General features: G+C 57.9%; 46 protein-coding genes and 3 pseudogenes (1 of these 49 running past the window's edge). 15 read left to right on the top strand and 34 right to left on the bottom strand.

What is annotated here, in order from left to right; translation table 11 throughout:
* From AB4Y44_RS25035 to AB4Y44_RS25015, 5 genes are all read right to left on the bottom strand, one after another.
* On the bottom strand, positions 1–48 hold the beginning of the coding sequence (locus AB4Y44_RS25035) for a DUF3820 family protein (protein WP_368619012.1). Its footprint begins 135 nt before the window's first position; 48 of the gene's 183 nt are visible here — the first part of the coding sequence; it begins with the start codon at positions 46–48; its stop codon lies off the left edge, out of view.
* A gap of 302 nt (positions 49–350) precedes the next feature.
* Positions 351–587: a hypothetical protein gene (locus tag AB4Y44_RS25030; protein WP_368618942.1), complete on the bottom strand. Its 237-nt coding sequence runs from the start codon at positions 585–587 to the stop codon at positions 351–353.
* A 510-nt stretch (positions 588–1,097) separates the two neighbouring features.
* Positions 1,098–2,228: a uracil-DNA glycosylase family protein gene (locus AB4Y44_RS25025; protein ID WP_368701167.1), complete on the bottom strand. Its 1,131-nt coding sequence runs from the start codon at positions 2,226–2,228 to the stop codon at positions 1,098–1,100.
* The gene (locus AB4Y44_RS25020) at positions 2,225–2,932 is read right to left on the bottom strand and encodes a hypothetical protein (protein ID WP_368701166.1); all 708 of its coding nucleotides are present in this window, start codon (positions 2,930–2,932) and stop codon (positions 2,225–2,227) included. The genes AB4Y44_RS25025 and AB4Y44_RS25020 overlap by 4 nt, the downstream gene beginning before the upstream one ends.
* Positions 2,929–3,885 (bottom strand): nucleoside triphosphate pyrophosphohydrolase family protein, encoded by a 957-nt coding sequence (locus tag AB4Y44_RS25015; RefSeq protein ID WP_368618945.1) that lies wholly within the window; start codon positions 3,883–3,885, stop codon positions 2,929–2,931. Before AB4Y44_RS25015 ends, AB4Y44_RS25020 begins: the two co-directional genes overlap by 4 nt.
* 1,184 nt (positions 3,886–5,069) lie before the next feature.
* On the opposite strand from AB4Y44_RS25015, the gene AB4Y44_RS25010 reads away from it, so the two are divergent.
* From AB4Y44_RS25010 to AB4Y44_RS24995, 4 genes are all read left to right on the top strand, one after another.
* Positions 5,070–5,372, top strand: coding sequence for a DUF3761 domain-containing protein (locus AB4Y44_RS25010; RefSeq protein ID WP_368618946.1), 303 nt, complete (start codon positions 5,070–5,072; stop codon positions 5,370–5,372).
* A gap of 20 nt (positions 5,373–5,392) precedes the next feature.
* Positions 5,393–5,689: a hypothetical protein gene (locus AB4Y44_RS25005; RefSeq protein ID WP_368701165.1), complete on the top strand. Its 297-nt coding sequence runs from the start codon at positions 5,393–5,395 to the stop codon at positions 5,687–5,689.
* An 821-nt stretch (positions 5,690–6,510) separates the two neighbouring features.
* Entirely contained in the window at positions 6,511–13,608 is a 7,098-nt protein-coding gene (locus AB4Y44_RS25000; RefSeq protein ID WP_368701164.1) for an amino acid adenylation domain-containing protein, read from the top strand.
* A gap of 47 nt (positions 13,609–13,655) precedes the next feature.
* The gene (locus AB4Y44_RS24995) at positions 13,656–14,912 is read left to right on the top strand and encodes an MFS transporter (RefSeq protein ID WP_368618949.1); all 1,257 of its coding nucleotides are present in this window, start codon (positions 13,656–13,658) and stop codon (positions 14,910–14,912) included.
* A 130-nt stretch (positions 14,913–15,042) separates the two neighbouring features.
* Here the strand turns inward: AB4Y44_RS24995 and AB4Y44_RS24990 are convergent, their stop codons facing one another.
* Complete coding sequence (locus AB4Y44_RS24990; RefSeq protein ID WP_368618950.1) at positions 15,043–15,720, bottom strand: hypothetical protein; 678 nt, start codon at positions 15,718–15,720, stop codon at positions 15,043–15,045.
* 1,538 nt (positions 15,721–17,258) lie between these two features.
* Here AB4Y44_RS24990 and galE point away from each other — a divergent pair.
* Both galE and AB4Y44_RS24980 read left to right on the top strand, forming a co-directional pair.
* Complete coding sequence (galE, locus tag AB4Y44_RS24985; RefSeq protein ID WP_368618951.1) at positions 17,259–18,308, top strand: UDP-glucose 4-epimerase GalE; 1,050 nt, start codon at positions 17,259–17,261, stop codon at positions 18,306–18,308.
* A gap of 773 nt (positions 18,309–19,081) precedes the next feature.
* Complete coding sequence (locus AB4Y44_RS24980; RefSeq protein WP_368618952.1) at positions 19,082–19,669, top strand: hypothetical protein; 588 nt, start codon at positions 19,082–19,084, stop codon at positions 19,667–19,669.
* A 166-nt stretch (positions 19,670–19,835) separates the two neighbouring features.
* Here the strand turns inward: AB4Y44_RS24980 and AB4Y44_RS24975 are convergent.
* The 3 genes and pseudogenes from AB4Y44_RS24975 to galU all read right to left on the bottom strand — a co-directional run.
* Positions 19,836–20,090, bottom strand: a pseudogene (locus AB4Y44_RS24975) (H-NS family nucleoid-associated regulatory protein); the annotation flags it as partial.
* Positions 20,091–20,252: 162 nt separating this feature from the next.
* Positions 20,253–20,540, bottom strand: coding sequence for an H-NS family nucleoid-associated regulatory protein (locus tag AB4Y44_RS24970; protein WP_368701163.1), 288 nt, complete (start codon positions 20,538–20,540; stop codon positions 20,253–20,255).
* A gap of 157 nt (positions 20,541–20,697) precedes the next feature.
* Complete coding sequence (gene galU / locus AB4Y44_RS24965) at positions 20,698–21,624, bottom strand: UTP--glucose-1-phosphate uridylyltransferase GalU (protein ID WP_368618954.1); 927 nt, start codon at positions 21,622–21,624, stop codon at positions 20,698–20,700.
* A 419-nt stretch (positions 21,625–22,043) separates the two neighbouring features.
* On the opposite strand from galU, the gene AB4Y44_RS24960 reads away from it, so the two are divergent.
* The 3 genes from AB4Y44_RS24960 (at position 22,044) to AB4Y44_RS24950 (ending at position 25,427) form a co-directional block, all read left to right on the top strand.
* On the top strand, positions 22,044–22,622 hold the full coding sequence (locus AB4Y44_RS24960) for a phosphatase PAP2 family protein (protein WP_368618955.1): 579 nt from the start codon (positions 22,044–22,046) through the stop codon (positions 22,620–22,622).
* A gap of 357 nt (positions 22,623–22,979) precedes the next feature.
* The gene (locus AB4Y44_RS24955) at positions 22,980–24,179 is read left to right on the top strand and encodes a hypothetical protein (protein WP_368618956.1); all 1,200 of its coding nucleotides are present in this window, start codon (positions 22,980–22,982) and stop codon (positions 24,177–24,179) included.
* A gap of 117 nt (positions 24,180–24,296) precedes the next feature.
* Positions 24,297–25,427, top strand: a complete 1,131-nt coding sequence (locus AB4Y44_RS24950) for a sialidase family protein (protein ID WP_368701162.1) — start codon at positions 24,297–24,299, stop codon at positions 25,425–25,427.
* A gap of 857 nt (positions 25,428–26,284) precedes the next feature.
* Here AB4Y44_RS24950 and AB4Y44_RS24945 read toward each other — a convergent pair.
* From AB4Y44_RS24945 to AB4Y44_RS24865, 17 genes and pseudogenes are all read right to left on the bottom strand, one after another.
* Entirely contained in the window at positions 26,285–27,421 is a 1,137-nt protein-coding gene (locus AB4Y44_RS24945; protein WP_368701161.1) for an acyltransferase family protein, read from the bottom strand.
* A 79-nt stretch (positions 27,422–27,500) separates the two neighbouring features.
* The gene (locus tag AB4Y44_RS24940) at positions 27,501–28,436 is read right to left on the bottom strand and encodes an SIS domain-containing protein (protein ID WP_368618959.1); all 936 of its coding nucleotides are present in this window, start codon (positions 28,434–28,436) and stop codon (positions 27,501–27,503) included.
* Positions 28,414–29,208, bottom strand: coding sequence for a 3-deoxy-manno-octulosonate cytidylyltransferase (gene kdsB / locus AB4Y44_RS24935; RefSeq protein ID WP_368618960.1), 795 nt, complete (start codon positions 29,206–29,208; stop codon positions 28,414–28,416). The genes AB4Y44_RS24940 and kdsB overlap by 23 nt, the downstream gene beginning before the upstream one ends.
* Positions 29,192–29,743 (bottom strand): KdsC family phosphatase, encoded by a 552-nt coding sequence (locus tag AB4Y44_RS24930; RefSeq protein ID WP_368618961.1) that lies wholly within the window; start codon positions 29,741–29,743, stop codon positions 29,192–29,194. The genes kdsB and AB4Y44_RS24930 overlap by 17 nt, the downstream gene beginning before the upstream one ends.
* Complete coding sequence (gene kdsA / locus AB4Y44_RS24925; RefSeq protein ID WP_069268926.1) at positions 29,740–30,585, bottom strand: 3-deoxy-8-phosphooctulonate synthase; 846 nt, start codon at positions 30,583–30,585, stop codon at positions 29,740–29,742. Before kdsA ends, AB4Y44_RS24930 begins: the two co-directional genes overlap by 4 nt.
* A 19-nt stretch (positions 30,586–30,604) precedes the next feature.
* Positions 30,605–31,741 carry a glycosyltransferase gene (locus AB4Y44_RS24920; protein ID WP_342922203.1) on the bottom strand — a complete coding sequence of 379 codons (1,137 nt, stop codon included), beginning with the start codon at positions 31,739–31,741 and terminating at the stop codon, positions 30,605–30,607.
* Positions 31,738–32,724 (bottom strand): glycosyltransferase, encoded by a 987-nt coding sequence (locus tag AB4Y44_RS24915; protein ID WP_368618962.1) that lies wholly within the window; start codon positions 32,722–32,724, stop codon positions 31,738–31,740. Before AB4Y44_RS24915 ends, AB4Y44_RS24920 begins: the two co-directional genes overlap by 4 nt.
* Positions 32,721–33,251 carry a serine acetyltransferase gene (locus AB4Y44_RS24910; RefSeq protein ID WP_368618963.1) on the bottom strand — a complete coding sequence of 177 codons (531 nt, stop codon included), beginning with the start codon at positions 33,249–33,251 and terminating at the stop codon, positions 32,721–32,723. The genes AB4Y44_RS24915 and AB4Y44_RS24910 overlap by 4 nt, the downstream gene beginning before the upstream one ends.
* A 1-nt stretch (position 33,252) precedes the next feature.
* Positions 33,253–34,452: a capsular biosynthesis protein gene (locus AB4Y44_RS24905; protein ID WP_368618964.1), complete on the bottom strand. Its 1,200-nt coding sequence runs from the start codon at positions 34,450–34,452 to the stop codon at positions 33,253–33,255.
* 27 nt (positions 34,453–34,479) lie between these two features.
* The gene (locus AB4Y44_RS24900) at positions 34,480–35,712 is read right to left on the bottom strand and encodes an oligosaccharide flippase family protein (protein ID WP_368618965.1); all 1,233 of its coding nucleotides are present in this window, start codon (positions 35,710–35,712) and stop codon (positions 34,480–34,482) included.
* A gap of 76 nt (positions 35,713–35,788) precedes the next feature.
* On the bottom strand, positions 35,789–38,023 hold the full coding sequence (locus AB4Y44_RS24895; RefSeq protein WP_368618966.1) for a polysaccharide biosynthesis tyrosine autokinase: 2,235 nt from the start codon (positions 38,021–38,023) through the stop codon (positions 35,789–35,791).
* Between the two features lie 42 nt (positions 38,024–38,065).
* Positions 38,066–38,500 carry a low molecular weight protein-tyrosine-phosphatase gene (locus tag AB4Y44_RS24890; protein WP_342922299.1) on the bottom strand — a complete coding sequence of 145 codons (435 nt, stop codon included), beginning with the start codon at positions 38,498–38,500 and terminating at the stop codon, positions 38,066–38,068.
* Positions 38,497–39,555 carry a polysaccharide biosynthesis/export family protein gene (locus tag AB4Y44_RS24885; RefSeq protein ID WP_368701160.1) on the bottom strand — a complete coding sequence of 353 codons (1,059 nt, stop codon included), beginning with the start codon at positions 39,553–39,555 and terminating at the stop codon, positions 38,497–38,499. The genes AB4Y44_RS24890 and AB4Y44_RS24885 overlap by 4 nt, the downstream gene beginning before the upstream one ends.
* A gap of 300 nt (positions 39,556–39,855) precedes the next feature.
* Positions 39,856–40,923 (bottom strand): sugar transferase, encoded by a 1,068-nt coding sequence (locus AB4Y44_RS24880; protein WP_368607010.1) that lies wholly within the window; start codon positions 40,921–40,923, stop codon positions 39,856–39,858.
* A 125-nt stretch (positions 40,924–41,048) separates the two neighbouring features.
* The gene (locus AB4Y44_RS24875) at positions 41,049–41,606 is read right to left on the bottom strand and encodes a helix-turn-helix domain-containing protein (protein ID WP_368618967.1); all 558 of its coding nucleotides are present in this window, start codon (positions 41,604–41,606) and stop codon (positions 41,049–41,051) included.
* A gap of 16 nt (positions 41,607–41,622) precedes the next feature.
* Positions 41,623–41,919 (bottom strand): hypothetical protein, encoded by a 297-nt coding sequence (locus AB4Y44_RS24870; RefSeq protein ID WP_368618968.1) that lies wholly within the window; start codon positions 41,917–41,919, stop codon positions 41,623–41,625.
* Between the two features lie 278 nt (positions 41,920–42,197).
* Positions 42,198–43,363: pseudogene (locus tag AB4Y44_RS24865) on the bottom strand (porin).
* A 471-nt stretch (positions 43,364–43,834) separates the two neighbouring features.
* Between AB4Y44_RS24865 and AB4Y44_RS24860 the strand changes: the two are divergent.
* Complete coding sequence (locus AB4Y44_RS24860; protein WP_368607081.1) at positions 43,835–44,839, top strand: GlxA family transcriptional regulator; 1,005 nt, start codon at positions 43,835–43,837, stop codon at positions 44,837–44,839.
* Positions 44,840–44,992: 153 nt separating this feature from the next.
* Here the strand turns inward: AB4Y44_RS24860 and AB4Y44_RS24855 are convergent, their stop codons facing one another.
* A complete protein-coding gene (locus AB4Y44_RS24855; protein WP_368618970.1) occupies positions 44,993–45,991 on the bottom strand; it encodes a GlxA family transcriptional regulator in 999 nt (332 codons plus the stop codon).
* Between the two features lie 474 nt (positions 45,992–46,465).
* Positions 46,466–46,636 (bottom strand): hypothetical protein, encoded by a 171-nt coding sequence (locus AB4Y44_RS24850; protein ID WP_176733004.1) that lies wholly within the window; start codon positions 46,634–46,636, stop codon positions 46,466–46,468.
* 929 nt (positions 46,637–47,565) lie between these two features.
* Between AB4Y44_RS24850 and AB4Y44_RS24845 the strand changes: the two genes are divergently transcribed.
* Both AB4Y44_RS24845 and AB4Y44_RS24840 read left to right on the top strand, forming a co-directional pair.
* Positions 47,566–47,964: a response regulator gene (locus AB4Y44_RS24845; RefSeq protein WP_069268914.1), complete on the top strand. Its 399-nt coding sequence runs from the start codon at positions 47,566–47,568 to the stop codon at positions 47,962–47,964.
* Between the two features lie 754 nt (positions 47,965–48,718).
* Positions 48,719–49,597: a helix-turn-helix domain-containing protein gene (locus tag AB4Y44_RS24840; protein ID WP_368618971.1), complete on the top strand. Its 879-nt coding sequence runs from the start codon at positions 48,719–48,721 to the stop codon at positions 49,595–49,597.
* Between the two features lie 1,345 nt (positions 49,598–50,942).
* Here AB4Y44_RS24840 and AB4Y44_RS24835 read toward each other — a convergent pair.
* Complete coding sequence (locus AB4Y44_RS24835; RefSeq protein ID WP_368701159.1) at positions 50,943–51,284, bottom strand: hypothetical protein; 342 nt, start codon at positions 51,282–51,284, stop codon at positions 50,943–50,945.
* Positions 51,285–51,416: 132 nt separating this feature from the next.
* Positions 51,417–51,965 carry a dTDP-4-dehydrorhamnose 3,5-epimerase family protein gene (locus tag AB4Y44_RS24830; RefSeq protein WP_368618972.1) on the bottom strand — a complete coding sequence of 183 codons (549 nt, stop codon included), beginning with the start codon at positions 51,963–51,965 and terminating at the stop codon, positions 51,417–51,419.
* Positions 51,966–52,324: 359 nt separating this feature from the next.
* Between AB4Y44_RS24830 and AB4Y44_RS24825 the strand changes: the two genes are divergently transcribed.
* On the top strand, positions 52,325–53,320 hold the full coding sequence (locus AB4Y44_RS24825) for a helix-turn-helix domain-containing protein (RefSeq protein WP_368701158.1): 996 nt from the start codon (positions 52,325–52,327) through the stop codon (positions 53,318–53,320).
* Between the two features lie 258 nt (positions 53,321–53,578).
* Here AB4Y44_RS24825 and AB4Y44_RS24820 read toward each other — a convergent pair whose 3' ends face one another.
* Positions 53,579–53,872, bottom strand: a complete 294-nt coding sequence (locus tag AB4Y44_RS24820; RefSeq protein ID WP_368618973.1) for a hypothetical protein — start codon at positions 53,870–53,872, stop codon at positions 53,579–53,581.
* A gap of 361 nt (positions 53,873–54,233) precedes the next feature.
* On the opposite strand from AB4Y44_RS24820, the gene AB4Y44_RS24815 reads away from it, so the two are divergent.
* On the top strand, positions 54,234–54,854 hold the full coding sequence (locus tag AB4Y44_RS24815; RefSeq protein ID WP_368618974.1) for a hypothetical protein: 621 nt from the start codon (positions 54,234–54,236) through the stop codon (positions 54,852–54,854).
* A gap of 242 nt (positions 54,855–55,096) precedes the next feature.
* Here AB4Y44_RS24815 and AB4Y44_RS24810 read toward each other — a convergent pair whose 3' ends face one another.
* On the bottom strand, positions 55,097–55,570 hold the full coding sequence (locus tag AB4Y44_RS24810) for a hypothetical protein (protein WP_368618975.1): 474 nt from the start codon (positions 55,568–55,570) through the stop codon (positions 55,097–55,099).
* 785 nt (positions 55,571–56,355) lie between these two features.
* Here AB4Y44_RS24810 and AB4Y44_RS24805 point away from each other — a divergent pair.
* A complete protein-coding gene (locus AB4Y44_RS24805) occupies positions 56,356–56,490 on the top strand; it encodes a metallophosphoesterase (protein WP_176732992.1) in 135 nt (44 codons plus the stop codon).
* Between the two features lie 59 nt (positions 56,491–56,549).
* On the opposite strand, the gene AB4Y44_RS24800 is transcribed toward AB4Y44_RS24805, so the two are convergent.
* Both AB4Y44_RS24800 and AB4Y44_RS24795 read right to left on the bottom strand, forming a co-directional pair.
* Positions 56,550–56,699 carry a hypothetical protein gene (locus AB4Y44_RS24800; protein WP_176732990.1) on the bottom strand — a complete coding sequence of 50 codons (150 nt, stop codon included), beginning with the start codon at positions 56,697–56,699 and terminating at the stop codon, positions 56,550–56,552.
* A gap of 440 nt (positions 56,700–57,139) precedes the next feature.
* Positions 57,140–57,671: pseudogene (locus tag AB4Y44_RS24795) on the bottom strand (hypothetical protein); the annotation flags it as partial.

Genomic DNA, 57,671 nt, shown 5'->3' with positions numbered 1-57,671 from the left:
CAGGTCCGCAATGAGCGTGAGGATGGCGGAGGCGGTTAGTTGCGAAATCTACGATCCCTCGTCCTCGCGTCCACCTGGACACAGACGCCCGGTCGCGCACGGCTGCGCCTTTGCGCAACCAGAATCGTTGGCCGTTTCGCGGTGCCGGGTGCGGGTCAGAAAGAGCGGGGTGCGGAAATTGCTGGGTCTGAGGGGTAGCCGTAAGCCAACCAACTTCCCATGGAAATCGCCCTCATCACGCCTCGCCCTCTCGACACGCTCGCGATACCCGACGACCTGGACGGCCGCCAACGGCGCGAACCGCGCCACCGGACGCCGCCAGATCGGCGCCGATGACGATCTCGACGCCATCAGCGCCTGGCTTGCACGTGTAATACGAGGCGGGTTTTGTGGGGATGACGGTGGACGAGGTCGGTCTCGCCCAGCTCGAGGCAGTCCAGGCGCAAATTCATCATGTTCTGCCACGCGCACTGAGCCAGGCTCACCGCGAATTTCTGCTCTCCCTTGTGTGCCTTGATCCGGACTGGGCGCTGATGCCCAAGACCATTTGCAGGACACGCCCGCGATTCGCGGAAGATGGAAAACATGCGCAAACTCCACACACGCGACAAACAGCGCCTTACCGACCAGGAAGCGCTGTTGTGTGAAGCATTTTCTGCACTCGATCGGGAGAATAAACGCGGATAAGATCGCGTGCGTCGCCGTTTCGTCCGGTAAGGCGCGAACCGGCCCAATTGCTGGCGATCACCTGTGTCGTCCGGCGGTCGCTCGAACGGCCGGATCACTCGGAAAGCCGCTCACCATTAAATGCGCGCATATCGGCCTTTGCGGATGGTCTGGGAACCGGTTCGTGCGACTGCTGCACATACCTTTGCGGACGCTCGCAAACCGGCGTCGACGAATGGCAACTCTCATCACCGTCGAATGGGTCTTAACGACCACCCTTTTCGGCCACTTGCCCGCTTCTCGGGCGCGCATAGTCGATAATACTGCTCAAAGGTGGTCATTCGAGGGCGCGAACTATAGACCCTCGAAATTGGCACCTTTGACAAAATTCAAAGAGTTACACAATTCCGAACCGAGGCAGCTGTTGTGGACTAACGTGAGTCTTTCGTCACGAATGGCAGCACGGCGGCGTTATAAAGATTTGCGCCATTCGATTTCTCCTTTCGGAGTAGCGCGCGCATGTATTTGCTCAGGTAGACGACCCTCTTAAGTTCTTCGTCACGCATCTCACCATACTTCACTACGACGGCCTTTACCGCTGCTTCATCATGGGCAGACAGAGCCTGAATGGGCTCGTTCGTAAGAAAATCAACCTGCCTGGCAAGCCCAAGCATGACCTTGCTGCCGACGGGCCGAATCATGACTCCGGGGACCAACTGCGGCAGCTTTGCCAAGTGCAAGTCTACAAAATATGGACCGTCCTTTTGCCGGACGACATACGCATTCGTAAGACGTTCCCCGGTTGCTTCAAGTGATGCGAGCTCAGCTAGGAAACACAACTTATGAAGCGCGAAGTAACTAAGCCCTTCCGGCTTACCCTGCAATATCCTGCGAGCAACGTGACCGAGCTTTGCTGCATCAGCCCTAGGCTTGCCACTGACCGATCTCTTACGCTGCCGCTTTCGCCTCTTCAGAGTCTCAGCGACGAACTGGTAGTCACTTAGCTGATTTGCGAAACTGCGGTGAACCATGGCTCTTTGCCCCGGGTGATACACAGGTATCAGCGTCCGGCGCAACCACGCGTTGTTCGTTCTAACGTGCTCGCGGAGCGAAAGTGCGTGCGCTTGAAGCAGGCCGCACGCCTTGAGCGCCACAGCGCCAAGTGTAACTACAAGTGAAGGATCGACTATTTCGATCGTTTCCCTCAGGAAAGGCGCGCAGTTTGCGATCTCGACAGGCGTAGGCGTCGCATTGTTGCCACGTTCATCTTTAGGGTTGCACAACACTGCATTAGTCACAAACGTTTCATATCGACTGATTCCTACCAGTTCGATGAGGCTCTCAAAGTTGTGACCGGATTTATCCCCGTGAAAGGGCAAGTGCGACCCATCGGCCCCGAGCCGCCCGGGCGCCTCTCCAACAAACATAAGCGGCGCGTCAAGAGAACCGCAACCGGGTCCGAGAACGCGCGCGCTCCCCGTCATCCGCGGGCATTTCTCGCACGCGGTTACACGTTTAACCAAGTCGAGGAACTTGGTCTCCTTTTCATCGGCGGACGTCATTGAATCAGTGAACGAAGCTGCTGCTGAGAGCAGTCAAAGTAAGCATGAACCGCATGGCAGACAAGCTTTCCGGGCCGCTTGTTCGAGGCCACGCATATGAACCGAAGCAGCCGGCCTAATCCGATGAAATTTCCCAGCACTTTGTTGAAGAAGTCATGGTTCCGGTATACCACGACAAGGTCCAGGGAATCGTCGGCGTTCCAAAGAATTTCTCCAAACTGCCAGCAAGGCCCCCCTCTTGTACGGGGTGCATCTACCGCTGGAGATGAGAGATGAAATACTAGACCGGTGGTGTTCCGCTGTGGCCATGTGCTCAGCTTGTCGATTGCACGCTCTAGCTGATTGACGCCATCCGGCGGAAACCGAACGAGCCGCTCAAAGTACGTGCCCCATGCGTGGCGCCCACGTTGCCATCTACGAGCGCGGTCATGAACTTGCAGGTAGCGGGTATAGAACTCCGATCGCGTTGCTGCTCGGTCGCAGGTCCGCTGCGGAAACAACGTATTGGCGACGTCGCAGGCGTCATCTGCCCCGGCCTTTATGCGAGCCGGCGAATGTTGCTTCAACCAATCGCCCTCTGCTTCGCACGGTTGATCCACCATAGTAATCAGATTGCTGACTTCGCCCCGTGCGTCAAGTAGGAGAGAACAGCCCGCGCGCCAAGCTTCCAGTGCCGTAGGACCTTCAACGACGGGAATCGTCATACTCGTCGTCCCTTTGCGATCGAAGATACCCATTTTGTAGGGGGTGACACACGATATGTAATGCGTTGCTTGTCCAAATCAACAGTCACATCGCCACCGCCATTTCTCTTTAGTTCACGGAACACGGCGTAGCCTTGGCAAATCGCTAGCTGCCACTGCTTTGCTGTACAAGTGCGCACTTCCAAGCCAGTTACCATCCTGCGAATGGTCTTGAGCAGTCCGATGTCGATAGAACTGCGGTCTACATACCATCCTCGCTCTTCTGCCTGATTGAAAACAAGAATTGAGACAGCTTCCTCAATTACAGCGGCGCGCGCACCATCTTCCACTTCGTCAATCTTGGCGTTCGACTTGCGTTTGCACTTGAGCAACGATCGGCAGACGGGAGACCACCCGAGTACGGCCGCATACGCGAGATGAAATACATCGTGATAGCGATAGCCATCGTCCTCGTGTGAATTGTCGGTTAGTGCATCACCGATGACGACATCATTGACGGAGACCTTGACGTATAGGCTTCGCTCCAGTGGTTTCTCGTAGAAGTTGACAACGAAGCGCCGAGGCAGCCTCTCATCTGGCGCAAAGCCGCTATCGAAAACGTTGACACTTCCTTCCGAATACAGCGATTCAGCCTTCTCGGCATTTGCTTTGGCGATCTCCGCCAACGGGATTTCATACAGAGAAGCCAGACTGGTCAGATACCAGAGCAAATCGCCGAACTCTTCTCGCAGCTCTGTTCGAAACAGGGGATTGTCCTTTTGCAGGAGGAGCTTCTTCATCATGCTGTGAAGATCACCAACTTCACCGACGAGACCCATTAGTGAGACTGCGCGGGAGGGACGTTCATTGGTGCGCTCGACCATCGCTTGGTATTCGCTAAACGTTGTCATCGTCGCGCTAGCGCCACTTGTCGAACTTTCCTCGGTTTTCTCAACTGGCGCGCTTCGCGGCATACGCCCTCCCCGAACATGAATTTAAAGCATGCTCCAAATAATTCGTGAACCGTGCGTTTCGGCGCAGCATAGTCGATGTGCCACTACTGCCCGCCCACACTTTCTAATCCGACATAAAGGACGGCTTTCCGGATATTCTCGACGTGGCCGACTATGTTGGCGGTAAGAATGACAGCGATCTGCCAGCGCGCAAAGTAAAATTCAGCTTTTTCCCGCGGTTTATGCGAAATGCATCGAATCGGCTCGATTGATTTTTCGAATTCGCAACAGTCGACAAATGGTCACCGTCCTGTGATGTTGCCGCCGGAGCAATTCAGGGCACCGTCTGCGACCGGCCGCTCAAGTTGACAAGCAGCCAACGACTGTAGCGCCGGATGTCTCCCGGAACTCAATCGCCGTCTTAGCCGCTGCAGTGGCCCAGATGACGGGCTGTAGATCGCGAGTACTCATTCCCAGCACCTGGCATGCGAGGCTACGACGGCGCGAACGGCGGCAAAGCGCCTCTCAACTGCCTAACAGCTCGTGTCGCTCCAACGTCCGCAAAGGCCGAACTGCGATCCACGAGAAATCGAAGTGGGTGAGCGGATGGCCCCGTTAGCTGCCGTGGATGTCTGCCGCCGTCCGGCCGCAACGATTCCGCCCTCTGCCCACGGAAGCAGTTCGAATATGTTCTTGATCTTGTGGGCGATCTCAGTATTGTTTCGCCCATCGATTGAGCCTACGGAGGCGCGATTGAGCGCTTCAAACTGCAACCGCCCGACGTTCCTGGTGCAACTTACCCGGCAGGCACGGGTAAACGCTATTCGCACATTCGGTTAAATTATTCCTACATTAGCTCAGCAGTACAATCACAACCAGTTGAGAGGTGTTTATGGCTACGGGAAAGAAAGACGCCAAGCTCGCTAGCAAGCAGCTTTCGAACAAGAAGAGCACACCCAACCAGAAGTCGGTCGCGGGTTCGGATTTGAGCCAGGCAAGGAAGCAACCGGCACCCCCGCCCAAGAAGAAGTAGCGGCAACCAACGCTTTGCCCACTTACACCCGTCTGCATGACGGGTTTTTAATACCACCCCGCAACTCCAATGATGGACATTGAAATGGCCACTGCCCCCCGTGCCTCGTATGCCGACGAGGGTCCGCTTGCGACGGGCACCCAAAATTAGAACGAGGACGACAGGGATCCGCATGAGTCGCAATCGTGCCGCCGTGCGCGTGCTGATCACAGCTCGATGCGGCAGTCTCGTTGCACTGCTGGCGCTCGCAGGCATCGCCCATGCCTACCAGCCATCGTCGCCTGACGAGTCCCAACTACAGGAGCACGGCCACTACGTGAACCACGAAGGGCATATCGTGCATTCGCCTGCGCACTCCCGAAACGGCGCCGTGCCGGTCGGTGCCACGGCAAGATGTGGCGACGGGACATACAGTTTCAGCCAGCACCACTCGGGCACGTGTTCGCGTCATCACGGTGTCGCCGAGTGGGAATAACGAAAAGCCGGGAGCGGACAATGAAACGTGGACTGACGGGTGTCGTCGCGATGCTAACGCTTGGTGCATGCGCCACGGTTCACGAAAGTTTTGCCCCAAATCGGCGACCTGCCTACACGCTGAACTGCAGCGGCTTCGTCCGCGGCTGGGACAAGTGCTTCGAGGCAGCTGGGGAGATCTGCAAGACGGCTGGTTTCGACGTGATCGACCGAAGCGACGAAGACGCGGATGCGGTGGAAGCGAGCCGAAGTGGCCTATTCGGCACGAAGACGAACGAGCGATCGATGGTCATCGCCTGCAAAAAGCCAGCGGCCTGATCCTCGGCGAAGGAATGGCGTTCTGGCTGGCAATGCTCCGCCCTCGCGCGAACTCTCAGGAAGTCCGGCAAGTGCTACCCCTCCAGCACACGATTCGAATGCGCGATTGCCGCGGCGCCGGTCAGATCTATCGCATGTCCGTCGCGAACCTGGTCAACTGACAGGTTAATTGATCGCGCCGATGCGGACGTTGCAGTACCTGACGCGTGTCCGGTGGTCGACCAGTGATGCTTGAAAATGGAGCGCCTAGCATTCGAGCGCGATGCTTCGATTTGCTTGGCGAATTTAAGCGTTCGCTGATTACCTCACCCTTTAGCTTCCCAAATACCTTCATAAATGCCTTAACCGAGATCGCTTGATCGAATCCGCGGACCGCTGGCAGCAACCGCCCGCAATAGACATTCAGGTTTGGCGATAGCTGTCGTTAGCCAGCGGCAGGCGCAATCGAACCGAGCCATTTTCCCTTCTGCACACCGAGCATCATTTCGTCCGATTGAGCGAATCACGTAGAAAGCCGGGCGAAAGCCATCGTTAGAGTTCGCCATCAGAAGTTTTTCATTCGGGCCGAACGACGACCCGTTGGGATGGGCACGACATTCATCGCGTCGACCCTTTTGCGTGAACCGATGGTTCGATCGTGCAACGTCGGCCGTCATCAAATATGCGTTTCCGTTCGGTATAAATCGTCCGCCGGTTTTGTCCTGTCGATCGCTGACGCGGATTCCGCAGCCACGTCCGGCAACATTTCTTCGGCCAGCCGCTCCGATCCTCGTCGTGGACGTGAAACGACTCAATAAGACCAGACAAGTAATAACTACCGCATGCAACCGCAGAACCGCTACACAATCCAAGCCGTCACTTCCTCCGACCACGCTGCCCCGTCTTCGCCCTCCCCCGCAATGGCGAAACTCTCGCGCGGACAACGCGCCATGTGGTTTCTGTGGTGCCTGAATCCGAATGGTGCGGAGTACGGCCTGCCCATGGCGTGGTCCATTCACGCTGCGCTCAACGTGGAGGCATTTCGCGGTGCATTGCAGGATCTGGTTGAGCGGCATCCGGTCTTGCGTACGACGTACGCGGCACCCGAAGGCGAACCTGTCCAGTTGATCCATGCGCCCGGTCAACCGGATTTCCAGCACGACGATGCGTCGCAATGGGACGCTGCCGCCTTGCATGCGCGCCTGACCCAAGAGGCTGACACAGGATTCGACCTGAAAAACGGCCCGGTTTTCCGCGCACGCCTTTTTTCACGCGCTGCCGACACGCACGTGCTGTTTCTGAACTGCCACCACATTGCCGCCGACACGTGGTCGCTCATCGTGATGATGGAAGAACTGGGGCTGCTGTACCGGGCGCGCGTTGACGGAAAGACGGCGGAATTGCCGTCCACCGGGCTGTCTTACGTCGACTACGTCGAGTGGCAGCAAAACCTGCTCGCGTCCCCCGCGGGTGAATCGCATGCCGCCTACTGGAAAAAGCAGCTGAGCCAGCTTCCCGTGCTCGACCTGCCCACCGACCGGCCGCGTCCGCGCGTTCAGACTCACGTTGGCGCGGGTCATTCATTCGAGCTGGGTAAAACGCTCACGCAGCAGATCCGCGCCCTCGCGCGCGCGCAGGACGTCACGTTTTACACGGTGCTGCTCGCCACCTTTTACGTGCTGCTCTACCGCTATACGGGGCAAGACGATATCGTGGTCGGCTCGCCGCGCTTCGGGCGGCCGCCGCAAGGCTACGCGCGCACGGTCGGCTACTTCGCGAGCCCCTGCGCGCTGCGCGCGCGTGTGGACGGCGAAAACACGTTCAATGCGTTTCTGCAGCACGTGCGGGAGGTGCTGGTCGGCGCGAAGGAACACCAAGACTATCCGTTCCCGTTGCTCGTGGAGCAACTGGGCGTGGTGCGCGATGCGAGCCGCAGCCCCATTTTTCAGGTGTCCTTTACGTACCAGAAAGCCCATCTCGACCATATGCGCGGAGTGGCGGCTGCACGAATGGGGTTGGGTGGCTCGGAACTCGATCTGGCCGGCCTGCCGCTCGCGTCTTATCCGCTCGAGCAGCATGGCGTCAAGTTCGATCTCGACTTCGTGGTCGAAGAGGTGGACGGCTGCCTGCGCGCGGTGTGCTGGTACAACACGGCCCTATGGGACGCGCCGAGCATTCGCTATCTGGTCGATCAATTCCAGACGTTGATCGCGAGCGCCGTCGAAGCGCCGCACACGGAGCTTAGGCATTTGTCGATGCTGAGCGCGCGCGAGCGCGCCGCTTACGCCGTCTGGAATGCAACCGAAAGCCGTTTCCCGCAGACGCCCGCGCACCGGCTCGTCGAAGACTGGGCGCAACGCCGGCCGCAGGCCGCGGCGCTGCTTCACGAAACGCAGACGGTGTCGTATGCCGAACTCAACGCACGCGCCAATCAGCTTGCACATCATCTGCGCCGCGGCGGCTTGAAACCGGGCGAGCTGGTCGGCGTAAGCATGGAGCGCGGCCCCGCGCTGGTGGTCGCGATTCTCGCGGTGCTGAAGGCAGGCGGCGCGTATTTGCCGCTGGACCCGAGCTACCCGCAGGAGCGTCTTGCCTACATGCAGGACGATTCGGGGCTGAGCTTGCTGCTCACGGGCCAGGGCGCCGGCGCGGAGGTGTCGTCCGCAAAGGTACGGCGCGTGTGCGTCGATACGCAAGCCGCTGCCATTGCCGGCGAATCCGTGCACAACCTCGAGATCGCCTCGAAGCCGAACGATCTCGCGTACGTCATCTACACCTCCGGTTCCACCGGACGCCCGAAGGGTGTGATGCTGGAGCACTACGGCCTGTCCAACATGGTCCATACCATGGCCGCGTTGTTCGAAATCGGCCCAGACAGCCGCCTCCTGCAGTTCGCGTCGGCGAGTTTCGACTCGTCGGTCGCGGAAATTTTCAGCACCTTGTGCGCCGGCGCCGCGCTGTGCCTCGCGTCGAAAGCGGACATGATGCCGGGCTCGGCGCTGATTGACACCATCGCGCGCCACGCCGTGACGGTGATCACGCTGCCGCCTTCCGTTCTTGCTTTGCTGCAGCCCGAAGATCTGCCGACACTGCGCACTGTTGCCGCTGCCGGCGAGGCATGCAGCCTCGACATCGTCAAGCGCTGGGCGCCTGGACGCCGCTTTCTCAACGCGTATGGGCCGACCGAAGCGACGGTGTGCGCGACCATTGCGCCCCTGCAGCCGGACGCCGAACGCGTGTCGCTCGGGCGGCCGATCGCGAACACGCGCGTGTACGTGCTCGACGCGCAATTGCAGCAGGTGCCGGTGGGAATTGCGGGCGAGATCCATATTACTGGCTCCGGTCTTGCACGCGGTTACCTGAACCGCCCCGACCTCACGGCCGAGCGATTCATCGCCAATCCGTTCGGAGGCCCGCACGCGCGCATGTATAAAACGGGCGACCTCGCCCGCTTTCTGCCCGACGGGAGCCTCGAATACCTCGGGCGCCTCGACCATCAGGTGAAGATTCGCGGCTTTCGCATCGAGCTGGGCGAAGTGGAGTCGGTGATCGCCGGATGCGCCGGCGTGCGCGAAGCGCTGGTGATCGCGCGGGCGACGAACGGCGGCGCGCCATCGCTGCTGGCTTACGCCATTGCTCACGAAGCGGGCGCCATCACCGCTGCTGACATTCGCGCCCATGCGCAAGGCAAGCTGCCCGACTTCATGCTGCCCTCGGCGATCATGCTGCTCGACGCATGGCCGCTCACCCCAAACGGCAAAATCGATCGCGCGGCATTGCCCGACGCCGAGCGCGTGACCCCGCACAGCGTGCTCGCCCCGCGCGACGCGCTCGAGCAGCAGATTGCCGACGTGTGGAAAGCGGTGTTGAAGCTGGACGCCGTGGGGATTGACGACAATTTCTTCGAAGTCGGCGGTCATTCGCTCGATCTCGTTCGCGTGGAGATCGAACTCGAACAGACACTCAGGCAACACGTGCCGACGATGGACCTGTTCCGCTTTCCGAACATCCGGTCGCTGGCAGATCACCTGCGCGGCGCGTCCGGACCGGCAGCCGTTGCCGCGCCGTCCAACCCTGCGCAATACATCGCGCGAAAAGCGGCGCGCGTGCCGCATGGCGTCGATCATGCAGACACCGACATCGCCATCATCGGCATGGCGGGTCGCTTCCCCGGTGCGCAGAGCGTTGCGGAGTTGTGGCGCAATCTCGTGGCCGGTGTCGAATCGGTCAGGCCACTGAGCGATAGCGAGCTGCTCGCGGCCGGCGTCGATCCCGCCCTGCTTGCCGACCCTCGCTACGTGAAGCGCAAGGGCGTGCTGGACGACGTGGATCGATTCGACGCCGCGTTTTTCGGCTACCCGCCGCGCGAAGCGCTCTTGATGGACCCGCAGCAGCGCCTCTTCCTCGAAACGGGCTGGCAGGCACTGGAACACGCGGGCTATGCGAACGCGGGCTACACCGGCAGGATCGGCGTGGTCGGCGGCACGGGCCGCTCGGGGTATCTGCTCCATTATCTCGACGCGCATCCGGAAAGCGCTGCCGAACTGTTCCAGACCACCATCCTCAACGAGAAGGACTTTCTCTCCACGCGGCTCGCGTACAAGCTCAATTTGCGCGGCCCGGCGCTGACCGTGCAAACGGCGTGCTCGACCTCGCTCGTCGCCGTTCATGTGGCCTGCCAGCAATTGCTGCTCGGCGAATGCGATATCGCGCTGGCAGGCGGCGTGTCGCTCGAAATGCCGCACGGCACCGGTTACCTGCATCAGGAAGGGCACATTCTTTCGGCCGATGGGCGCTGCCGTCCGTTCGACAGCCGCGCGCAAGGCACGGTGCGCGGCAGCGGCGGCGCGATCGTCGTGCTCAAGCGTTTGTCCGCAGCGCTCGCAGACGGCGACCATGTGTGGGCGGTCATCAAGGGCTCCGCGATCAACAACGACGGCAACGCGAAGGTGGGCTTCACCGCCCCGGCCACCGACGGCCAGGCCGACGTGATCGAGCATGCGCTCGCGCGTGCGGACGTCGATCCGGCAAGCATCGGCTTCGTCGAGGCACATGGCACCGCAACGCCGCTGGGCGACCCGATCGAAGTTCATGCGCTCACGCGCGCGTGGCGCCGCCATACGGATGCGCGGCAGTTCTGCGCGCTCGGCTCGCTGAAGTCGAATGTCGGCCACCTCGACGCAGCGGCGGGCGTCACCGGCCTCATCAAGGCTGCGCTATCCGTGCATCACGGCAAGATTCCGGCGACGCTGCATTTCGAGTCGGCCAATCCGAAGCTCGAACTCGAAAAGAGCCCGTTCTGGGTGAACAACACGCTGACCGACTGGCCGCGCACCGCCACGCCGCGGCGCGCCGCCGTGAGTTCGTTCGGCATTGGCGGCACGAATGCGCACGTGATTCTGCAGGAAGCGCCGTCGCAGGCCGCGCGCGAGCGCGAAGGCGATGCGGCGTTTCACGTGCTGGCGTTGTCGGCGAAATCGGAGCGTGCGCTGCAGGCGATGACCGACAACCTGGCCAGCCACCTGCGGGACGATCCTGCCGCCGATCTGGGCGATATCGCCTACACGCTTCAACTGGGACGCACGCACTTCCCGCACCGGCGCGTCGTCGTGTGCGACAGTGCGTCCGCCGCGCTCGAAGCGCTCACTGCACTGCCCGCAACGCGCAGCGGCACGGGCGTGACCGCGCCGTCCGCGCGCGTCACCTACCTGTTCCCCGGACAAGGTCTGCAGCAGGTCAACATGGGCCGCGATCTCTACGCGTCCGAAGTCGTGTTCCGCGATTGTGTCGACCACTGTGCGCAGTTGCTTCAGCCGCTCATGGACCTCGACATCCGCACGGTCCTGTATCCGCCAGTCGATGTACCCGGCGCAACCGATGCCGCACGCGAGCGGCTCATGCAGACGTCCATCACGCAGCCCGCGCTCTTCGTGGTCGAATATGCGCTCGTGCGACAACTGGAACATTGGGGCGTGCGCCCGCACGCGATGATGGGGCACAGCCTCGGCGAATACGTGGCCGCGTGCGTGGCCGGCGTCATGTCGTTGGCCGGTGCGCTGAAGCTCGTCGTCCTGCGCGGCCAGCTAATCCAGGCCTTGCCCGCCGGTTCGATGCTCGCAGTCGAAGCGTCGGCGCAGGAACTGGCGCCCTACGTCGCGAACGGCGTGGATCTCGCTGTGGTCAACGCGGCGCGCTCTAGCGTGCTCGCGGGTCCGGCCGAACAGATCGACGCCGTGCAGGTGCGCCTCGACGACGCCGGCTTGCGCTGCAAGCGCGTGGCAACGTCGCACGCGTTTCATTCCGCGCTGCTCGATCCGGCGCTCGAGTCATTCATGGCGCTCGTCAGCCAGGTCGAGTTGCGTGCTCCGCAGATTCCGTACATCACCAACGTGACCGGAACGTGGGTCACGAACGAGCAGGCCACCGATCCTGCACATTGGGTGCGCCATATGCGCCAGACGGTGCGGTTCGCCGAGGGGCTCGACACGTTGCTTCAGTCACCGGACGGGCTCTTTGTCGAAGTGGGCCCGGGGCACGCGTTCACCTCGATCGTCCGGCGGCATGCGGACAGTGCGAATGCGCGAGTCGCAACGGCCACGCTCTCCGGCGCGCCGGGATGGTCCGATTGCGGCGCGCTGGCGCTGAGCGTGGGGCGCTTGTGGGTGGCTGGCGTCGCGCCGTGCTGGGATAAGCTGCACGAAGGCGCCAAGCGGCGGCGTGCCGCGTTGCCGGGCTATCCGTTCGAGCGTCAACGTTTCTGGCCGCAGGCACGAAGCACGAGCCCGGCGCGTGCTGTGGCTTTGCAGCCTCGCCAATCCGCGACCGAACCGGACGCAGCCGCATCCCACGATGCGTCGACCGCGGCTTCTTCGCACGACACCGTGGAGTCGCAGCTGACCCGCATCTTCGCGGAGGTGCTCGGCATGCCGTCGGTTGCCGTGACCGACAACTTCTTCGAACTCGGCGGCACCTCGCTTTCGGCGCTAAGCGTCATTCTGCAGATTGAGCAGTTGATCGGCCATCAACTGCCGGCGGCGGCGTTGCTCGAAAGCCCCACGGTGCAAGCGCTCGCCGCTTCGTTGCAAACGATGCGCGACCCGCGCCGCCAGCAACTGGTAGGCATGCGCACCACGGGCGCGTTGCCGCCACTCATCTGCATTCACCCGTATGGCGGCCATACGACCAACTACGTCGAACTCACGCGCAGCCTGGGCGGCGACCAGCCCGTGTACGGCATCCAGGCGGGCGGCCTGCTAGGCGAATCGACCCCGCTGCGCAGCATCGAAGCGATGGCTTCGGATTACATCGACCTGATGAAATCGGTGCAGCCCGAGGGCCCATACCGGCTGATCGGGCATTCGATGGGCGGATGCATTGCGTACGAGATGGCGCAGCAGCTTGAGCGACGCGGCGAAAGCGTGGCGCTGCTGGCCCTGCTGGACTCGCGCGCGCAAAACACCAGCGTGCAACCGCTGTACCGCAACGGTACCTACGGCAAGATGGCGGCCCGGCAATGGCTCAGCGACGACGCCGTGATGCTCGGTATTCTCATGCCGAAGCTGTCATTCGATTGGGAGAACTTGCGCGATGTGCCCGCTGACGTGCACTGGCGCCATGTGCTCGAAGCCGCAACGCAACAAGGCTTGCTGCCGGCCGGCACAGGCGAGCGGCAGATCAGGCAGGTGCTGTCGGTGATCGCCGCGAATGACGAAGCGCTTCGCACGTATCGTCCGGCGCCCTTTAGCGGACGCGTGCTGCTGTGCTGTGGCGAGGAAGGTTTCGCGCGGCAGTTCGGCGAACCCGACCTCGGCTGGGGCGCGCTCGCCGAAGCGCTGGACGTCGTGCACGTGCCGGGCGATCACCACAGCATCATGAGTCGCGAAAGCGCGCAGATCATCGCGCGTCATCTGCAAAGGCACGAGCAGGAGTGCCTCGCCTGATGCCCCAGCCCACCTCGCTCGAGCCCGAAACATTGCAAGGACGGTCTGTGTCCCCATCGAAAAAAGTGCGCTTTAGCCGCGATGAAATGAAGGTCGTCGTGGTGGTCACGGCGTTGCTGCTCATTGGTCTGCTCGGCACGGACATTCATCTTTCGTCGCTGCCGGAAATCATGAACGTCATGCACGCCTCGCAGCAATATGTGCAGGCGTCGATCTCCGTCTTTCTCTTCGGGACGGGCGTGGGAGCGCTCGTGTATGGACCGATGAGCGACAAGCATGGCCGCAAGCCCGTCATTCTGATCGGCCTCGCGGTTGCGATCATGGGTAATCTCTGGACCGTGTTCGCTGCGAAGATCACGGGCTTTTTGCTCGCGCGCTTCGTTCAGGGGCTGGGCAGCGGCGTGTGCCTCGCCCTGTCGCGCATCGTGCTGGCCGATATCGTGCAAGGCGATCGTTACGCGATTGCCAGTTCGTACATCACCTTGTTCACGGGGCTTTCGTTCGTGCTCGGCCCGCTGGTGGGCAGCTTCGTGCAAACGTGGTTCGGGTGGCGCGCCAACTTTGTCGTCATGGCGTTGCTGCTCTGCGCGATGTTCGCGGTTTATCTGCGCTGCCGTGAAACGAACGCGCACAAGAATCGCTCGATCACGGCACGCGATGTCTTCGCGGCCTACCGCGTGGTGTTGTCGGATGCGACGTTCGTTTCGTCGACCATTGTGGCCGGTGTCGGCATGACCTGCTTTGTCATGTACACGAGCTCGAGCCCATTCGTGCTGCAGCAGCAGTTCAGCTATTCCGCCACGCAGTACGGATGGGTCAGCGCGCTGGTCGGTAGCGGCCTGGTCGTCAGCCGTTTGCTGTTGCCCAGGTTGATCGGCCGATTCGGGATGCTCCCGACAATGATCGCCGGGCTTTTCATCGCCATCTTCTGCGGCGTTGCGTTGCTGACGCTTTCGACGCTGGGTGGCTTGTCCGCGCGCGGCTTTCTGCTGAGCGTCGCGGGCGTGTCGTTCAGCTACTCGTTTATCGTGCTTTGCGCGTCGGCCATTTGCATGAGCCGCTTTACGGCCCATCGCGGCGGCGCAGGCGCCATTTATTGCTGCTCGCAGATGGGACTGGCGTTCGGTGTGAATAGCCTCGTGTCGTCCGTGTCGAGCGACGTGATTACGCTGCTGGGCGTGAGCTATATCGCGCTTCCCATGTTGGGTCTGCTGCTTTGCGCCAGGCAATCAGCAGCGATAGGCTACCAGGAAAAGCGCGCAGGTTACGACGACCGGCAACCGGGCGCTCCTGCTACAGATTAGGAGGGAACACGCCACCTTACAAGATCTCAGCTCTACGTAGGCTACAGAGCCGAACGACTGCTTTACGCTGAATAACCAGTCAGGGCGCAAAGCGGCTCGCGGACTGATGCCGCTTTGCGTCGTCGAGCCCTCACACGCTTAACTGGCGTTTGAGTGGTTGTACGTCAGCTTCCCAGCCAACTCCGACTGTTGGCCCCGTCCGACATTCGAGCAATTGCTTGCGCTTTTCTTCGGCGATTGCGATGAAGTCGGACAGTTCACGCTCCATGGCCGAATCTCTGGCGCCCGGCTTCCACGTCGCGGCTCCGTGCCGCCGGCGCGTGGTACGAGCCAACGCTAACGCTCCTCTCGCAGCTTTTGCACATTCGATTTCAACCTGACCGCAAAAGTCGAGCGGCTCACCGAATTCGCGGAATGCCTCGACATACTCCCGAGCGGCGTGCGCCGTTGCCGGGTACTCGCGCAACTCCGAGACGAGTCCACGGCTCAGAACGTCCCATCGCAACTTGTCCGGATAGGCAAAGGCGGGAACGGACACGCCCTTGCTGGGCTCACGGATCGCGGGACCGACTGGCTCCGACGCCGCCCAGGCTGCCTTATGCATCACCGTACGACAGGTCCGAGCGTAGCTTTCCAGCGCTAACGCCAGCTCCAAAGAAGTGTCACGTCGGTGGCGCCTGCGTTCTCGGCCATCTCGCGCCGCGATCCAAACTAGCGTTACGACACTGCCGACCGTCGCCGACGTTAGCGCCAAAGTAATAGGAGTATTCCAGCCAAGTCGCGGGAAAAAAAGCCATTCCTGCAGCATACGAAGCGCCTCGGAAAAAGAGGTGCACAGAGTATAAGCAATCGCAAGCCAGCGTATTCAGGAGAGAAATTGTGCTGTGCATTTTCGCCACAAGCGCTCCGATCGTGCGCCGCCAATCTTGACAGATCGGCGCAATAGCCTCACTACCTTTTGACACTACCGGGACTACAAATCCCGACTCGCCATAGCGATCAACATAGATTTGCCTTGGGCGAGCGCGACGCGGATATTGCTGATTCTGAGTGGTTAACGAGGCAGGCTTGGTTCCATGCAGAACTGGGCGGCTTCCGGATCCAGTGAAGAACACCAAGGACACCGTGCTGCTATTAGTTGTCGGGACAGCGGAAGACTATGCTCAGTCGCTATTCGATCTCTTGCGAAAAGGTCGACGGTATTGTCCGATCAGTACTAGTAGAAGCGCGTCACCGATTGTTGCCGAAACCACTTCGTGAGCGAGTCGAAACCCGCTTGCTGCGATGCTACCTGTGCGTGATATTCGCTAACTATTGTTCCTATTTCGCCGGCGGTTTCGGGGGGCGGGATTGGCACTGCGAACACACTTCAGATTCTGTGTCACACGCCCTCGGAACAACGATCAGCGTGAAGGCGACTTCCTCGGCGAGACATAATCAATGGAGCGAAGTTTGCTGTCTCGTGCGACACAACTGACCGCGGGCTCATCGTGCAGAGCTGGATATCTTCCGTTTTCCGGCTCATTAGCCTCACCTACAAATCTTCCGACGAAGGACACCAAATAAAACACGATTCTCCAGCCATTCACAGATCACGGATATTCATCGATCGCAAAGTAAAGATGCCGTCAAATTCTCAGGACCCGGACCAGTCGGCCAAAATCTGGTATGTGAACGCCATTGAAATCGATACGACAAACCTGTCTGTTAAATTCCCGTCACGTTTGGCTCGTGCTGCCCAGAGCCTAATGTGGTCCACCGGGTCCGGTTCCCCCCGAACTAGATCGAACCCGGATTCGCACCGCCAGGCTGGAAATGCCTGGCGGTTTTTTTCGCTCACCAATCGTTCTGACGGCGTTGCTTCAATGCCGAGATGTAGCTCTCTTTGCGCCGAAACTCGACACCGCGTGCTCGGTCCGAAGAACTTTCCGCTTGAACGTTTGATGGACGGTAACCAGCTAGCCGAGACCAATCGAGGATCGACGTTTGTACGTCGGTAGCAGAGGGAATCTCTTGCCGTTTATCGTGTATTTGAGAACTCACTCGTGCCCCCGCTTCTCAGGCCGACGAAAACGCCAATCCGGCGGCTTACCTTCACGCTTAACCGAACAAACCTCTTCCAATATGGTCACGTAGACCAAACTCGCCAAAACATTCCACTTTGCGGCAATCACCCCGACTTACCTTGCAGCACGTGGTAGGTTAGAAGCCTGTCAATCTGCAAGTGAGCGGCCAGTTGGTTGCTTTTCAGCGGCTCCTTGCCACCGTACAGGCGCTGCGACACAGATCCGTGAATCTGCCAGAACAGATCCGCGATCCCCCGGTATGAAGCTCTGAAAATATCTGATGACTCCAGCAAACTCCTTCTCGACGACGAACACCAAAAGCACAATCCTCATCACAGGCGGCGCCGGCTACATCGGCTCACACACCTGCGTGACGCTACTGGAGGCAGGCATCGACGTTGTCGTCGTAGATAATCTCGTCAATAGCCACCGGGCATCGCTCGCGCGCGTCCAGAAGATCACAGGAAAACAACTCACCTTCTACGAAGAAGATGTGCGCGACGCACGGGCGCTTACGCGCATCTTCGAGACACATAAAATCACTGGCGTGATCCACTTTGCGGCACTCAAAGCCGTCGGCGAATCTGCGGCCAAACCGATCGAATACTATCGCAACAACCTGGAATGTCTGCTCACGGTCCTGGACGTGATGCGCAGATACGGCTGCAAGCAGTTTGTGTTCAGTTCTTCGGCGACGGTGTATGGCGCGCCGGAGCGCTCGCCCATCGACGAAACCTACCTGCTCACCGCAACCAACCCATACGGACAATCAAAGCTCATCGCCGAGCAGATCCTGCGTGACGTCGCGATCTCAGATCCGTCATGGCGTATCGCGGTGTTGCGCTATTTCAATCCGGTGGGCGCGCACGAGAGCGGCCTGATTGGCGAAGACCCCGCCGGTATCCCGAACAACCTTATGCCGTTTGTCGCGCAGGTGGCTGTCGGCAAGCTGCCAAAACTGCGCGTGTTCGGCGGCGACTATCCGACGCCAGACGGTACAGGCGTGCGGGACTACATTCACGTTGTGGATCTGGCAAACGGACATCTAAAAGCGCTCGATGCGCTGGCTGCGCGTGACCAGGGTTTCATCGTGAACCTGGGCACCGGACGCGGCTACACCGTCCTCGAAGTCGTGAAGGCCTTCGAGCAGGCGTGCGAACGTACTGTGCCATATGAAATCGTAGACCGCCGTCCCGGCGACATCGCCGAATGTTATGCCAATCCCGCGAGGGCACAATCACTCATCGGTTGGAAGGCAGAATACGGCATCGAGCGCATGTGCATCGATCACTGGCGCTGGCAGGAAAAAAATCCGTACGGGTATGTATAGCATTTCAATGCATGCGTTCACTGTTGCGTCACTGGCACCACACGAATCAATCGGCTTGCGAAAGGCAATGCCGGCGAGAGTTGCATGTGTGCTCCGTGCGCCGCCCTCTCTCGCCTTCGCGCCGACCTCCCCTATGCCAGGTACGCGAAACTGACCGGGAAACTCGCCCCACATGGACGACCCAGCGCTAGCGCGTTGCCCCGCCCCGGCGCCGGCGCCGGGGCCGGGGCCGGGGCCCGGGCCGGGGCCGCGAACCGTGATACCACTCGTGATGATCAAGGTTGCGCATCAGTTCGTCGCGTCGCCGTTGGCGGCGCCGGCGGGCTGCAACCCTGAATGTAGCGATGAACAGCACAACCGTGCCAACAAGCAAACTGGCCAGAATTGGGCGCACGTTAAGATCCTCCCGCTTGCTCAGTCAGTGTCCTATTCTGTCATCCGGACGTTCAATAAATACTCGCGATCTCCTTCAATCGAACCGCACGGAATCCACTTTAACAGGCGCCGTCGAATCCACTTACGCACTTGGTCAACCGCCGGTATTAGAGACCAGAACCGCGAAGTTGCAGTCGCGTTCCAACTAACAGCTCACGAACAAAACACCGAAATGTTCGCTCGACTTTGAGGCACACCAATCTTCACAGCAATACGTTGATGGTATCGATCAGCCAGCCCGTCGGCAACGTGACCGAGATCCGGGCGAAATGTCGCAATCGATCAACAGCCAGATCAGTCATTTATAAAACAGCAAAATTCTAACACTATCACGCTATATGAATAACGATCAACATGATTCACTTGTCGATAGCATCCGTAATCTGGAGAAAGAAGTCCATCAGCTGTTAGATCAGAATGCGGCGCTTGAGCTTAGACTCCACATACACATACTCGCACTTTACGAGATCGTGCAGATAGTTACCAACCGCACAAATCGGAGCGCCTCTGCCAAAACGTTTCGGCGCTCCACGGAGGCGATATTCGCGTCCTCAAAGGGTAGCGATTCGTCCGGGGCGTACTGGATAGCCGCCCAGTCCGAGATGGAAGCACTTGTGTCTGAATTCGATCAGATCAACTGCACAGAAGCACTCGGAGAAGATGAAAATCTATCTTCAAAGCATGGCACACACTCGATCGACGAAGAATCCCGTGGAATTCTGCTGTGTACAATAATTGCAGCCTTCAAATGCCTCTTCGCGCAACATCCAGAGCCTGGAGAGCTCAACGACTTTTGGACCGCACATATTGCTGCATTGGAAACGGTTGTTAGACACGCACCCAATCTGTCTGCATCTTCGATCAAATGGGCAAAAAACCTCCTGAACGAACACTCCGTCATCGATAAACCGACGCTGCTACACTGAGTATTTCTACCGCTCGATACTGATAGCATGATCGAGACGCACCTCAATTGCAGAGCAATCCCGTCAATGCTACCGGTTCGGATCGCCAAATTGGCGTCTCCGGATATTGACCTCCATGAATTGCGTTAACGTTCAAGTCCAGTCGGAGCGCTCACCTCATCCCGAGCTATCGTGAATACCATCGCTTTGCCAGGAAGCGCGCGCGATTCTTCGCCTCCGTGATCCAGGCCGGATCCCCGTCTCTCCCCGACCATGTCGCTCCTGTCTTTGGATAAAGGGACTTCGCTGGTGGCTTACCTTTCGACATCCTGCTCGTGGACACACTATGAGATCCAAAGATGTCGCGCCAGGAATACCCACATTCATTGACCTTTGCGCCGATGTCCGCGAGAACGACTTGAGATTCAGCGCGCCACGCTTCCGCTGGCTGCTCCCTTCAAGCACAGCCAATTGAGCCTTCGAACAGTCGAAAGTTACCACCCTGCCCGTTGCCACAAGAACCTCTCGCGTATCCGCGCCAGATGTGAGCCCCCTACTCACGTCGTCTCACGAGAGCTCTGTCTGCCCAGGAGCGGCCCGAATGTCAGAACGTGGACTCTTGCCGCGTAGGGGGTAAGTTTTCCTCAATGCGCGCAGCGTCAACCCATGAAGGCTTTCGACCGCGTCCGGACCACACGCGACCCGTCTTTGGGTCACGAATTTTCGCAATCAACTGGCGGGATCTACCTCGGACATCATCGACCGTAAGCTGATGTAACTCCAACTTTCTCCGAATTTCCTGAATCACAATCTCTCGCTCATGCTTGAATACCTCGGCGATCTTGAGATCAAGCATTGCGAGCTGTTCACGCAATTCTTTATAGGTGGACATATATCGAAGACTGATCCAGGTTGGGAAAAAAGCCTGCCATGTCCAGAACATGGCAGGCGAAACCAGGACAGCGGGGGACTATCCCAGGGTACCGATTGGCGCAAAGCTGAATGCACTCGAACAAGCAGTTAGCCGATAGCATCGGCCGCTGACGTCCTCAGACAGCGTCCACGCTCTCGCGCGCATCCTCCGCTTCATTTTCGCGCTGATCAACGCGTCGCAATTGCAGGTTCAGGTACTCAGCAAACTCAGCGCCTACCTCGCTGTGCTGGAGCGCAAACTCAACCGTGGCCTTCAGATAGCCGAGCTTGCTACCACAATCGTACCGCGTCCCCCGGTACTTGTAGGCGAGGACCTGTTCGTCGCTGAGCAAGGACTCAATTGCATCTGTGAGTTGCAGTTCGCCGCCCGCACCTGGCTTCAGTGCGCGCAAATGCTTGAAGATCCGCGGCTTGAGTATGTAGCGACCGACAACCCCGAGGTTCGATGGCGCCACGTCGGGGGCGGGTTTTTCGACAATCGCTGAGAGCTTGACGATGTTCTCCTCCCACGTCTTTCCGTCGACAACTCCGTATGAACGCGTGTCTGCTCGCGGGATCTCCTCCACTCCGAGTACTGAACTGTGGTAGTGGTTGAACAGATCCACCATCTGCGATGTCACGGGCGGCTCACCATGAAGCAGGTCATCTGCGAGAATAACCGCAAACGGGTTATCGCCCACGAGTTTCTCAGCGCACAATACAGCATGGCCGAGCCCGAGCGCTTCCGGTTGGCGAACGTAAAAGCAATCGACATGGCTGGGCTTGATACCACGGACCAGTTCCAGCAGTTGCTTCTTTCCACGCGCTTCCAGTTCCGCCTCAATCTCGTACGATTTGTCGAAATGGTCTTCAATCGCCCGTTTGCTACGCCCGGTCACGAAAATCATTTCAGTGATGCCCGCTGCAATAGCTTCTTCCACTGCGTACTGGATCAACGGCTTGTCCACAACAGGCAGCATTTCCTTCGGACTTGCCTTCGTGGCGGGGAGGAAGCGTGTACCGAGACCAGCTACCGGAAAAACGGCCTTCGTGACCTTAAGCATACGAACTCCATGATGAATGCGCTGATATCGGGCGAAAGCATAACGTCGTCCTTCAGCCAGGTGGTGCAAGTGGCCGAATACGTTCCGATTTTGACGGATAGGGATGACATAATCTGGAGGCCTGAGTGTTTAATTCGCCACAACTCGCTCAAAACGAACGTCGGAGACACAAAATAGGTGGGAATTCCGCGCGCTTCCAACACTTCGGCTCTCTTTCGCAAACACCCAAACGCCGTGCGACATCGAAAGGGATCACACGTTCCACCTCAGCTCCGACCGACCCGGCTTCCGAACTCTTTTATGTGAGAGTCGACGGCCAATCGCCTCTCCCATCGATTCGATGGCTCGATACGTTGCGAACTGGGAGCAAGCCAACATCGCCTGATATAGTGGGCACCTTTCTTCTTTCGGAATACAGCATGTGGTCCGCTATCAGTAATCTGGGCGACGCAGCGTTGACGATCCCGCTTGCCATTGTCTGCTTCGTGTGGCTAACGCGTTCGCCGACCGGCGCGCGCGTTGCCATATCATGGGCCGCGCTTCTTTCGGCAGCAATGCTGCTCGTTGGCGTGACAAAGATCTTGTACGCAGGATGCGGAATACAGATTCGCTCGCTGGATTTTCGCATGATCAGCGGACACACAATGCTCGCTTCTGCAATTTGGCCGATGTCATGGCTGATCGTCCTGAACGACGGCTCGCGCATCAAACCTGGCGCTGCCATCTGGCCAGGCATCGGGTTCGCGACGGCTATCGGTATCTCGCGCGTTTTCGACGAGGCTCATACAGTTTCAGAAGTGGTCTCCGGATGGACGCTTGGCATGCTCGTGACGATACTTCTGATTCGATGGAGCGGCGCTCCTGTCGTTCCGCGACGCCTGCGTCCGATTGCTGCTGCCTCGCTGTTTGCCGTCTCGGCAGTCGCGTACGGACATCATGCACCAATTCAGGGGGCGATCGATATGTATTCACCGTGGCTTTGCGAACACTGGGCCTAGTCGGTCGAGTGTAACTCGTACCCGCGCGATGAACCTTCCTTCGATGGGGAAGGGTGAATACTGGACCGGATGCGTGGCGTCTCCCATCACTTCAAAAAAGCTACAAATCCCCTCGGCAGCTTGCCGACTGCCAGTCGTTAGCCGACATAAGCTTGACTGGATCGGACGAGGGCAGCGCGACGCGCCAGCGTCCATTTATCCTCTGCGGGCGCCCACGGAATAAATCTCCTGAAACCACCAGGACACCGATCCATGGACTGCGATTAAAACGTCGGCGCCGGACGGATTGGCGACCTGCGTGGCGTGCCTGAACGTCAACTGCTATGCAAGGTACAGCTTCCGATCCGAAATTCCCTTATGTCGACCTTTCTGTTCACCGCAAGTGTATTCTTTTTCTCCCTGAACGCATTCAGCGTTCGAGCAACCTTTGCAGCGTATTTCTTCGCGTGCGCCCTGTTATTCCTGCGGACCCCCTCCCTTCTTGAGAAAGGAGCCAATGCCCACGGGATGCTGACATACTGGCTTGGGTGTATCACCATCTCGTTTATTTTTTCTGCATTCGGTGATTTTTATCTCAACTTTTTCATCAAATTTGTACTGATCCAGACTTACATCGTGCTGCTCTACTGGATGTTCAGCAGCGGCGTCCTTTCGCTCAAGTCGATCGAGTCAGCATGCACGGCGTTGATCTATATTCATGGTGCATTTTTTCTTTTCCAGCTCCTGTACTATCTGGCCACTGGTGTATTCGTTGACTTTGATAGCTATATTCGCGAGTCCGACGCCGACGCCCTCTATGCAACGAAAGCACTGAGTGACAGCCTGATCTCCATCCGCGCGCTTGGCCTCTACTCTGAACCGTCCTTCTACGCAATGACGGTGATTCCGTGCGGCGTTCTCTTACTTCTGGTGAAACGTCGGATTACGCTCGCCTCGGTCATTGCATTCGGCACCGCGCTGATCAGTTTCTCGGTAGCGTCGATGGTAGTTTGTGCAGTGCTTGGATTCGTCCATGTGATGTTCGAACGCGGGAACCTGCGTCTCAAGCTGTTCGTCATTCTGGCCGCGTTATTGTGCGCGCCCGCGATGTACAACGTCTACGACCAACGTGTAAACCAGTCGGTCGACTATGACGCCGTGGGCAGCCGGACACTAATTCTGACCGAACTCCAGGATCGTGATCTCACTGCGGGTGCCTTCGGAAGCGGTCTATTCTGGGACGACCGGAATAACGTCGGCAAAACACACATGCGTGGATATCAGGCACGAGACAGTTCCTTCTACGTCTACGTTCTATTCAGTGTAGGCGTTGTCGGGTCCGCTGTGTTCTTTGGTACGATTGGGGTGATGTTCCGCAATCGCAACAAGTGGCGATATCTCGCTTACCTGTTGCCAATCATGCTCTTCAAGTATCACGTGCTCTATGGGATGCTTTGGATGACGCTGCTGCTCTTCGTCGTCCTCGCCGAGCAAAACACCGCACCTTCGCCCCCCAACCGCCGCCTCTCGACCCAGCGTCCTGGCACTCGTGCCATCGCGGCGAATTCCCGTATCTAAATGTCAATCATGCCAATGACGCCCACTCGAGCTATGTGCACGCGTAAATCGAGCCTGCCAGATCGGAGTCGCCAGGCCGGCAGGCACCTTGCCCGCCTCAGTTGCAGGCTTTCGCTCATGCTTGTCAGCGTCCTTTGCGCCTGCGGGGTGGCCGCCTCCGCAAAAGGGCGAACGAATGTCGGTCCCCCAGGTCGCGTAATCGCCCATAGTGCTGCATCCACGCACGTATTCCTTGGATCCCCGGCATTGGCGGTGCTACCCGATGGCACCTATGTCGCTTCCTACGACACGTTTGGGCCCGGTTCGTCGGAAGACTACGTGACCGTCATGGCGTCGCGTGACAAAGGTCAGAGCTGGACTAGACAGAGCACGGTCTCCGGCCAGTACTGGTCATCGCTGTTCGTCCTGGACAACGCGTTATATTTGATGGGAACTGATCGGGCAATGGGCACACCCACCATTCGCAGATCCGTTGACGGCGGCGCTACGTGGACTGATGCAACCGACGCGTCTACGGGACGATTCAATCTGCCGGGGCGTTACATCACGGGTGCAGTTCCTGTCGTGGTGAGCCAGGGTCGCGTCTGGCGCGCCTACGACGTGGTCGAAGGCGGAGATTTGCGCTCACTCGTCATGTCCGCCCCGCAACACTCGAACCTCCTGGATGCGCAGAACTGGACCGTATCAAAACATCAAGCCTCGAACCCTGCATGGCTGCGTGGAAAGTTCATTTCCTGGGAGGAAGGCAGCGTAGTTCTTTTCAAGAACGGACCGCCAGGAATCCTGCTTCGCGTCAATACCCGGAACGGGGTTGAGAAAGCAGCGATCGTCCACGGCGGGTCCGATGAGACGACGCTGAGTTTCGATCCGACGCGCGACTTCGTCGACATGCCTGGTGGAGGCAAGAAGTTCACCGTTCGGTTTGACCCAACCTCACAACGGTACTGGTCTTTGACAAACGCTGTACTTGCGAACGACGGACATGAAAGCCTCGAACGCGTTCGCAATACCCTTGCATTGATTTCGTCCCCCGACCTGCACAACTGGTCTGTTTCCTCTGTCGTCATGCGGCATCCTGACGTGAAGCGACACGGCTTTCAATACGTGGATTGGGAATTTAGCGGTGACGATATCATTGCGGTGATACGCACGTCCTTCGACGATCCCGAAGGCGGTGCGCAAAGTCAACATAATTCCAACTACATCACGTTTGCGAGGTTCCCCGATTTTCGCCGGGACGCACATTAACGGCAAATCTTTGTCGCTATAAACGCGGACGACGCCAGTCGTCGCACTTGATCGCCGCACCTTGCGGTCCCATATCAACACTATCACCTATGATTTTGAAGCCCACGGCCGGCGCTTCCGGTCGTCGCTGACTGGACCACACCTCGATATCAGATGGTCTTGCGCCGCGGTTCGCTCCGGAGTCTCACAGAAGGCGGCCTGCTGCGGACGTCCTGCCGGCGATCGCAGGGCGCACCGTCTTCTTCCATGCGGGGGGGAAAGCACCAGTCTTCATCAGGTGATACCACTGACTGCGTCGCAGAGGCATGTGCGACATGAACCACATAGACCTCGTGCGTGCCGATGACTCACATTTCGGCGCGAGCCTGGCTAACGCCGTACCGCCGCTGCCGCGCATGCCATCTAACCTGCACGGTATCCCTACCGAAGGGCGCTCCGGAATTCACATCAAAGAACGCCTTCCCTCAAGCCTGGTCGCCTGCCCCATTACTTAGGGACCGCCACCACGTGCCCCGCTCACGAAGAATGTGAACTGCTGCGTCTCTGGAACATCGTCGATATGACGCACCGCACCCGCCCCATCGGAACGGAAAGCCGCCAGTCGCCTGCTGAGGCACCCTTAGTGGGTCGCTGCCAATCGATGGATCTGCCTCGAGGTCGCTGACCGTCGAAAACGATGACCCGAACTTCGGAAACCGCTACGGGACAGGGGGCTGAGGTTCGCGCCCACCTCAGTCGCCTCCTGACAATCGGTTGCTTACTTCCCTGCTGATGATCCGACCGATTTGCCTGATCGCAGATTGCCTCGTCAGATCTCTCATCCAGTGCAGTGCAAACTGGCTGCCGTCCTGCAGCCTTCACCTCAGCGCGAATCCACGAGACAGAAGCTGCTTCAATCTCGCCTTGTTCTCAACCAGAGTCGACGCAACGCGTGCGATGCAGACCCCCAACGCGAACGTCCCGATCCCAATCAGAATCCGGCTTGTCGGTGACCCTCTAAGCACCGCTTGGGTCACGCCAAACACAAAAAGCAGGATTGGAAAATGAATGATATAAAGCGTGTAAGAATATTCTGCACTCTTCGAAAGGAGCGCGTTGGATGGCGATCGCCGATCCAGGACCAACGCTATCACGCAAGTAAATAGTAAGCCTATGAAGAAGTTGAAAGCTACGATGTAGTGCCAGTTTGCTCCCGCCTGCCCTCCAGCTGCGTTAAAGCTGTGAACAAAGCAGCCTGCGAACTCGATCGATGCCCCACCGAACAGGACTACGCCGGCACAAACGAGCCATCGTAGTTTTCGCGATCTGGTGCCGGAATTGTGGTGCACGCAAAGCAGGAATCCGGCAGCCCAAACCGCACCATACGCAACGAACTTCATGTCCCGAAAGCCAAGCAGGGCAATGAACGCAAGCAATACCGGCCAATATCTGGGCGCCTGTCTGAAGGCCACCGCTGCACCTGCGATCGCATACAGCCACACCTCAAACGACAAGCTCCATAGCGGCCCGTTCACACGTGGCGTATGGGTGACAAAACCGTTCAGAAACAAGGCTGCTCCCAATAGTTCTTCTGGGACGAGCTGAAAGCCATCGGCAACGAGGTATCTTTCCGGCGAGAAATGGCTTGACCCGGAACTGAATACCGCCGGACTCAGAAGGCTAAGGGCCAGTATCAGGAGAAGCGAAAGCACCAGAGGCGGAACGATGCGCCAGGCACGGGCAGCGGCATAGTCGAGAACGCGATAATCGCCCTCAGATATCCTGGATGTTATTGATTTGCAGATCAGGAATCCGCTCAATACAAAGAACAACATGACAGAGCCCTGGCCGAGGATGAGCGAATACGCGTGAATCCCGGACCAGTACGGTGCGACAAACACCTGCTCGATATGCGTTGCCACCACCATGAGTGCTGCCAGACCACGGCACGAGTGGATAAATCCGGAATTCTCTTCCGATAGCCGGGAGAAGCCACTCAATGACAAACCGCTCATACATCCTCCGACAAACGAATCATGTCTCGCGTGGCGTTCCCGTCTGAAAAGGGCAACGCCGCGCGCTCGCGCCTCTCTCTCACTTCTTGAACACCCCGACGACATCGGCTCCATCGAACACAAGCAGCGCGTTGATCTTCTTCTGCTCCATCACCAGCAGCGCATCCTCAATCCGCGTCTCTGGAGAGACCATTGCTGGCTCAACAGACATCATGTTCGCCGCAGTGGTTCGTAAAACCTCGTTGCCGTGCCGCTCGATGGCACGACGCACGTCTCCGTCGGTCACGACGCCCCAGCCGATATCGAGCCGCACAATCGCGAGCCCAAGACGTCCACGTGTCATAGCTTGCAGTACGTCGATCGCAGGCGTGTCGTGGCTGACGAAAGGCAGATCCCTATGGGCCATCTCGTCACTTACTGTGCGGAGCAACCGCCGACCGAGCGATCCACCCGGATGAAAGCGCGCAAAGTTTTCCGGTTGAAACCCCCGGACTCTCATCAGCGTGATCGCCAACGCGTCGCCCATGGCGAGCGTTGCAGTTGTCGATGCCGTGGGGGCGAGCTGGAAGGGACAGGCCTCTGCATCTACGCCGATGTCAAGGTGAATGTGTGCCGCGCTCGCAAGCGTTGACGCTCGATTACCGGTCAGTGCAATCAGCCGGTTTCCATTGTTTCGCAAGAATGGAATCAGCTTGATCACCTCGTCAGTTTCGCCCGAGTTCGAGATCGCAAAAAACGTATCTGCCGGCACGACCATTCCCAGATCGCCGTGATAGGCCTCTCCTGGGTGCATGTAGAAGCTCGGCGTGCCGGTGCTGGCGAATGTCGCCGCTATCTTCCGACCAATGATCCCCGATTTGCCCATCCCACAAACCACGACGCGCCCACTGGATGCCAGGATGGTCTCGACCGCGCGCGAGAAGCCTTCGTCAAGTCGACCTGCCAGTGCTGAAAGCGCACGCGCCTCGATGCCCAGCACTTCACGGGCGGACTCAATATAGTTCAATTGATTCATGACCTTGCCGTTTCAACATAGTAAGAATGCGCTCAACGTCTTCGGGCGTATCTACGCCGTGAGGCGGCGTCTCAGGCCAATGCATGACGTGAATCTGCAGTCCAAGCCACAATGCACGTAGCTGCTCAAGCTTTTCGAGCGATTCGAGTTCACACGGCTCATTAGTCGCCAGCCGTTGCAGCGCAGCGTTCTGATATCCGTATATTCCGACGTGACGGCGGAAGACGCCCTCCACCGCCGCGGGCCGACCGTCCCGGCAAAGCGGAATCGGTGCCCGGGAAAAGTACAGAGCGCGCCCCTCCCTGTCGACGACCAGCTTCACGATATTTGGGTCATCAATCTGGATAGCGTCCTTGACAGGGCAAGCGACCGTCGCCATCTCAAAGCGGGGAACGCTTTCACAGAACACAGCAAACTCCTGCAGCAGAGCGACTGGCACCAGCGGCTCATCACCCTGCACATTGATGACGATGTCGTCCGGTCGCCATCCGGAGGCCCTGGCGACTTCCGCTACGCGGTCGGTACCAGACTGATGTCCGGAGTCAGTCATCGCAAACGCTATCTGTCGTCTCCTCAACACGTCAGCGATACGCTCATCATCGATCGCTACCACAACCTCCGTTTCCGGAAGAGCACGGCGAACCCGCGAGTACACACGCACGATCATCGGCTCACCGGCCAGATCGATGAGAGGTTTTCCCGGCAAACGCGTAGACCCGAAGCGCGAGGGGATCACGATCCGCAGGGCTCGGCGTTCACTGGGTGACATCATGACGACTCCAGAGTTGAAAGAGCGGCCGATACGCGTCCTCCAGCGACAGCCCTCCACACGTAAGAATATGATCGGCCACCTCGCGAGCGACTCCTTCACCGCCCGCACGTGACGTCACGTGGCTGACACGCGAGCGAACCAGTGCATGCGCGTCTGCAGGCGCATACGACACACCCACGCGCTCGATCACGCAGAGATCGTTCACATCGTCTCCGACATACGCAGTCTGCATGTCGTCGACGCGGAGTTGCTGCTTGATCGATTCGAATCCTGTACGCTTGTCGTGACACCCGGTGACCACAGCGTCCACACGCAGTTGCGTCACGCGCCAGGTGAGCGCCTCGCTGTGCTTACCAGACAGGATCGCGGAACGGATCCCATGCGCACGCAACAACGCGATCGCGACCCCGTCGTGTGCGTGAAAGCTCTTTACGCGTTCGCCGTCAGCGCTTACATGGAGACGACCGTCAGTCAGGACACCATCGACGTCGAACACGACGACTGATATTCCACCGGAGTAGACAACGGCACTCATCGGATGTCGAGCGGCTCAAACCGCTTTACAAGATCATCGATGGCCTTCACCTGTGCAAGAAACGGCTCGAGCAGGTTCAATGGCAACGCGCTCGGCCCGTCACAGCGCGCACGATCGGGATCAGGATGGGCTTCGAGGAACAGGCCGGCAATGCCAAGTGCGATGCCGGCGCGCGCCAGGTCGAGCACCTGGCTGCGCCGCCCGCCAGACGCCTCGCCGTGCGGATCGCGGCATTGGAGGCTATGGGTAACGTCAAATATTACCGGGCAGTCTCCCGACGCCTCCCGCATCTGGCGAAAGCCCAGCATGTCCACGACCAGATTGTCGTAGCCAAACGCCACGCCACGTTCACACAGGATGACTTTGTCGTTACCAGCCTCGCGGCACTTCGCCACCACGTGCTTGACCTGAGCGGGGCTCATGAACTGCGGCTTCTTGACGTTGATGACGCGCCCAGTTTTTGCGATCGAGACCACGAGATCGGTCTGACGAGCGAGAAACGCCGGTACCTGAAGCACATCAACGACGTCAGCAACCGCTTCAGCCTGCGCCACTTCGTGTACGTCGGTTATGACGGGCACCCCGAAGCGGTCTTTGACGATCGCCAGAATGGAAAGTCCTTCTTCCATTCCGACGCCGCGGTATGAGTGGATTGACGAACGGTTTGCCTTGTCGAAAGAAGCCTTGAAGACGAGGGGAACTCCAAGCTTCCTGGTGACATCGACGAAAACTTCGCAAGCTTCAAGTGTGAACTCAAGACTCTCCAGAACATTCAGGCCGCCAAATAACACAAACGGCAACTGATTTCCGACTTCAACGTTGGCGCTGATCGATACGCTCATTTACATTTCCCCCGAGGAATTACGATGTGTGCTGCCGCAAAATTGTGCGGTCGACGTTGTGGTGCCTTGATCGCTGCCGGCGCTTCAACTCGTCCTCATATACGGGCGCGAGCTGTTGAAAGAATCGCTTCTCCGTGAACCGGTCTTTTGCCTCGATGCGCGCGCGCGACGCGAGGCCCGCACGGAACTCCGGATCATCAATAACCCGTCCAAGCAATTCCGCTCCTTCCGCGGCGCTCGAGAAAATGGCGCCCGTTTCGAGATGCCTAACGACATCGACATTCCCTGCGCAATCAGACACAATCGCGGCGCTTCCCGCCATCATTGCCTCGACGACTGAAACCGGCATGCCTTCCCATGACGAGGTCGACAGATACGCATCGGCACGTTCAAGCCACGACCGTACGTCACGGCGGGAGAGCCACCCCGTTATGATCACCCCGGCAGCACGTAGCTCCTGCTTCAGGGCGTCGTCCCCGTCTCCAATCCACACGAAGCGGGCGTGAGGACGGTCAAGCCGCCGGGCAATCTCCGCGAACAGGCCCGGATTCTTCTGGGGCCGCACGCCGCCGACCGTCACGACACAAAAACCAACGCTATCTTTCTGCTCTTCGTTCTCACCTGGTTTCGCCGCATGCGCCTTTACCGCATTCTCGACAAGCCTCACGGGCTGCCGCAACCAACGACGCACAACTTGCTGCTCGCTCTCCGAACAAGCGACGTATACGCAACGTCGCAGTGCGGCGACGCGCTCGAGACCCACAAATAGCAACCGCTTCGGAGTTGAGATGTCGCGCCGCATGAACGAGATGCAGTGAGGACTATAGAAGAACGCCGTCCGACGCAGTGCGAGGAGTGTGGAGATACGCCCAAGAAATCCGGCAAAGGACGAATGCAGATGCACGATGTCCGGATTCAGGCCGATCAACTTCGAGCGCAGCGCCGGGACAGAGCGCATAAGCGAGACATCCTTCATCTGCACATGGTGCAATCTGACATTCCTGGCGAACAAGCCAGGTAACGCTGCGGGGGTATCGGGACGGATTGAATAAATCACATCGACCTTGTGGCCCTCGCGCGCAAGCCCGTTCGCGATCAAACAAACCATCGACAATGTGCCGGTTGCAGTCGACTCCAGAATATGTACGATCCTCATCGCGTTTGCCCTCCCTCGTTGACCCTCTCCCGTTGATGCGTCATCAGGGGCGCTTGTCCTGTAGCCGCGCCGATGCGTTCAAGCACCCCAGAGCGCTCAATAACCCGACTCCATTCGAGCGATACGATTTTTCTCGGGTCGTTCCGCTGCAGAGCTATCGGAGCGCGTGAAAACAGTTCATCGAATATCCGCGGTCCGGTTACATGGCACCGAATATCGAGTTCGCGCGCAGCGAGCACATTCGACGGAGCGTCGTTGCAGATGATTGATTTTCCGAGCGCGGCGTACTCGAGAAGCTTCGTCGGCGTCTGGAAACAATGCGGCCGGTGATAGGGGAAATAGCAGATCGCGTGGTCGGAGCGTCGGACGATACGCAGTGCATCCTGCTGCGGCACGCGACCCGTGAACACGATCCCCGGGACGGCCCGAAACTCATCAAGAATCGATGGCTCCGGTCGCCCGACCAGAATCAATGCTTCAGATGGATCGCGACGAGCGTCGCGGAATGCCCCCAGCACCTTATGAAATCCGCGTTCGCGGCTCATTTCGCCTATGTAGCAAAACTTTCCAGCCGGCATTGATGTCGCATCGTCGTCGGTGACATCAAAGATCCAGTCCGGAACACCCATAGGGAGCAGCAAGGATGGAACACCGTCGCTGAAGCCCATAGCATCCCGCATCCGCACATTCTGAAAAATGCGGAGATTCGGCCTGGCGTTCAGTGCGCGTTTGATCCAGTCTTTGACGAACGCCATCCGGCCGACAGAAAGAGACCGATAGTCGTGAACCACAAATTTAGCGGGCGGCAGCGCACGATAGAGCCCCATGATGCACCAAAGGACTGCTCGACGATCCTCCGCTACGCGATTGAGCGCGCCCAGATCCCCGTGCTCGACTGGGATGCCTCGTTGCGTCAGGCAATCGCTATATGCCTCGATCTCGGGATAGTTCGCTTTACCTGGATGAAGGATAAATACGCTCACTGGATGCAATCCCCCGTATTGAGTATCCGCGCCGGCACGCCAACGGCGACAGCGCGCGCCGGCACGTCAGTAAGCACCACTGCCCCTGCACCTATGCGCGCATGATCCCCAACCAACACATCTCCAACCACGACACAGTGGGCGCCGAACTCCACGTGGTCGCCAATCTTCGGCACGCCGCTAATCGAGCCATCGCGCTGGATAGTGTTTCCGAGTGTGACGCCGTGGCGCAGCGTGCAGTATTCACCGATGACGACGTATCCGTTGATCACCATTCCAGTTCCGTGAAACAAGGCGAGCCCTTTTCCAATCCTCGTTTTAACTGGTATCTCGATTCCCATTAGCCAATCGCAAATGAAGATGTACAGAACGATGAGGGGAGCCCCGCATATGAGCGTCACGATACTTCTGCAGGCGAGATAATTGACAATCCGGAAGAAGATCATCACAAATCGCGTCTTGAAATACGGATTCCTTTTGTAGTCCAATACGACTGCATCAAGTGTTTTTCTGAGCGTAACTGTCATTTCAATGCTCAATAGAAAATACCTTGCGGGCGGCCTCCGGAGAAATCCCGCCCGAAGAGAAGTAGTCAACTCCGTCGATCAGGAACGAATGTATGTATTTCAGCAGCCGCGTCCGGTCGAAGTTCTTGTAGAAGCATTGCCCCAGTGAAATCACGCGCTTTCCGTACAGCAATCCCTCGAGTCCTACCGTCGAGTTGATCGTGACGACTGCCTGCGCATGCTTGATAAGATCAGTCGTCGGCGACGACACCAGAGTAAACTGACACCTATCCCGCATAGCCTCTATTGCACTGATCGCAGACTCGTCATTTTCGGCCGGATGAAGTTTTACCAGCAATGCAGCATCCTGCGTAACGGCGAACTCCAACGCATGCCGGATCGCCCCCAGGTTATCGATCTCTGAGTGCAGCTTGATCTGTGTATCGCCCGATACCTGAAGAGGCAGAAACACGTAGCGCTGCGTCGACAGCTCGGAGGCGACGTAGTTCTTGATGTCAACTGGTCTCCGACCGCCATTTCGTGCACGTACGGTTGCAAGACGCTTACGCCCAACACCCGAGCTCGCGAACTTCAGAACGTAATTCACTCCCGAGACGACCTTTCGCTTCAGCGAAGTTCGAGCCTGGGGCAACGGCCTAGACTTGGCGCTTTCGTAATGCATCAGCCAACGCCGGTGCGTCTCCTCGTCCGGCAACGAGAGCCGATCAATCACAGCCGGATCCCGACAGATGATGGAAAGTGCATTGACACCCGACGAATCCACGAAGAGCTTGCCGGGGAGATTGGATATCTCAAGGAACCTCTGTGGAACCCCATGTACCAGGCACGCGTGAGAAACAGCCCTGCAGACCAGTTGCTGACCGTTCCACATAAAACACTGGGTCACGCTAAACCGTGTCAGGAGCGACGACACACGACGCACCACCGCGCAGGATTCTACGCGTGCGCGTTCCCGGCTCACCTGCCCGTTTAGCACCTCAATCGAGCGATCGTAAGGATATTCTGTGCAGGATTCGTCCACTTCCAGTGTGGGGTTTCTGACCTTGCGTAGGTAGTATGAACGGTACCCCGCACACTTCAGGCGAAGATGCGCAACTGGCTCACTCGTCAGGAACAGGAAGTCATACTCACCTCTAACGGCATGCACGAGCCTCGCGGCGAAGTAGTATCTCTCGAGAGAGTCAACGACTATCAGAATCATCGGTAAATCTCCGTTTCCCTTTCTCGATTAGGCAGCGGGGCTCAACCGCACCAGATTCGCGTTGAGCACGCGATACGTAATTCCTATTCCGCCTGCCATTAGTGCTGCACCTGCAAGCGAAAATGTGAATACGCTTGCTTCTGCTGACAGGTCGAACCATCTCGCAATACATAGAGCAGTCAACAGGGAGATGCCAGACAGGAGCTGAAACATGAAGTCGGTCCGCTGCGCACGGGTCGCGAGGAAGATCTGGGAAAGCGGGACGTAGACGAGTTGCAGCGCGAATAGCGGTACGAGGCTATTGAAAAATCGAACGGCACCGTACCACTTCGATCCAAAGACCCATGTCACGACCGGGTCGAATAGCACAAGGCCGCCAATTGCGTAGAGGGCTGCTATTCCAACCAGCGAGCGCGCGTAGATGCGGTAGACGTTAAGCAACGCACTTCGTGCATCTTCGCGAGCGATCGCACCGATAGCATCACGCCTAAAGACCCCTCCGATACTCTGGCCAATCAGCGAGACGGGGAAGAATCCCAGCCGGTACGCGAGGGCGAAATACCCAGCAACGTGCGCGCCATACCAATGCGGTATCACAATTGCCAACGCGTAAGTCAACACGGACGCACAGATCGTCGACGGCAGGATGTACGCAGCAAATCGCCTGTTGTCCGCAAAGAATCCGGGCGACAGCTTGAAAGCGTATCCGCTTCGGCTGCCGATCACTGCGATCCCCGCTACCATCACAATCGCGACGCTGGCCGTCGAAACCATGTACGCGTCAAAGAGACCAACCTTTGCACAAGCCGTACAGACTTGACCGAGTAGCAGGTACGCGAGAAAGCCGCAATTTGTGACCACCCTCGAGACTGTGATCCAGCCGTACCACCGCATGCTGTTCAGGAATGCGCCAGCGGCGATCTGCGCGAACGCGGCGAATGCGTAGCCCACGAGCGCATAGTATTCTGCGCGCCCAGCGACAGCGACGACCCCTGCGAGCAGCGTTGCCAATACAAGCGCAAGACCCATTACGTTGACAAGTGCGCCAAAGGACTCGCGCGGACTGTCGCTGACGCACGCGAGCTCGTACCTTAGCCCTAGCAGCGCCCCGCCGAACGTCGCAAGTGCAAGCTGGTAGTTGAACTCCCCCAGAGCGCCAGGGCCGTCCCAGCGGCCAATCAGGAAGATGCATGCGAACAATGCCGCTTGCCCGGACACGACACCTAGGAGCGATATGAGCGAGTCCCTCGGGTTGACCATTAAATTACCTCCGGGGTGAGAACCGGCAAAGTCGACCCGACAGGCCGGACTCGATGCGCGTTGAGGCGTGCACGCGTCACTCTTCCGCAGCCGTACCGTACTGGTACGCCACATAACGATAGCCGCCATACTTGTAGCCATACTGGCCGAGACGGGGGTTGACGCCGTTGAATATCACGCCACTGACCTTGACGCCGTTCTGCGAGAAGCGCTTGGTCGACTCCGCGATCTCCCCGAGACGCGTCAGCCCCGCGCGTGCCACAACAAAGGTGATACCAGCGAAACCGCCGAGAATACCCGCTTCAGGCGCCGCCAGAATCGGTGCAGTATCCATGATCACGATGTCATACTGCTTCGACAGATCGTCGAGCACAGTCGACAACCGGCGCTTAAGTAGCAGTTCCGCCGGGTTCTTCGGAATCGTCCCGGTTGTAATGAAATCAAGCCCGTCTACGACATTACGGTGGACAACATCGTCGAGCCCCGCTTGACCGGCGATCAGATCGGTCAACCCACCGGCACGCGCAACGCCGAAGTAATCGTGCACGCGACCGCGTCGAATGTCGCCGTCAATAAGCAGGACGCGCTTGCCACCGCTCGCAATGACCGCCGCGAGATTTGTCGAAATAAAGGTCTTCCCTACACCTGGCGTTGGGCCTGCAATCAGCACGATATTGTTCTTCGCCTCGAGCATTGCAAACTGCACTGCGGTTCTCAGGCTGCGCACGCACTCGACAGCGGGTTCACCAGGAAAGTCAACTGACAACAGTGTCGCCTTGCCCCGCCTCTGCATTCTCTTTCCGTCGCCAGGATCGTTCTGGTGCTCGCTATACGGCAACGTCGCGTACACACTGAGGCCGAGACGGCGCTCTATCTCGTTATGGTCGGTGATTCCGTGAAACAACATCGAACGTGCGATCGCCGTTCCGCACCCCACGAGCAGTCCCAACAGGAGCGATGCGATTACGACGAGGGGCGTCTTCGGCTTGACAGGGAGCTCCGGAATTGCAGCGACGTCAACGAGGCGGACATTGCCGACCTTGCCTGCCTGCACAAGTTGCAGTTGCTGGACATTGTTCAGCAATGCCGTGTAAAGGTCCGTATTGACCTTTACGTCGAGCATGAGCCGGACAAAATCCTGCTGAAGATCGGGAAGTCGACGCATCTCCTGCTCAGTCGAGCTCGCATATCCGTCGAGCGCTGCGATCTCCCTGTTGATGGCAATCACGCTCGGATGGGTCGCGGTATAGTGCGTCAAAAGTTCAGCGCGCTTTTGCTCGAGCTCCAGCAAACGAGTCTTCGCATCCGAAGACTGCGCGAGCGCGACTTTGGCTTCCTCGGTAAGGTCAACCGTACCGCGCTCATTCCGGAATTTGGTCAGCCTCGCCTCAGAATCAGCAAGCTGCTGCTTCAAGGCAGGAAGTTGACCCGTCAGGAAGTCAAGTGACTGCGCGGCCTCGGCAGACTTCCGCTCGATATTCTGGCGGATGTACTGGTGGCCGATCTCGTTCATCGTGGAACTCACCCACAACGGATCGGTATCCTGGATCGTCGCGACGACGACATCCGACTGCTTGACCTTCTCCTGCACATCCAGCCGGTCCTGGATATCGTCAATGGTCCGTTCCCTCGAATTTCGGACCAGCACGAATACCGCGCCGGCGTTCGCATCAATGAAATTGACGTGAAGCACGATGGGGCCGCGCGGCGTCGTGATGACTTCCTTGCGGCCGATCTGGCCGATGAAGTCCTGGTCGAGGTCACTTCCGCTCAGGGAGTACCGGTTTGCGTCGAGGACGATCAACTTGAACCTGTCCTGCTCGTATTTCCGGGGGACGTCGAACTGCGATACTGCGATGCGCTCTCCTCCCCAGGCAAAGCCTCCAATGCCAGCGATGCCAGGCTGCGAAAGACCGTCATAGTGTCGTGAGATAAAGCTTCCGATCACAGGGAAGCGCTTCGGTTGGGCATCGATATAGAGCTTCAAGGCATCGACCGTTCGCGAAACTACAAGGCGCGAAGCGACGATCTGGGTTTCTGCCGCAGCTGAGGATTTCACGTCGAAGAGCGATGAGATGTCACCGAGCAAACTCTTCGCCGCGGAAGTATCGGGACTGTCCTCGACCTGGACCATGATGCTCGCTTCAAACACTGGCTTTGCGAGAAGCGCATACGCGACACCGGCCAGCAGGAAGCACGCGGTTATTGTCGCGATGAGCCATCGGTTCTCAAGCAGGGTATCGAGCACCACAACAAGGTCTCGATCACCATCGTCTGCGGTCTGTGGCGTTGGCACAGGAGTATTAGTCATGTCTTTTTAACGTACGACGGGGTTGCCCCCGGATATCTCGGATCACAGCGCACTAAAGCGAGCCGTCCACTCAGTCAGGCAGACTGAAATCAGTTCGGCGCAACGCTCGAATTCCGATTTCGGTCGGCGGTATGGATCTTCGACATCAATGTCCAAAAACTCACCGAGGCGAAACACCCTGCCCCGTGTAAAGGAGAACTGGCTTTCGATCTGACGTTTTTGCGCTCCATCCATTGCAAGAATTACGTCGGCCGAGGAACACAGGGAGCGCGCAATCTGCGTCGCACGATGACCAGTGATATCGTGGCCACGTTCGCGCATCACATCACACGCGTATTGCGCAGCGGGCATCCCGACGAGTGCGTTCAGCCCTGCTGAGGCTACCTGTTGCCCCTTGAGAAGCGAACCAAGCATTGCGGCAGCCATCGGGCTACGACAGAGATTCCCTTCACAAACAACCAGGATTGAGTTCATTATTTCGTGACGATCGCGGCGGTCAGACCAGCGTTGATGGCTGGCAACAGGAGGCTCAACACGCGGCTAAAGCGCACCAGGCCATTGCCATCGACATACACAACGTCCTTCGGATGCAGCTCAAACTGATTGGCGAGAATCATGGCGACCGGAGACGCGGCGTCCAGATGGAAAATTTCCGGTTGCTTTTTTACTCCACCACGAATCACATAAACCTGTGCCGCATCCGCAGTGTTTGAATTGATACTGCCGGCCTGAAGGATTGCCTCGCTGAGCGTCAACCGCCCGTCGCGCATAGGCAAAGCCGTAACAGGCTTGTTCACCTCCCCCATGACATATACGCCGCTGTCTTCGCGCGGTAGCACACGGAGCAGGTCCCCATCCTGAAGAAGGATGCGCGAGGGGTTCTGCCCCCGAACCGCCATTTCCGTCAGGTTTATGCGCTCCGATACGCCGTTGCGCACCAGGACGACGCGACTCTGATCAGCGGTTGACTCGAACCCACCTGCGCGGCTGACAGCATCGTAGAACGTCATGGGAATATCGTTCAGCGGCTGTGAGCCGGGCGTATGTACTTCGCCTTCGATATAGATTTGCTTCGCACGGTAGGACGCGACCCGCACACTGACCTGTGGGTCCTGGAAGCTCTTGCTGAGCCGCTGCGTCAACAGCACCTGTATCTGCTCCGGCTGCAAACCGGCAACGCGTACTCTGCCCGCATAAGGGAACTGCAACGTCCCGTCCTGGTCAACGACGAAGCCCGGCGGCGCGTCGGCCGCGCGCGTTGTCGCCTGCGGTTGCGCGCCGGCCGCGACCGCGAGTTCAGGGTGATCCCAAACCGTTATCTGTAGTACATCGCCTCGACCGATTGTGTACGGGCGCGGGACCACCGAGACGGCCGAGGTGCCGTCCGGGGAAGTCGCCTGCGCGTCCCTCAACTTCTGGATCAACGCAATGTCGATATTCGTAACGGGTACACCCAGGGTCGCCGGCTGCTCCATGCGCATACCCGGCGAAAGTGAGCACGCGGACAGCGCGGCCGCCACCGACAAAACCATTAGTGTCAAACCGCTCCGCCCCCGGCGGAGCTTATCAGGGGAATAGCACGCCCCTTGCGACACACTTCGCATTCGTCTTTCGTACACTCGTCCACTCGTATCTGTTGTGTTGAAGTTCTGGCATGCTCGCGATCCGATAATGCGAATACGGCGAGCGGACCAGAGATCAGACTTGTAATGCACCTGCCCCGCCCCCCGACGAAAGCGCGACGCCTCTGAGCGAAGAAACGCACCACTCCCGCTAGCTTCCGCCGGTTGGCACGGAACCAGGATCGGACCAACGGTGGTCAGCTGTTGACATCAGTACGCCCCCGAACCACGCAGTACGACGCTGAATGTTCTGGCGAGAATCGATACATCGCGCCATATCGACCAGTTCTTGACGTAGGCAACGTCTAGTGCCACGCGCGTCGCATAATCGGTGTCATTGCGCCCGCTGACCTGCCAAAGTCCGGTCATTCCGGGGCTGGACATCAGGTAGTAGCCAACATCGGCCCCATAGCGGGTGAGTTCGGCTTCGACGATTGGTCGCGGACCCACCAGGCTCATCTCGCCCTTCAGGACATTCACCAGCTGTGGCAACTCGTCGAGACTGGTCTTGCGGAGAAAGTGGCCGATTGACGTGATTCGAATGTCATTTTTGAGCTTGAATTCTCTGTCCCATTCGGCACGGGCATCGGCGTCCCGCGCGAGAAGTTCTTTAAGGACCAGGTCCGCGTTCGGAATCATCGAGCGGAACTTCAGGCACTTAAAGCGTCGTCCGTTTCTGCCAACCCGCACATGACCGAATATTGCACTTCCCCCGTCACGCCTGACCAACCACGCGAGTCCGAGCAGCGCGGGGGAAAGCAGAATCAGCAGTGCCGCGGCACCAAGGATGTCCACACCACGCTTTATCACCCGGTTTACGACCGCCCCAACCGTGCCCTGTCTCTTATGAGCAGGATCCCTACCATCTGCCACAGCGGGGCGGCGGCGTGCGACGCGCTCGATCTTTCCATAGATCGCGAGCGTAAGCGCGCGGAAAATGAGAAGCCCGATGCCGCTCGTAACCGTCCAGTATGCAAACCACAGACTCGACAGGATTTGCGCCTTGTGCAAGACATACAGCAACAACGTTGTCGCTCCCTGAACAACGATCCACGCGAGAACCGTTCGGCTGAACAGGTTGAGCGGCGAATATCTCGAGCCAGAGTCGTAGATGCCGCAAGCTGGAAATACGGATAACGCCAGCGCCGCGGCGAACGCAACAAGCGAGCCATCAAATACGTGGTGTTCAGGTCCTTCCAGCGTACCGTTGAAAAGCGGGACAACTGATCCGAGAACGATCAATCCGACATCTACGGCTCTTCTGAATATCGAGTTCATAATTTCGGTATCCTAATCTAACGCAAGCGAGCGCTAGCGATCCGTAGATCACCAGATCAATTCATACACGACATGGAAGGAGGTACATCACATGATTGCTGCGTCAGGTGTGGCACCCCACCTGGTCACACTTCAGACTTAAGTTGTACGTGGGTCGTTTCTACCGCACCTGCTTGCGTTGGGCAGTTGAACAAGCCGCCTGTTGTGCTGCGCACCCCAGCGCGATATTCAGTCGGAGTGGTCGCAAGGTGACGGCGAAACAGGTTCGCCATGCAATTTCGCCCGACAAATCCCGCCTGACGCGCAATTTTCTCTATTGACAGGTCCGTTTGTGCGAGCAGCGAGCGCGCCCTCTCAAGACGAGCACGTCGCAAGAATTCCCGTGGAGACACCCCTAATGGTTGCTTGAAACGCCTCAGGAAGGTCCGCTCACTCATGGCCGCGCGCTGTGCCGCTTCCGCTGTTGACACTCGATTTCCACAGGCCAATTCGAGATTTCTAGCGGATACCCGCATCAGTCCTTCAATTCGTGCCTCCCGCTGTGCCTTTCTCGCTGGACGATTTCGATAATTCAAAAAGATGTCGGTTGTGGTCGCTCGCATCGCATTGCTTCCATCGCCGCCTGATACAGACATCAGTGCGGAGTCTTTGATAGCCGCCACGCTGCTCACCCGAGTACTCATATGGATCCCCTGTCGATCACTGACGCATCGGAGCGCTTCCCAGACGGGTTAAGCCTTTCCTGGGTGCCTTGCACTTATTCGCACCGCCAAATGCAATTTGAAGCGAGCTATCGACAACACGCGCCACCACGCGGCTCGAAGGTGCTGGTCCGATCACAATAAATCCGCACACCTTCGAGACGAGGTGAGAAATTCCTTGAACACTGAGACCGGCAAGTGCGCACTTTGCGATCGTCAATCTTAATCGATCCGACAGCTCATCTTTCGGATCAAAATTATCCGTGGGTGAATCATCGTCGTTGCGTCGCATCATAACTTCTTTCTCGAATGGCGCAATAACCCTGTCTGAACCCGCCAATGAATTGGCCGTCTGATGCGCATCTGTAAATCTTGATCTGCGATATCAGCATATATTCTATTCATCGAAATTTGGTTCGCGATACTACGTTATCTTTTCATCCAAAGACGCGACTTCCCATTTCCGGTAGCAAATCACTCAGGGCGAACGAAAGAGGACGGACAGGTGAGAAGCAGAGTGACACAAAAAAAGGCGCCGGGAGGCGCCTTGATCTTTCGAAGAAACTGCGAGGTCTAGAACCGATGGCGCATGCCGATCGTGACCGTGCCTTGCTTCTGTGTGTTCGAGTCCGCGCTCAGCCCGTTCAGATATGCCGACACGTGGCCGGAATTCCGGCTGACGTGCTGGAGGTTTCCTTGCAGATAAACATCGGTGCGTTTGGACAGCGCATAGTCTGCCTGTGCTGATACGGTGTTGTAGATCGGATTCACGCCACCGCCAAGGTCAGTACGCGTATAGGTGTACGCCCCGGCGAAGCTAATAGCCGGCGACAACGCGTAACGCACGTTACCTTCAAAATTCTGGAAGCGCGCACTATTAGCGCGGAAAGCTATGCCGCCGGACGCACCGGATTGGCGCGAGGAGATTCCGCCGCCGAGCGCATCTGACAGGTTGGTTTGCGTATAGACCAAGCCGGCGACAACTGGACCAAATGCGTAGCTCAACCCACCACCGAAGGTACGTTGCCGACCAGCAAGGAAGGTCCACTCACCGGTCTGTGCGCCGCTTGCGCTGGAACTCGGCCCGCTATTCCCGAACACGGTCGAGGTAATGTCGTTGTTCAACTGGAGGTAGCCGGCGGCTACGGTAAGGCCACTCCACGCGTAGGACGCGCCAAAGCTATAGGCCCGATTGTTCGCGAACTGCGAGCTGTTCGAGAATGAATAGGTAGCGCCAAATTTGAATCCTGCGTAGTTGAGGCTGGTGTATTTGACCGTATTATTGAATCTGACTGAGTTGTTCAGATTGTCGTTATCGAATGGATGCGCGGCGATCGTGCCGCCGTATTGGCTACCTGTGATTGAGAGAGGCGCGAGGTAGTCAACCACGCTATCGTACTGCCGGCCAATCGTCACTGCCCCATACTGATCACTCGCGAGACCGACAAACGCTTGTCTTCCGAACATGCGCCCGGATTGCCCGGCAGTACCATTCGCGATACTAAAGCCGTTCTCCAGAGTGAAGATTGCCTTCAGGCCACCGCCAAGGTCCTCCGAACCACGCAACCCCCAGCGACTGCCATTGACCGTTCCACTCTTCACCTGCCACGTATTGGCGCCCCCCGTACATATGTGAAGCCGGCGTCGATTAGGCCATACAGGGTGACGCTACTTTGCGCCTGGGCTGCCGTCGTCAAAGTAGCAGATAGAACTGCTGCGGCAGCGATCTTGTATTTCATCTTGCAACCCTATGAATGTACGACTCTATAAAAATCCGTCCACCTGGACTGACTTTGGGTTTGGCAGAAGGTCTCTTCCGATACGTTCCCGGCTCGATCCAGTCTATGAAGAGGAAAAGGCCGGACAGCCGGCCAGTTTATTGTCTCTGTATGCTGCGCGACTATATCATCGGGAATACTTCCCCCACATCGCCAAAACGTTCTTCAATTCCGCCATTCTCCTGATTGAAACGTCGGATATCGCTCAGCGACCGCATCGCTACAGCCACTTGCACGTTCGACTTGCGCAGTTATAGTCGAAGCTATCGGTCGGTATGTTAGACCACGGGACGATAGCGATTGAATTGTCGAAAACAGATAAAACTGCGACTGATCTCGCCACAGTCGCGTTTCGATAATTTTCGCTAAGTAGGATGATCCGGTCGTGAGGCCGAAGGTCGGATCGGTCATAAAGATTTTCAATAAAATGGGATGAAGATGGGGCCTTTGATCGGGAATTCCGGGACGTTGCAGCCGGGCAAATACCAAGGTGGGGAGCAAAGGCAAATCGGTCTTGTCTTATGCGATCGATTTGCACTGGCCGATATGGCTATCATTGTCGAAGCTTTCCGTGCCTTGAACGCGGCCATGATGAGGCATGAGACACACGCTGTCCGGTACGACGTACGACTCCTCTCTTCGGCGGGCGGCAGGATAACCAGTTCGTCTTCGGTATGTGTCTGGACGGATAGCGTTGAGAGCCTCGTTGCCGCGGACTCGTTCCGCGCGATTATGCTTTCCGGTGGTAGTGGAATCCGCGACTTACTGCGAGACAATCAATTTTCGAGGTGGTTGCATCGCGTGCAGGAGAACTGCGATCTGCTCGTCGCGATTGGCGAGAGCAGCGTTGCCCTCGCACAGATGGGAAGATTGACACACGATATCGCGCTTGCAAGCCTGAACAGTCATCCCTGCAAGAATCGCCAGACTCAGGTGATTTCCGCCGACGGTGCGATTTCGGCTGCGGTCGCGGTCATCAAAGGCGAACACGGCGATGTTATTGCCACGCAAATTGCGAAGTCCATAGATCCACAGTTCAGCCCGGGTTTGACGGATGACATCCGACGCGGTATCGCAGCGACACTCAGTCAACCGATTCAGGATGCAGCACATTGGATCTGTGCGAATGGCAATCGGGATATCTCGCTGGACGAGGTAGCGCAAATCGCCGCTATGAGCAGTCGTAATTTCCTGCGGCGGTTTAAGCAGGAGGTGGGAATGAAGCCTTCGGAGTATCTACTGAAAGTCCGCCTCGACATGGCATGTCGGCTTCTTGCGCAGACCCGTCTTCCGGTCGAAAAGATTGCGCGACGCAGCGGGATAAACGGCGGGGGCAGACTATCGAAACTCTTTCGCGAACATCTTCAACTCACGCCAACCGAGTACCGTGTGGAGCATTCGGATATGGAGCATGACCGGAAGCGATCAGGAGGTTGAACGACGATCGACCGCACCTTTTCCTGTGCGAAAATCCTCACCGGACTCCCGGCGCGCATCGGTCTCGGAGACGAGCCGGAAATTCAACAAGCTGCAGCGAACCGTCAAAAAAAGCGACGCATACCAACACCGCCCGCAAAGCGAGTCGCTGCGTCACGCCAGTTTCTTTTTCTCTCGGTATTCAGTTGGCGTCAGTGAAAAGTGCTTTCGGAAAAGCTTTGAGAGAGAGCCACCACCACTCAATCCGCAGCGGCGGGCAATCTTTTCAACCGGCAAGTCGGTTTCGACCAGCAGCTGGCAGCAGAGCTCCAATCTGGAGTACATGAGGTACTCGGAAGGGGTTATGCCGATTTCGATCTTGAACCGGCGCAGAAAGTTGCGCTCGCTCATCGCTGCGATTTGCGCGACCTCTGCAATCGAGACTGATCTTTCGCCGTTTTCTTCGATCCATCGGGCAGACTCGAGTATGCGTTCGCTCGCACTGTTTGACGCGCGCTCACGCGCTGCTGACATCAATCCGATCTCTTGACGACCGGGCACCGTGATATCGGTAATCGCCCTTGGAATAGTTGCGCCAAGGTCTTGCCTGATGAGTTGTAGCGCACGCTGGACTGGCCCGTTGAATGGTTCGATATAGGCGTGAGCGGGCCTGCGCGCGATACCGTCGTCGGCCTTTCTGCCGGCGGCCCACTGGCCCAACTGATCCGAAACCCCCGCGATTGTCAGCAGCACCTTCGAGTCTGCCATGGGGATCACGTTGGCTGCCTGGCTGCTGACAAACCGGATGCGTTCCAACGTCGTCTCGTTGCCGGACAGCGCACTGCTTCCGGGTCCGGCAATGAACAGGGCATCAATTGGCCCAACCTCATCCATTTGTTCGAGAGGTTCGGTCCAGACAGACACCGCCGATGAACTCTCGAGTCGTCCGCCCTGGAGGGACGTTAGTTGAACGTCGTAGAGCGGATGGACGCTCCTCGCATCATGGGGTAAGGAGTTGCGATTGGCTGCATGGAATACCTCAAGGACCGTCGCAACCTCGGAGAGGCGGAATCCTGAGAAGAGAAGAAAAATTATCCTCTTTCTCAACCCCGGAACTGGAACTTCGCCTGAGTGGCCACCGCGAGCAATACTGTGACTAACGAAATTCACCATCGCACACCCCGATATTAGACCTATTTTCGGCTTTCATTGAGCCGAATTCCTCGAAGGCACTATCGTACCTAACTTACAGTCATTTCCCGCCATCGGTGGCGAAATAGTTACACGTCTTGTCGGACTAGAACTAATCGACAAGAAAGCCAAAGTTTTCGAGATCACGTAAAAGCATTTAAATACAGTGTGTTAGCGATTACTTCGCGTAGGCCTTGAGGAGATTTTCAGTATTTTTTACCTGTCGAATGCTAACTGATGCCCTTCCATTTAATTTCGATCGTCACACACATGCTTTCTGCATTTTATGCAATGCTGCTATCCTTTTAGCCGGGCAGTCCGCGATATGCTATTAGCATATCCCCAAATTAATGTGCGGCCAGCGATCGTGGCTTTATCACATTGTCCGGGGCTGGCGAGAATAAGAAAGACAGGGCGCGCTATCACGGCCACGTGTCCCCAGAGACGAATCATCGACTACGCGGTGCACTTGTATCGTTGGCTCAAGTCGGTTTGCGCGACATCAAGCAACTGCGGCTTGAGCGCGAGGTAGCCATGGCCTGCGATACGGCCCGCCGCTGGCACACGAAACTCAGTGCCGGCATCGCGCAGTGCGCCGGGGTTGCCCGGCGCGAGCCAAGGCAGCATGCAGCGCCTGGAAGAGGCGTTCGTGGCGCTGCACGGCGAGCAGCACGTGTGGTGGCGCCGCGGACGAAATGGCAGTGAGGCTGGACATGCTGCGGCAAGAGCGCCGCGAGAAGGCTGTGTCAAAGCTTCCTGCAGCGGACGTCAGCATTCGAATCCAACGCTGCGCAGGAGCGCCACGGAAGGTTTTCGCAGTTATCCGGGCAGCGAAGGCGAAAAGTCCGGAGTGTTCCGGCGTGGAGCAAGTGCTCGTTAATGCTTCGAGCGCGTGTAATCGGAACGAAATCAGTCCACAACCCATGCTCGGGCGCGAACGGCGGTTGCGGAGCAAGCCGCAGCGCATGCGGTCCTTTCTGTGCTACCCGATCCAATCCGGCCGCACTTTGCCTTGCAATGCCACCGAATGACGGCCTCTGTCAACGCGCCCAACTCGAGGCGAGCGGCTGACGCCGCGCGAGATTGAACAATCGGCGAAGCAGCAGCCGGCAGCCCACATTCGTAAGGATGCCGATGCGACATCAGATAAACCGCCCCTCTCCAACAACGCGGCAAACCTGAGATGAGTCTTCTTCAATACGGAGAGGAGCGCGCCATGGAATATCGGTGCAGGGGCAATAGGTTCCCGCGTGCGAGATTGTCCGCGATGCTCGGTGCCGGACATTCCCAGATTATGAGAAATAGCGAACCCTGCTTGTTACGACAAACGGGCATCGGTGTGCTATCGGCATCCGGAGATAAAAATTTAGGGTTTTCGGGAGTGCCCCAGGACAATTCCCAGGAATTATTAATTCTGACACTTTTTACGGTCGAGATCGCGTAGACTCCCTGGTATTCAATTGCGCGCGGTCCTTCCGGAAGGGCATCATCAAGTGGGTCCGTGTGGCGGTTGATGAAACACCGCCTTACGTTTCACCTGTGGGTGCCAATGACCTATGAAAATCGCAATCCTTGAATCCGATGTCGAAGAGTTAGACAGAACCCTCGAAATGCTTTCTGCCTCCGGGCATTTGTGTTTCGGAGTGGGGAGCGATGACGGCGTGCGGCGGGTGCTTGACGATGTGTCGGTCGATCTGTTTCTTATCGACTGGACGGATCCCGACGGTGTGCGCTACGAGACGCTTACCCACCTCTCGCAGTGCGCGCCCGGTGTACCCGTCGTGTTGTGCGTTGCACCGCATACTCCTGATTCCGTGATCAACTCCGGCATGCAGTGTGGTGCAAGCCTAGTGCTCGAAAAACCGGTACGCGGCGTGGACTCACTCACGTGCCTGCACACCTTGAGCAACGACAGCTTCCCATCGGTTTTCGCCGCAGGCACTCACGTCATGTGAGCGCCGATGGTAGGAACGCGCTCCCGCAGAGACACCCGCCCCCTCAACGATGATGTAAGGCCGTTCCCGTTTGCCCAGCCAGCGTTGCTGATCTTCCGTAGTTTGCCCGAAGCCCGTCATGCGCTCACGGACGTGCCGAGCGTGTGCGTGGCTTCGCCCCCGGGTGGACACTTCCCTTGATGAGCTCATACAGGTGGCTTTCAGCGCTATGCCAGAGAGCCTGTAACTGCCTTGCCACCGCATCGGCAAGTGTAAGTGGTCGTGCCGGTAACAGATGACCACAGCGAGCGCACTCGCATGCGGCCGGAATGAGTTGCCGCGATATTTGCGATTCTGGATACTTTTCGCGCTTCACTCGCAATAAGGTATTTCAACACCTTGACTGTTGGGTGGGCCACATTTCCCGAAAGATATCGAGCAATAGTGGCGAATAGCATATTTATTGCTTATGATCCGATCTCAGTTCAAAATAGATACATAAATAATTTCTGAATCTGCGCAGTGCGTTCAGCATGCGGCGAATGCCGCCAGACACTTCACGAACGTGTGGTGATTCTTCTTCTTTTTCCATTGGCTTGGGTATTCGACTCAACGTAAGCCAATACGACCATTGAAAAGCGGGGTACTGATGGAGTGCGGAGGTGGCGGTCAACGAAGTCGCGTCGTGGAGTTTTGTGCCTCGCCCGAACCGGGCACAGCCAGGAAGATTGGAGCATTCCTCTGTAGCGGCTTTTCGCTTTCCGGACTGGCGTCCGTGCTTGAGTTGTTTCAGTCAGCCAATGCGCTGGCACACGCGAACTATGCCGGCAATGGACATGCCGAATACGATGTTTCCCTGCTATCCATTACCGGCGGGCGTGTCGAAAGTTCATCCTCCGTGTCTGTCTGGACGGACAGGGTTGAGGATCGGCATCATGCCGGAAAATTTCACACGCTGTTCATTGCTGGCGGAGTTGCACTGCGACACGTGCTGCGCGATGAGCGCGTGTTACGCTGGCTGCGCCTCGAATGCTCGCGCTGCGAGGCTGTCGTTCCGATCGGGGAAGGCAAAGCGCTGCTAGAAGCGGCAGGAATCGAGTGGGCCGGCAGCGCGTTAGATTGCGCGATGCGAACAAACGCTCGGGACCGCCTTATCGAAAACGAGTTCGCGGACACGAACACTGCCCCCCTGCGAGAGGCACTCTTGCTGATCGAACTGGACCTCGGAAGCGATCTTGCACGTGAGGTGGCACGCCAGGTCATGCCGCGTCACCCGCGGACCGGTCCTACCGCGGCGATCCGCACGAATGTCTCAGGCCGGGTGAGCCTGCGCATCCAGGCATCCGTACATTGGTTGGAAGCCAATGGTGATCGCCAGGTGACGATAGAAGACGCGGCACAGGTCGCCGCAATGAGCGAACGCAACTTTTTGCGTCGCTTCAAGATCGAAATGGGCATCACTCCCTCGGACTACCTGCTCCACATGCGGATCAATATGAGTTGTCGCTTGCTGGTCGATACCGACCTACCCGTCGACAAGATTGCGCGACGATGCGGGCTTGGCACTGGCGGACGGCTCGCGAAACTGTTCCGCAAACATCTCTCCACGACACCGACGGAGTATCGGACCAGACGCGGTCATACGGTTGGGTAGCATCCCTTTTGCCGGAATCCTGCGGCAGATGGGGCCCGCCAACATAAATGCCGGTTCGGCGCCGGTCTGTGCCGTGCAACGCGAAACGGGAGATTCCCCCGTCGTTTGCGGAAATGAAGACACTCGCGAATGCCAGGAGAGTGGCGGAAATCAGGTAGAGATTGACGTACCGGTTTCGAGGATTTTCGCTTATCTTATGCGTTGTGGTTGAAATCGGGACCCTCGTTTTGTGAGTCCCATTGGGGGCGCCTGACGGAGCGTTTCCGTGTGCTTGCGGGTGAAAGCTGCCTGGGCGCCATGGGTCCGGTGCGACTGATCAATCCTGCACTATGCCGGTACAGCGGGCCCCACCCAGATGCCCTCTTTCGACTATCCACAAAGTCGCACCGGCTATCAACGTCTGCCAAGATAATTGCAATCCTCGAGCCAGACATTGGCGAACTTGACCATACCCTTCAAATACTTTCTTCCGTGGGGCACCTATGTTTCGGGACGAGGAGTGATGAAGGGCTGCGACGCTTGCTTGAAGACGTTTCAATTGACCTCTTCCTGCTTGATTGGAGTGAACCGGACCGCAGACGATATGAAACACTGCGATATCTCGCCCGACGCGAATTCGTCGGGCCTATCGTCTTGCTCACTTCGGCTCAGACCGCGTGCGGTGTAATTAACTCAGGTCTGGAATGCGGAGCGGACGTCCACGTGAACAAGCCGCTCTCCGAAGGAGCGTCTCTCGCTCCCTTGCATGCGCTGAGCAGCGGTCCGTGCTACGCGATGCGTGCTCCGAGCAGTCAAATGATGTGATTCCATACAGCACGGCGCGTTCGCCTAGAAGTGCCGTGACGGCTATGGAAGGTCGCTTGCCAGGAGATCACCAGTCCATGTTGGCGAGTCCAGGTCGAACTCCCGCCATGAGCTACCGGCCGACTCAAACACCCCATCCCTAATTCCCTGTCCGATCGCGGTTCTCACAAGTGCTTCACTTGACAACCGACGACTCCTCGCCAGTTTGACTCTCGGTATCTCGAAGGCGACTACCATTGCTTCCGAGTCCATGCGAGAGAGCAAGACGTAGAGATCTCTCGAATAGTGAGCCACATAGACTGAATCGTCGAATTCATTTTCGGGAATACGGAAGCTGAAGGAAGAGTTTTTTCCTGAAATTTCCATTGCGTTCGGTCTCCCCGGTATCGAGCAACTTTCGGGGAAAGGGGTTGATCAAACATCATTTCTTACGTACACGCTTCAATCGGGTCCGAGATTTGGTATGGTATGCCGCCCAGAGACGCGTGATAGCGCCTAGTCAAAGCCTCCTGCCATGCGTGCCTCTAATACCTGACCGACGTTAAATATCTAACACAGCTTGAACCGACAAGAGTGTAATATTAATCAGCATCTTGTCCTCGACGTCGAGAACGTTTGCGTGTCCGCGCAAGAGTTCCGCCATCGAGTCGCCGACCTGTCGAATCTCCAGGTCTGTTGGTCTAGCGATCGGCCATACGTGCATCAGATACGCAAGTGGAATCACATTACGCTCCGTACACCAACGCTCAAAGAGTGCCGCGCAAGAGACCTCTACAGCGCTGAATTTATCGAACTGCACGTCGCGTGCGACTTCAGGACACGCGCCTGCACCCGATCGCGAGTCATGGTTGGCTATTTTCGCGATATCGATTGAATGGCTCATATCGTAGAGCTTGTAGTCATGGATGAGTGATCGCTTAACGATCGCTTTCCAACGGGAACGCACCGTCCAGGAATTGGCAGCTTAAACACGCCTTTGTACCGATCGGTCGTCACGCGCTGCGGACTCATTGTGCTAAAAGTACTCCGCAACATTAAAGTCAACACAATTGCGCTGCCTCCTGTCTGTGACAGGCAATCCCGCAATACGCCAATCGATGTTGAGATCTGCGTCATCCCAGCAAATCGTGCGCTCCGAATCAGGCAGACGCGCCGAGGATGCCTTTGAAAGCACCTCCGCGACGTCTGATCGAACGATGTACCCATGCGCGAATCCTGGCGGTATCCAGAGCTGGCGACAGTTTGATGCTGACAGGGACTCGCCCGCCCATCGCCCAAAAGCAACTGACGTACGACGCAGATCGAGAGCCACGGCGTATATTTCGCCGGAGAGCACTCTCAAAACAACGCCGCGCGGATTTTGAACCTGGTAGGTCAGTCCGATCAACGCATTATGGGGGCAAACAGCCTGCTCATCATGAGTGAAAAGATACCCGTAGGAGACGTTCGCATTGAACCAGTCCTGATCAAAGCTTCTAAAGAACGCGCCTGTTGATCGGGCTTCAATCTGGGGCTCGAATACTTTAACGTCACGAAGGCCAGTATTCCCAAGGCGAAAGGACATCCTTTTTCTCTGTGTGTTCCTGATGGTCTTCTACGATTCCAACTTTCCGATTCTTCTCTGACTATGCCATGAAATCCACCGAGGCACGTGATTCATACCAGCCAATACGTTATCCGTTTCCGCCAAAACTATGCAGTTTCGTCATGCACATCGCATGGCACACTGTTGTGCAGACAGTAGATATTCCAGCGAGATAGCACCCGTTGCAATGCATGTGGTTTAAACCGCCAATATATTGGTCTGATCGGCCAAGCATCCGACGAATTTAGTAGCCCATGTATGATGCATCGCGATGAAAATTAAGTCATCGTCACAGGTTATATCAATTTCAAGCACCTGATAACAGTAGAGGGATGAAGATGGGCGACATCGGTGCCGGGGGTGCTGAGAGGGGAAATGTCGTTTCTGGCGCGAGAGGGCCGAAATCCGGAGCCACGAGAAGCATCGGCGTGCTGCTCTACAGAGGCTTTTCCCTACTCTCGATCGGAGTCGTTCCTGAGATCTTTCAGCTCGCCAATGAAATCGCGAAGCAACAATGCAATGGCGGATTACTCTATGACGTCAAGCTATATTCCGCACAGGGTGGCGATGTTGAGTGCTCGTCCTCTGTCAACGTGTGGACACAGGAATGCGACACGACGAAAAGTGTGGGCTTTGATGCACTATTTATCGCGGACGGCAGCGACTTGACCGAAGTGACGCGCGACGAGCGTGTCCGACAATGGCTTCGGGTCACCATTCCGGCAACGAAAATCGTTTCCGGAATTGGAAAGGCGGCGGATCTGATCGACATGATGCAGCTCCGTCCCGACTCGTACCACAGCGGTCTGCTTCAACTCGATTCTGATGCGTCTCCCACAAAAATTCCGACCAGCCGGGGAAATCGCTATGAACCGACCAAGACGGCTCTTGCGCTTATCGGATGGGATCTCGGTCCGGAAGCAGTGAGAGACATCTCACGCAAGCTCTCTGGAAATGGTTTTGCAACGCTTACCCCTCTAATAGCTGACGCGCGAGCTGACACTGCAATTGAGAAGGTCCGTGCATCCGCTCGCTGGCTTAAGGAGAACTGCAATCGGCCGATATCTGTAAGCGACGCGGTCAACATCTCGGCTATGAGCGAGCGCAATTTCCTTCGATGCTTCAAACAGGAGATAGGCGTCACGCCTTCCGAGTACCTGCTGCAGGCACGACTTGATCTGACCTCGCGCATGCTGGCAGAGACCGATTTCTCAATCGACAGAATCGCGAAAAGTTGCGGCTGGACAAACGGGGATCGTCTCGCAAAGATCTTCCGGCGGCGATTCTCCCTGACACCTTCTGAGTTTCGGCAACGTGAACGACGCAATTCGTAATGCGAGTAGAAGGTGCGTCTACAACGAATGACGCTCAAGGTTCCCCTTCCCCCCCCGGGGGTAAGATCAGTTCGTCGCACCATAGAGGAAGATCTTGAGGATTCTTCTTTCCCTGCGCGCGTCTCCTCGCGCGGATGCTTGCTTCGAGCACCCTGCTTCTGCCCAGATCGGATCATTCTCTGGAAATTCAGGCTGTTCGTGCGCCATGCATCGATTTCGCCCAAATGACGGCTCTGCTGCATGGGCAAGTGACAGCAGCTATTTCTTGAGTGGATGCGTATCCCCCACTACGGGGAAAAACGCGTTCCACACCGCTCGTACGCCCTGTGCGGCGGCAGCCTGCGCGTCCATGTGCTCGCTGTCGGCCGAGTCCCCCGGATCCGCACTCAGACCACGCCAGTGCGTGAACAGAACCACGGGTTGCTCCGTCCAATGTCCGTCGATAAAGCGGGAGAATGCCGTATCTCCGGTCGTGAGCCTGACTTCGTACCAGCCCTCACGGGCCGGCGCATAGTCGTCCAATGGGAACCATCCTGTGGTATCGATTTCCATTTGCGCCCCAGATTCGAAGCCATTACGCATGCATGACAGCACGCGGCGTACCTGTTTCCTCCAACGACACGCAGCATGCTGTGGCCGCGAATACCATCATGATAGAACCCTGCGGACTGCGTAATCACCGGCATGATGATAACCATGCCATCCGCGATGATGCCCCTCCTCTCGCGCAACTCCCCGATGTTGTCTCTGGTTGCGATGACTTCACGCGTCGCGAGATTCGCAGCGGTCAGCATAGCGACCCGGGCACTAACCTTCAGTTTGCGCATAGACTGTTGGAGATGCATTTCGCAGAACCACACGCGGGCGCTATGATTGGCCAGTCATAGTCCGAAGGGAAAGGGAGTTCATCGTAATGTTGAGCTTACGTATACATTTCTGGTCGATCGCGGCAACCCTGATAGCGTTTGTGGCGTCACTCTGGATCAATCAGGAGGTGTTTGCGCATACGTCGTTTGTAAGGGGCATCAACTGGATATTCCTTCCTTCCGGCATACGGCTTTTGAGCACGCTACTGGTTGGTGCCGACGGTTTCCTTGGCTTGCTGCTTGCTGGTCTGTTAACGGATTTTCTTTACTGGTTCCCGCATGACCCTGTGAGAGCGATCGCTGGCGCGATACTTGGGTCAGCCGCTCCGTATCTGGTCTACAGGTTCGCGAGAGAGTATTACGGCTTGCGCGCATCGTTGACGAATCTCACGCCGACCCGGCTTCTTGTGCTCGCCGTCGCGTATTCGGTCGCGAATCCGCTGTTACATCACCTCTGGTTTGCGTTGACCGGTGCGACGGAGCATTTCTTCGAAAGCCTGTTCAGCATGTTTGTGGGCGACCTCGCCGGCACGCTAATCATGCTGTATGCGATGAAGGGATTGCTGGCTTTGCTCCCGAAACGGCCAGGCGATTCCCGCCTCACGAACGGGATGTTCAGCATTCACGTTGCACTAACGAATGCACATAACAATCAGGCTCCACGCTAGCGTGACGAAGGGGTTGCGATGAGGCGCAATCGCAGCCCGTCTCGTGGCGCTATGTACGATTGTCGCCATCGTGCGTCTCGACGTTGTGTTGCACCCAGGCTGCAGTGTCGCGATTCGCGACGACCGCTAGGCGCACTCAATGCTGGGCGGCCTGCCCCGACTCACGCCCTCAATCCCGCAAGTGTGAGAGCCTTCAACGGCCCTGTTCGAGCCCGGACGGGCCGTGCGCCCCATATCTGCCGTCAAGCCAGGCGGTTGTTGTAGGCGAGATCAAGGGCTAGCCGGATCCTGAACATGCCGTCGGTCATGCGTGAGGACTGGCTGGGATGCCTGGGCAGCAGGGCAAGCGTGCCCTTCACGATATAGACGAGAATCAGCGCGCCCAGCAGATCGCCCACAAACATCGTGAAGAAACTCTGCAGGATGTCCTGCGTACTGCCCGTCATTGCGAACCAGAGATGATGCAGCGTCGAGTTCGTGAGTGCGACAGCAAACGCGAGCACTATACGGCGCCTTGGCGTGAGATTCGTCAGCGACGCCTTCAGGCCATAGCGTTCCAGGGCGAGGCGACGGACCGCGTACGGGCCGGCCGAACTGAAGATCGCGCCCGCGATTGCCCGCACGGGGTCGTTCGGGAAGTAATGAAAGAAATCGACCAGCAAGGCGGAGACCAGCAGCCCGATCGCGCCGTCCGCGCCCAGCAACAGCGTACTCAAAAGCCGGATGCCAGTCGGAAGATAGGTCCACTTCCACCCAACGCGGAAACGCGGCATGCAGGAAGATCAGTTCATCGACCCAGAGCGTCAGCACATAGACAAACACAGTCCCAGCCATCCGTTGCGAGTCGATTTCGGCATCCTCGTCGTTGAGCCGCGCACCTGCATATGTCATATTGCGAAATATTATTTATGGGAGCCTTACGGTGACCGGTACTCCGGTGGATGACAGTCTACGCAGAGACAGACGCGATTCACGTGGGCGGCGCATGGCCTTGAGGGAACTGCACCTGGTCCCGACCGACGCAATCCGGGCATCGTGAAGGCCTTGGCGGGGTCACGCGAGGGGATGGGACCGCGATCTCCGACGACAGTGCAACGCGATCGCACACGACCATCGCCGAACACATACCCGGTTCCAACATCCGGGAGCAATACGATGTTTGCCACCCCGATGTTTCTCGTCGCCCTTTTCGCTTTAATTGTGGCCATGCACCGCGGCGTGACCCGCAAGGCAGACGCGAGCCTTCGCGCACAATTCGATGCGCAAGGCTCTGGCAGCGCAGTGTCGCGCCAGATGAGGCGAGTTGCGGGATTTAGCGTCTGAGGACGGAAGCAGACCATCGCGTCCGGGTAGCTCACGCGAAAGGGAGAAAACGCGGGGCGCCTCGGCCCCGCGGTTGCGCTACTGGCGCGGCGCCAGCCATTTAGGTCCGCTCTAACATCTCTACTGCGAGCACGGCGGTGGCGCGGCGTTCGCTACAGCGGCCACAGGATCGAACCGCCTGAATCCAGAGCCTCGGCTCGTCCTGATAACCGGAGATCTCACGGACGAGGGTCTCCCGGAAGAATACGAAATGCTGCAACTGCTGGCGCAGTTGACGCACCCCAATATGGTCTTACCCGGCAACCAACGATGACCGCAGATGTCTGCGCGGCGCGCTCGACAATCAACCGCGGCTAACATGCGCGGGTGGACTCAATTTTCGGCGTCGATGTCGGCTATGTGCGCATCCTTGCGATAGACACAAGAGTCCCAGGCTCCCGCCACGGTGAAACCGGTCCGGCGGCGCAGTTGTGGCTGGAACGCGAGCTCGTCGAATACGTGAACCGACCGGTTGTCATCCATGCGTCATCCGCCGTTTCGCACCGGCATCCCCCATCTCGAACTTTTCGGCATGCAGACGACTGACGCCTTGCGACTTCTTCTATCCGGACATCACAACGTTGAGCGCATCGTCACCGGGCACGTTCATCGCGCGTTGCACGCGCGTCCTGGCGCCGTACCCGTGTTGACCTGCCCAAGTTACGACAACGCAGATTGCATTGCGACTCCAGCCAAATGCGAATCCCGCGTCGTTGCTCGAACCTCCGGCCATCCAGTTGCACTGCTGGCAGGATGGCGCGAGTAGTGGTGCATCGCATCTTTGCCATATCGGCGAATTCGGTGAACAGTTTCCCTTCGCATGACTGAAGTTGCGCTGTTCGACACAGTGCTTTCCGTAACAGTTGCAAACTTCGAGAGCGCGATCAGTCGCCGGACCAGGCGGTGACGCGTCGCCGCAGACATCACCCGCGGCGTTTAGCGGTTTTCGATGCAGCGGGCGCACGCACAGTGGGCTTTGGTGATGCAGCCGAACGAGTCGCCTTCGAAACACCGGGGTCGGTTTTACCCTTTGGCTTCTTCACGGCGGAAGCACTGGCTTTCACGTCTGGCAGCGCGACCTTGCCTTTTTGTGTCGATTTCGCAATCGTAGACGACTTCAACGCCGTCGACCTCGGTGTGCGTTCTGTTTGCGAGGCGGCTTCCTTGCGCGTGCGCTTGCTCCGCACCGGGGGCGCATCGGCAAAGGGCTCCGTATTGATATCGATTCCGAACACATCCCCCAGGTCCACGTTGTCGAGTACCTTGCCGGACACCGGGCCGGCTCCTGCACCGGAGGGGTTCGCACCGGTGCTGCTAACGAGATCGCCAGGGTCGACACCACGTAACGTAAAGAGCAATTCTGGCTGCTGGTCGAGCCGCGCGCCGACGCCATAGAGTACGGCGGCGACGTGCTTGCACATCGCCGCCCAGTCCAGGCATTTGCAGCCGAGTTTG

Source organism: Paraburkholderia sp. BR10937 (assembly GCF_040965695.1).
Classification (GTDB): Bacteria; Pseudomonadota; Gammaproteobacteria; order Burkholderiales; family Burkholderiaceae; genus Paraburkholderia.
Note: the sequence above shows the minus strand (reverse complement) of the source record. Positions and strands in the feature narration are given on the sequence as shown.

Excerpts from the sequence above, each read along its gene's own strand:
- AB4Y44_RS25030 (WP_368618942.1), bottom strand. The coding sequence starts at position 587 with ATGTTTTCCATCTTCCGCGAATCGCGGGCGTGTCCTGCAAATGGTCTT.
- AB4Y44_RS25025 (WP_368701167.1), bottom strand. The coding sequence starts at position 2,228 with ATGACGTCCGCCGATGAAAAGGAGACCAAGTTCCTCGACTTGGTTAAA.
- AB4Y44_RS25020 (WP_368701166.1), bottom strand. The coding sequence starts at position 2,932 with ATGACGATTCCCGTCGTTGAAGGTCCTACGGCACTGGAAGCTTGGCGC.
- AB4Y44_RS25015 (WP_368618945.1), bottom strand. The coding sequence starts at position 3,885 with ATGCCGCGAAGCGCGCCAGTTGAGAAAACCGAGGAAAGTTCGACAAGT.
- AB4Y44_RS25010 (WP_368618946.1), top strand. The coding sequence starts at position 5,070 with ATGAGTCGCAATCGTGCCGCCGTGCGCGTGCTGATCACAGCTCGATGC.
- AB4Y44_RS25005 (WP_368701165.1), top strand. The coding sequence starts at position 5,393 with ATGAAACGTGGACTGACGGGTGTCGTCGCGATGCTAACGCTTGGTGCA.
- AB4Y44_RS25000 (WP_368701164.1), top strand. The coding sequence starts at position 6,511 with ATGCAACCGCAGAACCGCTACACAATCCAAGCCGTCACTTCCTCCGAC.
- AB4Y44_RS24990 (WP_368618950.1), bottom strand. The coding sequence starts at position 15,720 with ATGCTGCAGGAATGGCTTTTTTTCCCGCGACTTGGCTGGAATACTCCT.
- galE (WP_368618951.1), top strand. The coding sequence starts at position 17,259 with ATGACTCCAGCAAACTCCTTCTCGACGACGAACACCAAAAGCACAATC.
- AB4Y44_RS24980 (WP_368618952.1), top strand. The coding sequence starts at position 19,082 with ATGAATAACGATCAACATGATTCACTTGTCGATAGCATCCGTAATCTG.
- AB4Y44_RS24970 (WP_368701163.1), bottom strand. The coding sequence starts at position 20,540 with ATGTCCACCTATAAAGAATTGCGTGAACAGCTCGCAATGCTTGATCTC.
- galU (WP_368618954.1), bottom strand. The coding sequence starts at position 21,624 with ATGCTTAAGGTCACGAAGGCCGTTTTTCCGGTAGCTGGTCTCGGTACA.
- AB4Y44_RS24960 (WP_368618955.1), top strand. The coding sequence starts at position 22,044 with ATGTGGTCCGCTATCAGTAATCTGGGCGACGCAGCGTTGACGATCCCG.
- AB4Y44_RS24955 (WP_368618956.1), top strand. The coding sequence starts at position 22,980 with ATGTCGACCTTTCTGTTCACCGCAAGTGTATTCTTTTTCTCCCTGAAC.
- AB4Y44_RS24950 (WP_368701162.1), top strand. The coding sequence starts at position 24,297 with ATGCTTGTCAGCGTCCTTTGCGCCTGCGGGGTGGCCGCCTCCGCAAAA.
- AB4Y44_RS24945 (WP_368701161.1), bottom strand. The coding sequence starts at position 27,421 with ATGAGCGGTTTGTCATTGAGTGGCTTCTCCCGGCTATCGGAAGAGAAT.
- AB4Y44_RS24940 (WP_368618959.1), bottom strand. The coding sequence starts at position 28,436 with ATGAATCAATTGAACTATATTGAGTCCGCCCGTGAAGTGCTGGGCATC.
- kdsB (WP_368618960.1), bottom strand. The coding sequence starts at position 29,208 with ATGATGTCACCCAGTGAACGCCGAGCCCTGCGGATCGTGATCCCCTCG.
- AB4Y44_RS24930 (WP_368618961.1), bottom strand. The coding sequence starts at position 29,743 with ATGAGTGCCGTTGTCTACTCCGGTGGAATATCAGTCGTCGTGTTCGAC.
- kdsA (WP_069268926.1), bottom strand. The coding sequence starts at position 30,585 with ATGAGCGTATCGATCAGCGCCAACGTTGAAGTCGGAAATCAGTTGCCG.
- AB4Y44_RS24920 (WP_342922203.1), bottom strand. The coding sequence starts at position 31,741 with ATGAGGATCGTACATATTCTGGAGTCGACTGCAACCGGCACATTGTCG.
- AB4Y44_RS24910 (WP_368618963.1), bottom strand. The coding sequence starts at position 33,251 with ATGACAGTTACGCTCAGAAAAACACTTGATGCAGTCGTATTGGACTAC.
- AB4Y44_RS24905 (WP_368618964.1), bottom strand. The coding sequence starts at position 34,452 with ATGATTCTGATAGTCGTTGACTCTCTCGAGAGATACTACTTCGCCGCG.
- AB4Y44_RS24900 (WP_368618965.1), bottom strand. The coding sequence starts at position 35,712 with ATGGTCAACCCGAGGGACTCGCTCATATCGCTCCTAGGTGTCGTGTCC.
- AB4Y44_RS24895 (WP_368618966.1), bottom strand. The coding sequence starts at position 38,023 with ATGACTAATACTCCTGTGCCAACGCCACAGACCGCAGACGATGGTGAT.
- AB4Y44_RS24885 (WP_368701160.1), bottom strand. The coding sequence starts at position 39,555 with ATGGTTTTGTCGGTGGCGGCCGCGCTGTCCGCGTGCTCACTTTCGCCG.
- AB4Y44_RS24880 (WP_368607010.1), bottom strand. The coding sequence starts at position 40,923 with ATGAACTCGATATTCAGAAGAGCCGTAGATGTCGGATTGATCGTTCTC.
- AB4Y44_RS24875 (WP_368618967.1), bottom strand. The coding sequence starts at position 41,606 with ATGAGTACTCGGGTGAGCAGCGTGGCGGCTATCAAAGACTCCGCACTG.
- AB4Y44_RS24870 (WP_368618968.1), bottom strand. The coding sequence starts at position 41,919 with ATGATGCGACGCAACGACGATGATTCACCCACGGATAATTTTGATCCG.
- AB4Y44_RS24860 (WP_368607081.1), top strand. The coding sequence starts at position 43,835 with ATGAAGATGGGGCCTTTGATCGGGAATTCCGGGACGTTGCAGCCGGGC.
- AB4Y44_RS24855 (WP_368618970.1), bottom strand. The coding sequence starts at position 45,991 with ATGGTGAATTTCGTTAGTCACAGTATTGCTCGCGGTGGCCACTCAGGC.
- AB4Y44_RS24850 (WP_176733004.1), bottom strand. The coding sequence starts at position 46,636 with ATGCTGCCTTGGCTCGCGCCGGGCAACCCCGGCGCACTGCGCGATGCC.
- AB4Y44_RS24845 (WP_069268914.1), top strand. The coding sequence starts at position 47,566 with ATGAAAATCGCAATCCTTGAATCCGATGTCGAAGAGTTAGACAGAACC.
- AB4Y44_RS24835 (WP_368701159.1), bottom strand. The coding sequence starts at position 51,284 with ATGAGCCATTCAATCGATATCGCGAAAATAGCCAACCATGACTCGCGA.
- AB4Y44_RS24830 (WP_368618972.1), bottom strand. The coding sequence starts at position 51,965 with ATGTCCTTTCGCCTTGGGAATACTGGCCTTCGTGACGTTAAAGTATTC.
- AB4Y44_RS24825 (WP_368701158.1), top strand. The coding sequence starts at position 52,325 with ATGGGCGACATCGGTGCCGGGGGTGCTGAGAGGGGAAATGTCGTTTCT.
- AB4Y44_RS24820 (WP_368618973.1), bottom strand. The coding sequence starts at position 53,872 with ATGGAAATCGATACCACAGGATGGTTCCCATTGGACGACTATGCGCCG.
- AB4Y44_RS24815 (WP_368618974.1), top strand. The coding sequence starts at position 54,234 with ATGTTGAGCTTACGTATACATTTCTGGTCGATCGCGGCAACCCTGATA.
- AB4Y44_RS24800 (WP_176732990.1), bottom strand. The coding sequence starts at position 56,699 with ATGGATGACAACCGGTCGGTTCACGTATTCGACGAGCTCGCGTTCCAG.